The following is a 57,511-nucleotide window of genomic DNA, read 5'->3' on the forward strand; positions in this document are numbered from 1 at the left end:
TGATTTTGCCGCGTTCCTGGAAGGATCACAGCGCAACACGATGCTGGGCATCCAGCAGGTCATCATGCTGGCCGATTTGGCGGTGAATCGAGCACTGGATAACGTCGATCCGCAGGATTGACCCACCTGACCATTCCCATGTCGACGCCGTTCGCGTGGGAATGCATTCCCTCTATCCGGATCAAAGGTATCAATGAGCGCAAATTTTCCAGGCTTTATGTGGGGCTTTCCCGGCATCGACCGGCGACTGCTGAAAATGCAATTCAGCTTTTTGCTGATGGTCCTGGGCGGACGGTGCAATCAACTCGCGGTGGCCTGGTGGACCTTGCAGGAAACAGGCTCTGCGCTCTATTTTGCTAATATGGTTGCCTGTTCCATCGCGGCAGAGGTGTTATCGAAACCTCTGCTGGGATGGCTGGGGGACAAATACAACAAAATCCTGATCATCAAGCTCGCCTCATGGATCAGCTTGATAACAGCGCTGTTCATGGTAGTACTGTCCGCCACGGGGTTGTTCAACCCCTGGACGGTGGGTGCGCTGATGATGATCAGCAGTGCGATTGTCGGCGTGCGCGACCCGCTCCAGGCGTCGATCATTCCTTTGTTTGCAAACGACGATAAAGTCTCCCTGGCCTTTCGGACCAAAAGTGTGATGTCGTCCTTTTCCATTCTGTTGGGGCCGGTACTGGCCAGCGGGTTGATTTACGGGGTCGGTATCACATTCGCCTTTGCTGCCGATTTTTTTGCGATTCTTATCGCCGGGTTGTTGATCGCGACTATCCCGAGCCACATCGGAGTCACTGGCGAAGACGAAAAAACCTCGGGTGCCAGTGGCTTCAGCATGATCTATTCCAGCTTCAAAGTGGTTTACGGAGTGAAAGTAGAATTTTACCTGGCCATCATTGCAATGCTGATCAACTTTGCCCTGTTTCCGTTCTTCACTATCCTGATCCCGCTATACGTAAAAGACGTCATCCAGTACCCGGTTACTTATATCGGCCTTCTGGATGCAAGCTTCGGGCTGGGCATTCTGGTGGGCAGTTACAAGATCATCGGCTGGTTATCCGACCGAGTCCCCCGTGACATGTGTGTGTCCGCAGGTTTTGCACTACTGGGTTGCAATCTGTTGGTGGTCGGGACCGTTTCATCGTCTTTCATCGTACCCGTCGCCTTTTTCTGCGGCGGCGTCGGCCTGATGTTGATCAACATCCCCACCTCCGCTGTCAGGTTGCTGGCGACGCCCAAGCTCCATCGCAACCGGGTTTTTGCCACGGTTTCATTTCTGTCCGCGGCGGCCAGCCCCTTGGGCAGTTTCGCGATGAACAGCCTGATTGCCTATCTGGGAGTCGCACTAACAGTCACGCTGCTAGGTGTCATGGTGCTGCTGTTGTCCCTGCTGGTCTTTCTAGTACCTGATTTCAAAACTTTCATGCGGTCCCAGGATACGCAACTCAATGATGCCTACTTGGAGAAATACCCTGAAGCGTTCGAACAAAGATGCCCATCATTTCGCGTGAATTAGCAGTCCAGAGCGTGGGAACAATCAGATTGAAAGGACGGTTGTAGGAATTGTCTGAGTTGTAGGCAGGAGGCTACATCATCTTGCGTAGATGCCTACGCCTAAGACAGAATCCGCCGGCTTGTGCGCCTTGGGGCTGGCTTCTATCGTCTGCGGGTCGCTGAAAAATCAGCGATCGGGTTTAGCAGCTCGGTCAATATCAAGGTACGCCAGTGTCGCTCTTGGCCAGTCCGCGCCTCCGTTGTGAGGCAGGTCTGCGTTATGGCGGCTGTGCGTGGGGCACTTCGGTGCGCCGGGTTCCTTGATCCCTGGTCTGCTAACCCGCGTACAGTCGTCACCTTTTTCGTTTAGCAGCGATGGGGTAACGGCTCCATGGATCAAGGAGTTTTATCATGATCAGATCGACACCCAGTCCTCCAGAGTCAAAAACCTCAAGTGAATCCGCCGACCTTTCTGGCGATTCCTACAAGTCCCGCATTCACCAAGCCAAGATCGCATCCCACAAACCCAGCACGATGTTCGTCATCGCCCCCGACATCAATACCGAAACCCTGTTGGCCCACGCCTGTGAATCCCTGGCCTCGGCGAGTGTCATGGCCAGTGATTTCGCCGGGTTCCTGGAAGGGTCGCAGCGCAACACGATGCTGGGCATTCAGCAGGTCATCATGCTGGCCGAATTGACGGTAAATCGAGCACTGGATAACGTCGATCCGCAGGATTGACCCGCCTGATCGTTCCCATGTCGACCCGTCCGCGTGGGAATGCAGGGCCTCTATCCGGACAGGGGGCTGGCCAGCGGGTTGATATATGCCGAGGTTTCTCGGCGCGAAGGGGTCAGCGACACGTCATTGTCCAGCTGGCGCAAGCAGCTCAGTATGAAGGAAATGCGGTGTCCGAAAACAAGCCGCACTCAAACAACTTGTGGCAGCCAAAGCGCGATCTGCGGAAACACGATCAAAAGAACGATCAACAGCAGCAATACGAGACAGAAAGGCAAGGCGCCGTACACCACGTCGAGGAAGCTGCCTTTGTTGCGGATGCTCTGCACCACGAACAGATTCATCCCAAATGGCGGGGTTATCTGACCCATTTCGCACAGGATGATGAGGATCACTCCAAACCACAGCGGATCAAAACCCAGTGCCACGATAACCGGTACCACCAGAGGTGCTGTGGTGATCAACATGGCCAGCGTATCCATGAAGCAGCCCAGGACGATGTAGAACAGGATGATGGCCAGTAGCGTGCTAAATCGCGCCGACTACCAGGCTGAAGATAGCCAGCGGCGGCAACAGGTCCGGAATGCTGGCTCGTCGCTCCGCCCAGGTTGAATGCTCCTTTTTGCCACCCGGTCCTGGGCGGATCAAGCAGGCCAGGACGTTCATTGTCACGAACATCAAGCTGAGCAGAATCCCTGGAATGGTCGCTGCCAAGTAAAGCTTGGGTACGGCAAGGGTGATGCCCTTGCGTGGCGTTTTGCTTTTTCAGCCTTTTTCGCGCAACACCTGTCCCGCTGTGTCGCGAGAAGCGCAACACCTGTAGCGATGACGGGTTACCGGATGGCAAGGCTTCTTGCGCCCTACACCCCGCGAACCAAGGGCGCCAGACCTGTTGAGACAACCTGGCATGAGCGTTGCTCCGTCATGGTTGCGCAGCGAAAAGACTGCGCCACTAATAAGAACAGGACTGACCCCATGAGACAGATTGGCCATGCCTCCCTCTCCGGCGCTCGATCTACCGTCGCCGGTATCCCTTTGAAATCCTTGGCGGGTGCTTTGCTGTTAAGCCTGGCCGCCACCAGCGCCCTGGCCGTGGATATGCCGGCCAATGTCGACAGCCAGCGCTTGATTGCCGCCGACAAGGAACCCGGCAACTGGATGAGCACCGGGCGCACTTACGACGAGCAGCGCTACAGCCCGCTGAAAGCGATCACTGACCAGAATGTCGGCCAGCTGGGTCTGGCCTGGAGTTACAAGCTTGATCTGGATCGCGGTGTGGAAGCCACGCCGATTGTGGTCGATGGTGTGATGTACACCACCGGGCCGTTCTCGGTGGTGTATGCGCTGGATGCACGTGACGGCAAGCTGATTTGGAAGTACGACCCGCAGTCGGACCGCAACCGCGCGGGCGAGGCCTGCTGTGATGCGGTCAACCGTGGTGTGGCGGTGTGGAAAGGCAAGGTCTATGTCGGGGTGCTCGACGGCCGGCTGGAGGCCATCGATGCCAAGACCGGTCAACGCGCCTGGTCGGTCGATACCCGAGCCGACGACAAGCGCAGTTACACCATCACCGGCGCGCCACGGGTGGTCAACGGCAAGGTGGTGATCGGCAATGGCGGCGCCGAGTTTGGTGTGCGCGGCTATGTCACCGCCTATGACGCCGAAACGGGCAAAGAGGCCTGGCGTTTCTATACCGTACCGGGTGATCCCAAGCTGCCGCCGGAAGGCAAGGGCATGGAAATCGCCGCCAAGACCTGGCACGGAGATGCCTTCGTCGAGCAGGGCGGCGGCGGGACGGCCTGGGACTCGTTTGCCTTCGACCCGGACCTGAACCTGCTGTATATCGGCGTCGGCAACGGTTCGCTCTGGGACCCGAAATGGCGCAGCCAGGCCAAGGGCGACAACCTGTTCCTGTCGTCGATTGTCGCGGTCAATGCCGATACCGGCGAATACGTCTGGCACTACCAGACCACCCCGGGCGACGCGTGGGACTACACCGCCACCCAGCATATGATCCTGGCCGAACTGCCGATCAACGGTAAACCACGCAAGGTGCTGATGCAGGCGCCGAAGAACGGGTTCTTCTATGTGATCGACCGCGCCACCGGCGAGCTGCTTTCAGCCAAGGGTATCGTGCCGCAAAGCTGGACAAAGGGCATGGACATGAAGACCGGCCGGCCGATCTTCGATGACGAGAACGCCGCGTATTGGAAGGACGGCAAGCGCAAGCTGGTGACGCCGGCTTTCTGGGGGGCTCATGACTGGCAGCCGATGTCCTACAACCCGAACACCGGGCTGGTGTATATCCCGGCCCATATCATGTCGGCCTACTACGAGCACATCCCCGAAGCGCCCAAGCGCAATCCGTTCAAGAGTATGTACCAGTTGGGCCTGCGTACCGGAATGATGCCGGAGAATGTCGACGGCCTGCTGGAAATGGCCAAGGGCTGGTCGGGCAAGCTGATCGCCTGGGATCCGGTCAAACAGGAGCGGGTCTGGGAAGTGCCCTACGTGACGATCTTCAACGGTGGCACCTTGAGCACGGCCGGTAATCTGGTATTCGAAGGCAGTGCCGATGGCCGCGTTATCGCCTATGCCGCCGACACCGGCAATAAACTCTGGGAGCAACCTGCGGCCAGTGGCGTGATGGCCGCACCGATCACCTACAGCGTCGACGGCGAGCAGTACGTGACCTTTATGGCCGGCTGGGGCGGTGCCTTTTCGACCTTTGCCGGGGCCCTGTCGCTGCGGGCCGGGGTCCAGCCTTTCTCCCAGGTGCTGACCTACAAGATTGGCGGCACCGCCAAGCTGCGGGAACCGGCACCGCGTCCCGACACCCCGAAACCGCCTGCCCTGAGCACTGACACGGCAGCTATCGAGGCCGGCGCCAAGCTCTACGACGGTTATTGCTCGCAATGTCATGGCATCCATGCGGTCAGTGGCGGTGTGCTGCCGGACCTGCGCAAATTGACGGCCGAGAAGCACCAGATGTTCCTTGGCATCCTGTTCGGGGGGCGTGTGCCCGATGGCATGCCGTCGTTTGCCAATGCCTTTACCCCCGAGCAGGTCGACCAGATCCATCAGTACCTGATCAAGCGCTCCCACGACCTCCAAAACGAAGGCGAGGCCTGGAAACAGTTCAACGCCAAGCGATAAGTCCCCCGACGAGAGAGACGCGAATATGAGTGACACCATCTACCAGAACTACATCGCCAATGCTTTTGTCGCCAGCGACGAGCATCTTGAGGTGCATAACCCGGCCAACGGCCAGTTGCTCGGGCGCGTGCCCCAAGGCAGCGGCGCCGAAGTTGAGCAGGCCATTGCTGCCGCGCGCCAGGCCCAGAAGGCCTGGGCCGCCCGGCCGGCCATCGAGCGTGCGGGTTACCTGCGCAAAATCGCCAGCAAGGTGCGCGAACACGGCGAACGCCTGGCGCGAATCATTACTGCCGAACAGGGCAAGGTGCTGGAACTGGCCCGGGTCGAAGTGAATTTCACGGCCGACTATCTCGACTATATGGCCGAGTGGGCGCGGCGCCTGGAAGGCGAAGTGCTGAGTAGCGACCGGGCCGGCGAGAGCATCTTTTTGTTGCGCAAACCTCTGGGCGTAGTTGCCGGGATTTTGCCCTGGAACTTCCCGTTCTTCCTGATTGCCCGCAAAATGGCGCCGGCGCTGTTGACCGGTAACACTATCGTGATCAAGCCGAGCGAAGAAACGCCGATCAACTGCTTCGAGTTCGCCCGTCTGGTGGCCGAGACCGATCTGCCCGCCGGCGTCTTCAACGTGGTGTGCGGCACCGGTGCAACGGTCGGCGCCGCGCTCACAAGCCATCCGGGCATCGACCTGATCAGTTTTACCGGCAGCGTCGGCACCGGTTCGCGGATCATGGCCGCCGCGGCGCCGAATATCACCAAGCTCAATCTGGAATTGGGTGGCAAGGCACCGGCGATTGTTCTGGCGGATGCGGACCTGGACCTCGCTGTCAGGGCTATAACCGCCTCGCGGGTGATCAATACCGGGCAAGTGTGCAATTGCGCCGAGCGGGTCTACGTCGAGCGCAAGGTCGCCGATGCGTTCATCGAACGTATAGCGGCGTCCATGGCCGCCACGCGGTATGGCGACCCCATGGCCGAAAGCGGCCTGGATATGGGCCCGCTAATCAATCGCGCGGCGCTGGACAAGGTAGCGCACATGGTCCGTACCGCCAGCGGCCAAGGCGCGCAGGTGATCACCGGCGGCGCGGTGGGCGATCTGGGCCAGGGTTTCCACTATCAGCCAACAGTCCTGGCCGGCTGTTCGGCCGACATGGAAATCATGCGCAAGGAGATCTTTGGCCCGGTCCTGCCCATCCAGATTGTCGATGATCTGGACGAGGCGATTGCGCTGTCCAACGACAGCGAGTACGGCCTGACCTCGTCGATCTACACCGCCAGCCTAAGCGCCGCGCTGCAAGCAACCCGCGCGCTGGATTTCGGCGAAACCTATATCAACCGCGAGAACTTTGAAGCCATGCAAGGCTTCCATGCCGGAACGCGCAAGTCCGGCATTGGCGGTGCCGATGGCAAGCATGGGCTGTACGAGTACACCCACACCCATGTGGTGTATATCCAGGCCTGACAGGTCGACCGAGATAAAAAAACGCCCAGGCCGGGTGAGCGGTCTGGGCGTTTTTTATGGGGCTCAAAGGCGATCGTTGGGTTGCACCAACTGGTGCTTTTTCATCTGCCGATACAGCGTCGAGCGTGCGACGCCCAGCTCGGTGGCCACCGCGCTGATATTCCATCGGTGCCGGCGCAGCGTCGCCAGCAGGTTCGACACTTGAGGATCGCTGTTTGCAGGCTGCCTGGGCGTTTGGGCGTGCACGTCGCTCTGTAGCAGTTCGCCCGGCAGACAGTCCAGGTCGACATGGCCGTCTTCGGCCAGCGCCACCGCGTAGCGCAGGGTATTGAGCAACTGGCGGATATTGCCGGGCCAAGGTGCGTCAAGCAGGCATTGGCGTGCCTGGGTGGTGAGCTGTGCACCCTCGGCCTGGCTATCGAGCAACTGCTGGATCAATTGCGCGCGGTCAGTGCGTTCGCGCAAAGGGGGCAGGTTGAGGGTCATGCCGTTGAGGCGATAGAACAGGTCCTCGCGAAAGTCCTTGTTGCGCAACATGCCCTGCAGGTCTTGGTGCGTCGCGCAAATCACCTGGATATCCAACGCAACCGGTATCTGGGCGCCGAGGGGGGAAATCTCGCGTTCGGCCAGCACCCGCAACAGGCGGGTTTGCAAATGGGCCGGCATATCGCCGATCTCGTCGAGAAACAGCGTGCCGCCATTGGCCAGTTCGAGCTTGCCCTTCATGCCTTTTTTCTCGGCACCGGTAAAGCTGCCGCCACGGTAGCCGAACAGTTCGCTCTCGATCAGGCTCTCCGGAATCGCCGCGCAGTTCAGTGCGATAAATGGCCCCCCCTGGCGCGCGCTGGCTTGGTGGATCGCCCGGGCAAACGCCTCTTTGCCGGTGCCGGTCTCCCCGGTAATCAAGATGGCGATGTCCTTGTCGATGACTTTGCGCAGGCGTCGCACGACCTGTTGCAGTGTCGGATCAGTGCCGGCCAATTGCTCAAGGTCGGGATAACGCGGACGCTGCGCCCTGGCTGGCATTGGCATTGGCATTGGCATTGGCGCCAGGCGGTGCTGGTCCGAGGGGATGCGCAAGCTCAGGTCCAACAAGGCTTCGTCATGCCGGGGCCGCAAGCGCAACCCCCGGGCGCCGCCATTGGTGAGGCGCAGTAACTCGTCGACCCCCATGGGCAGCAACTGATCGATGAGGCCGCCCAGCAGATGGCGGCCGCTGGCTTGGTCGTGGGCAACAAAAGCCGCATGATTGGCGCCTATCACCCGGCCGCTATCGTCCACGGCCAGTAGTTGCTCATTGGCCGGATCAGCGATTTCATCGACGGGCTTGAGCCAGAGGGTCAGGCGGTCCCGATAGCGTTGGCGAAAGTGTGCGTTCTCGATCAGGCGGGCATACAGGATCACCAGTTGCAGGGTCAGGTACTGGCTTTCCTTCGGTCCATCGCTATTGAGGCAGGTGGCGTTCAGGCAACCCTGCAGCAAGCCCTGGGCATCGAAGATCGGTGCGACGGAACAGCTCAGGCGCGCGTTGGACGTGAGGAAATGCTCCTCGCGATGGATGATCAGTGGCTGGGCCGCAGCCAAGGTAGTGCCGATGCCATTGGTGCCGGCGATGGACTCGTCCCAGCGCGCCCCAACCACCAGCCCCGAACGCACATACGGGGCATGCTGGTTGGGTAGGCGAGCATCGAGGGTAATGCCGTCCGCGTCGCTGAGTAGTACCGCGAAACCGGCCGGCACTACGCGTCGGGCCAAGCCGCTGACGCCCTGGCTGGCGATATCGAGGTACTGCTGGTGGCGTTGTTGATGCTGACGGATATCCTCGGCGCAAAGAATTTCCAGGCGGGCGGCTGTGGCGGGATCGAGTCGATGCTCCATGACGCTGCGGTACCAGGACTGGGCAATCACCCCGTCCGGGCGGATCCGCCGTCCGGGAAAATGCTCGTTGACGAAGGCTGCGAGTTCGCTCGGGTGGGTCTGCGCGCTAGGCCGAGTCATTAAACCTCCGTGTAGTGCGCCGCTCCAGAAGGACGAGCACGGCGATCTTGTTATAGGTGCGACAAGTCACGATCATCAGGGTACCAAGATAGCCTCTGACGGCGTCCAGCGCTATGGCTGGGGCTTGCGATAAAACTTCGACCACCCGACAAGCAATGGGCCAATCGAGACAAAGACGGCGATCAGCAGCAGATAAAGTTACCGCGAGCGGAGCGAGCCACCCTTGGCGAATGCTCGTTGATTCATCCAGACACCGGTCAAAAACCCCATCAGCTACCGATTGATCATCAACCTGAACAGCAGTAAGGACTTTGGCCAGTGTTTTACATGATCACCCGCACCCGCGCGACGTCGTCCAGTGCCTGTTCCAACCCCGTTCGATAGTGAAAAGGCCGACGTCTGTGAGGAGGTTCCCGCAATTTTGTCCATACTCGACCTACGCTTGATCGACCAGCACCTGGCCGAACAGGTAATCGATATTTGCATCGACCTCTGTTACAGGGATAGGCGCGGTCAGAGAGAAACTCAAAAATGGATTGTCAGATTCGTCTCGCAACAACCAGGGACGCAGCAGCGATCAGTCACGTGGTGATCAGCGCGCTGCGCGAGTCCAATGCGCAGGATTATCCGGCCGATATCATCGCGCGAGTGGAGCAGGGCTTCTCTGCGCAGGGGATCAGTCAGTTGATGATGCAGCGCCGGGTTTATGTGGCGTCCATCAATCAACGTGTCGTCGCGACCGCCAGCCTGGATGGGGACGTTGTACGAAGCGTCTTTGTCGACCCGCAACACCAGGGCGCCGGAATTGGTCGCAAGCTTATGGACGTGATTCATTCGGCCGCTCTTGAACTGGGCCTCGATGTTCTGCACGTGCCGTCTTCAATCACCGCAGAGGGCTTTTATGCCGCGCTGGGTTTTCGGAAAGTGCGGGATGAATTTCACGGAGCCGAGCGCACCATCGTCATGCAGAGGTTGTTAATGCAATAGCGGATCTTGATGCGAATCCACCTGGACTATGTGCTCGAATACGGCGGTGATTCCTGTGGGAGCGGCGGTGCGGCGATCCGGGCAGCACAGTCAACATTGATGTCGGCTGACACACCGACTTCGCTGGCAAGCCAGCTCCTACAGGGGAATCGGGTCGTATCCAAATCCTGTGACCGGCAAAGATCCAATGTAGGAGCTGGCTTGCCAGCGAAGGCGGACTGACATCCGGCATCGATGTCGACTGACACCCCCTCTTCGCGAGCAAGCCCGCTCCCACCGTTTTGATTGCATGCGGACCGGAGAATCGGGTCGGCTGGCAGGTCGCCGTGACCACAGAAACGGAAAGGTACACGATCAAAAACCCGTCGACAGCGTCCAAGACAGGTGACCCTATCTACTTCGAAAACCGCCGCGCCCCCGCCACACAAAGAATCACCGCCACCGTCACCCCCAACATCCCAACGCTCACCTGCTCATGCAGCAACGTTGCCGCCAACGCCAACCCGAAAAACGGTTGCAGCAACTGCAACTGCCCGACGGCGGCGATCCCGCCCTGGGCCAGCCCGCGATACCAGAAGACGAAACCGACCAGCATGCTGAACACCGATACATAACCGAGGCAGACCCATGCCGATGTCGTAATACCCGAGAACGAGGGCGGGGCGAGGTACCAGGTCAGCGGGATCATGACGGGAAGCGACAGCACCAATGCCCAGCAGATCACCTGCCAACCGCCAAGGCTCCTCGACAGTTTCGCTCCTTCGGCATAACCCAGGCCGCAGGCGAGGATCGCCAGCAACATGAGAATGTCCCCCGTCGGCGATGCGGTCAGGCCCTGGGAGAACGCAAACCCCACCACCAGCGCACTGCCCAGCACAGAGAAAAACCAGAACACCGGTCGCGGCCGCTCGCCACCGCGCAACACGCCGAACGCCGCAGTGGCGAGTGGCAGCAGGCCAACGAACACGATGGAATGTGCCGACGTCACGTACTGCAGCGCCAGCGCCGTCAGCAGCGGAAACCCCACGACAACGCCCAGCGCCACGATCGCCAAGGGCAGGAGATCACCTCGGGCAGGACGTTTTTCCTTGAACAGCAGCAGCATGCACAACGCCAGAAGTCCCGCGATGGTGGCGCGGGCAACCGTCAGGAATACCGGGTCGAATTCCAGCACGGCCAGCCGCGTGGCAGGCAGCGAACCGCTGAAAATCAGCACGCCGATGAACCCGTTGAGCCAGCCGCTGGCGGTTTTTTCCATCCCCAGGTTTTGCAGCTTCGATGCCCGTTCCATTTCGCTCGCACTCAAAAAGTTTGCAGAGATCCATCCTATGATCGAAGATCAATACAATCAAAATATTGTCATGGATACATCTGCCCATGCCTCGCTCCCGGTACAAATCACTGGTTGATAACTTCGCTGCGGATATCCGCTCCGGGCGCCTGCTGCCAGGCACGCGCTTGCCGACCCACCGCCAACTGGCGACGACCGAAGGCCTGGCGCTGGTGACGGCCAGCCGGGTTTACGCAGAACTCGAGGCCATGGGCCTGGTCAGCGGCGAAACCGGCCGTGGCACTTTCGTCAGGGAAACCGCGCTGGCACCGGGTTCGGGCATCGACCAGAAAGACGTGGCCGTCGGCATGATCGATCTCAACTTCAATTATCCGTCGCTGCCGGGACAGGCAGAACTGTTGCGCACTGCGCTGCGCCAACTGGCGTCGGGTGGTGACCTGGAGGCGCTGCTGCGCTATCAGCCACACGCCGGGCGACAGCATGAGCGGGCGTCGGTGGCGCGTCATCTGCAAGCTCGCGGGTTGACGGTGGAGGCCGGGCAAGTGTTGATCGTCAATGGCGCCCAGCAGGGTCTGGCCGTGACGCTGATGGCGCTGCTCAAGCCCGGTGATGTGATTGCCGCCGATGCGCTGACCTATTCAGGTTTCAAGGTGCTCGCCGAAGCCCTGCACCTGGAAATCGTGCCCATTCCCGTGACCGGACAGGGGCCGGATCTCGATGCCCTGGAAAAGCTCTGCCGAAGCCGGCGGGTGCGGGCGGTGTACAGCATGCCGACGCTGCACAATCCGCTGGGATGGGTGATGAGTGCCGCGCAACGGGAGCACTTGGTGACGATTGCCCGTCGCCACGAGTTGCTCATCATCGAAGACGCCGCGTACGCCTTCCTGGCGGAAAATCCACCGCCACCGATTGCGCAATTCGCCCCCGAGCGCACGGTTTACGTGTCTGGATTATCCAAGAGCGTCGCCACCGGCTTGCGTGTCGGTTTCATCGCCGCACCCCTCGATAAAGTGCCCGCCCTGGAACGAACGATCAGGGCCACCACCTGGAACACCCCGGGTGTGCTGACCGCGATTGCGAGCACCTGGCTCGACGATGGAACCGTCATGCAGCTGGAAGCGGAAAAACGCAAGGACGCGCAGGCCAGGCAAGCCCTCGCCGTGCAAGTGCTGGCGGGCCTGAGCTACATCAGCCATCCATCGTCGTATTTTTTGTGGTTGCCGTTGCCGGAAGACGCCCGGGCCGACCAGATCGCCATGGAATTGATGCGTGAGCAGGTGGCAGTCTCGATTGCCGAGCCTTTTGCGATCTCCGTGCATGTACCCCATGCGATCCGTTTGGCGTTGGGGTCGGTTGATCTGGACACATTGCGCAAGGCGTTGGTGAAAGTGAAACGGGTGGTAGGGGCTTATGCGTAGCGGGGGATCCCCGACGTGATGTCACGCCGGGGTGGTGTCAAATCAACAGGCCTTCCAGTCAACACTCTGCTCGAAGGCATAGGCCGCGCAATAGATATCGCTTTCGGCAAAATGTTTGCCCACCAGTTGCAAGCCGATCGGCAAGCCATCGCTTGAGGCACAGGGCAGTGACAGGGCCGGGTGCCCGGTGACATCGAAGCCGCAGGTGTTTGCCAGCATCTCGAAACTGCGGCCCAGATAGTCCGTCAAGGGCGCATCGGCCGGCGGTAGCGGGGTGGCTTTGAGAGGAAGGGTCGGCATGAGCAGCAGGTCGTGGCGGGTCAGGACCTCGTCATAGGCCAGGCGCAATTTGCGCCCGAGATTCTGCGCCTTGCCGTAATAACGGCCATGGTATTTGCGGCTCAAATACTCGCCAAGGATCATCGTGGACTTGACCGTATCGGGCAGCTCGTCCGCACGCGCTCGCCAGCGCGCATGGTGCTCCATCATGTCGGTCAGGTAGAGCCCGCGCCAGTTGAAACCGTGGCTGTTGCCTTGCATCATTTGCCAGGTGGCGCCTTCGGCCGCAATCGCGAGCCAGATGGCCGGCCCCAGCAGGTGCATGGGGATCGACACTTGCTCGACAATCGCGCCCTGGGCCTGAAGTACTTCGCAAGCCTGACGCACGGCCTGGTCGACATCACGCTCGGAGTTGGCGTGACCAAAGCCTTCCTTGAGCACCGCTATCTTCAGCCCGGCAACGGATCGCGACAGTCCCTCGGTATAGCGCGCCGTCCTGGTGCCGGCCAATTGACGCGGATCCAGCCCATCGACCCCGGCCAGTACTTCGAGCATCAGCGCATTGTCGCGCACAGTGCGGGTGATCGGCCCCAGATGGTCAAGGGTGCTTTCTATGGGCATGGCCCCGGTATACGGCACCAGGCCGTGGGTCGGTTTCATGCCATACACGCCACAGAACGAGGCGGGGATCCGTACCGATCCGCCCTGATCGCTGCCCACCGCCAGGTCGACCTCGCCCGCGGCAACCAACGCCGCGCAACCGGAGGACGACCCACCGGCGGAGTAGCCCTGGCGCAGCGGGTTGTGCACCGGGCCGCTGGCCGAAGTGTGCGAGCCCCCGGAGAAACACAGGGCTTCACAGACGGCCTTGCCCATGACGCTTGCACCGGCATCCAGCAGGCGAGTGACTACGGTCGCATCCACCGCGGGCCGATAGCCGTCCAGGGTAAAGGAGCCATTGAGCATCGGCAGGCCGGCGACGGCGATGTTGTCCTTGATGACCACGGTTTTTCCGGACAGCGGACCGGTGTCATTACCCTTTATGTTTGACTGGCACTGCCAGGCGCCGAGCGGGTTTTGCGCCGCACTCGGGGCATGGCCGGCTGATCGTGGATAAGTCACTTCAGGGAGGAAATCCCCCTGCTGGTCAAGCGCGTCATAGGCATCGAAGTTGGCCTGTAATACGGCCTGGTAATCATCAAGTTGTTTGGGGGTCAGGCTGATGCCAAGGCTGCTGGCAATTGCCCCGAGTTCGTCGGTGTTGGGTCGAATGACAGGCATTTTGCATTCTCACTGTAAGAAGTATCTTGATGGCTGAGCCTTCAGGCCTTGAGCAGGTAGCTGCCGAACAGGTCGACCACGACAGTGCCCGCGTCCGCGGCATCGCCCCAGAGTTCCTGGGTAGTGAACAGCACGTGGTAGGTGGATTCGCTGGCGCTCGGCAGGCCATGCCCGACCGTGTCGGGAAACGGCCACTCATGGGTGGTGCGGTGCACGACGACGCCGCATTTGCCACGGACATAGCCAGGCATGCGGACATGACCGTCGACGTGCTCGTCGCGCACCCGCACCCGTTCGCCGCTCTGGAACGGGATGTGTGGCGGGGTGGCCGCGCGTCCGGCCCCGAGGGGCAGCGCCAGCGGGTAGGCACCGGCGGCCAGTTCCTCAAGGCGCTGTCGAGTGACCGCGCCTTTCTCGACGAACAGTGAAGCGACCCCCACGATGATCCGATCGTAATAGCTGGCGCCGAGGTATTGCCTGGGCTCCATCCGCTCGATCGCATGCCGCAATTCGTCCACATTGAACAGGCCCAGCTCCCCGGCACCGAGGAATAGCAAGCTGTACCCGAGATGTTCCCAGTCTTCATGGAACACCGGTTTATAGCTCAGTGAGTTGGCGCTGTGCAGCATGCGACCGAAACCCTGAACACCACCCAGATCATGTATGCCATCCATCATTGATTCACTCGCTGCGCAAGGGTGGGGAGCTCGGGGCGTGCGATGCCGATCAGCACATCCTTGGTCACGAGCGAGGCGAGCTGTTCCTCGGTCCAGTCTTCGGTGCCTGACGGACGCAATGGCAGGACCATATAGCGGGTTTCCGCGCTGGTATCCCAGACCCGGATCTCGACTTCTTTGGGCAGGTCCAGACCCATCTCGCGCAATACGGTTCGCGCTTCGCGCACGACGCGGGAGCGGTATTCGAAGCTTTTGTACCAGTCCGGCGGCAGGCCGAGCACCGGCCAGGCGGTGCAGGAGCACAGCGTGCAAACGATGACGTTCTGCAGGGTCGGCGTGTTCTCCAGGGCGACGATGTATTCCCCCTGCACGCCGGTGTAACCGAACTGCGCGCAGGCGGCGGTGCCGTCGGTCAGCAGCAGTTGTCGGAAAGTCGGATCGACCCAGGCCCTGGCGACAACGCGTGCGCCATTGGCCGGGTCGAAATCGTTTTCCATGATCTCGGTGAATTTCTCTATATAGCCTTCGGGAACCAATGCTTGTTCCTCCAGGGCTTTTTTAAGGGCGAAAGCGCGGTCCGATGCGGACGCCACGGTGTTCATGGAATGGTCGTTCATGATCGCTATCCTCTGGACGATGGGGGGTGTCAGCCGCGCTGCATCAGGCCGGTCCCGGCATGGCAATTGATGTATTCGTAGTGCTGGTCCTCGGCGCGCAACACGCTGACCTCGTGATAGCCCTTCCACTTGAGTTCACCCCCCAATTGCTGGACGATTTTCATGAAAGTGCCGAATATCTCCACGTGAGTCGGATGGGATTCGGACCAGCGTTCCAGGTGCGCGAGGGAGCGCCAGTGACTCACGGAAAACGTCTTCTCCAGCCTTTGCCCGCTGGCATCGAGATGCTGCATGTAGCGGTTGCTATAGCAGCCAGCGGGCAGGCCGTCGTCGCGCAGGAATTCCATGCCTGCCCGCAACGCCGGTTCCATCTGGTTCAGATACAGGTCGCGTTCGGTGCCCTCGGTTTCGCTCCAGTCCTGGCCGGAGCGGATGACCACCAGGTTTTCATGGCCCTTGATCACTTTGCGTCGCGCATCGGAGTTGGCTTCAAGCTGCCCCCGAGGGGACATGGGGTCGGTCTGGGACAGGGGTATCCGGTCGCGCATCGAGCCCCAGTACCCGTGCTCCTGGATTTCGTCACTGCGCGAACCCATCACCACGCCGACGCCTTCCAGGTCGTTGGGCATGGCGTAAAAGGTTTCAAAGCGCTCGACGCCCGGGGTCAGGATTTCCCTGAAGTAGCCCAGCCCGTCGCTGCCCGATTCAATGGCATTCCACTGTTGCGCAATCTGCTCGCTGGATTGCCAGCGCTGGAAGGATCCAGGGCTATCCCAGTAGGCGATGGCGATCATGTTGTCGTAGCCGGCGGCGTCGACGTAGTGGGTGATGTCGTGGTGTCCCGGGCCGTCGACGAGGCCGAAGCCCTGCATGATCTTGCGCAGTGCCGCACAGGCGGCACCCAGGTAATGCTCGCCCTTGGACTGAACGCCGAAATAACCCATCACCACTTGCTCGACCGCGCCATCGGCGCGACCGACCCAGCCCGGGTAAGGGGGGGTGTAGTCATCTTCGATCCTGCGGTTGCGGGACCGGGGGCACATCAGGTGTTTATCAATCGCGGATTCCATGGGTTCTTCTCTTTTTTATCCAGGCCAATGGCATCCCTGCCGCACCCAACAGGTGCAGGAGGGCGGGTTCTTGTAAGGAAGTGCTGGGCTTCAAAACACCCGCGCATAACGCAGGTTCATGCGAAAGTCCTCTTTGGGACCGTTCTCGACCGAAAGATCACGGCCCAGCTGGAGCTGGAACTGATCCTGGGGCGTGACGAACTTGGTGGCGGTCAATCGGATGTTGGTGGTGCGCATGGCGTCATCGCGATCGACTTGATCGACCTCGGTTTCCCCGCCCCAGATATGGCCAAATCCCACCGCAAAAGAGGTGGCGGGGTCAGGCATGTAGCGGGTCATGACCTGCGCGCTGTAGGAGGTTTTTTGCTTGAGCACCGCGGAGCCGGGGCCGAATGCATCGTTATCGCCGTACCAGATCACATCACCCACCAGGTCCACCGCCCATTTGTCGAGAAAGTGCTTGATGTAGGCGCCTTGGAAGTCCACTTTCCAGCGGTTTTCTCCCAGGTTGAGCGGGTCGTTCTTGTCGTAGCTTCCGCTGGGGACATAGAGGTAGGCATTGGCGCTGAGGGTGTCGCGGGCGCTGTTGAGGAGGACCTTGATCGGTGCCGTCAGGATCAGATCCCCGATGCCGGTGGTATCACCCAGCGCCGAGGCGCTGCCATGACCGGACAGCTGGCCGAACGGCAGCAGGAATTGCGGATCGATGGTGACCGATTCGCTCAGTTGATACACATGCAGCAGCCGGAGTATCCCGATGTCGGAGGTCAGGTTGAAATCCGGACTCGCCTGACGACCATTGGCTCGCAAGGCGTCGGTGGTTGCATGTTGGTAATAGACGGCCCCGATCGTCGCCCCGATCGGGTATTGCTCATAGTCACCGGGTGCCACTTCCACCGCCATGGTGGAGAACGATGTACCGATCAGGATCAGTCCAAGCAAAACGGACTTTTTCTGTTGCACCAGCCACGCCTTAACTTTGCTCATTATCTGTCGCCTTATAGGATTGTCCCTTCGTAGGGGGACATTTCAGGAACTTGACCTGCGTGATGTCCGCCAGCCTGGGCTGGCGAGTAGCGACGACTGGCAGTGCGTGCGGCTACGGCCGTTCGGCGCTGGCATCAAGGATGCGGCGCTGCTCGATTGGCTTCTTGGCTGTGGCGGAACAAAAAGTTTTCTCAGGCGGCCCTTTTGCCTGCTACCACTGGTAAGGCCAATGGGCATTGAGGTAAGAAGGGCTCCATGATTGGGAAAAAAAACCGGGGCTTCGCAGATGAGCAATCAATCGGAGAGTGGCTTCCAGGAGGGCCGGGCAAGCACAGCCGGGCTTTGTGTCGGCAGTCGGGCGCCGGTGACCAACTGGTCGGACGAGAACATCGACGTTGCCACTCAAAGCGGTTCAGCTTCCGAACGGGTGGATTACTGGCGGGAAATGATCCTGCGGTTGTTTGCCGACGTCGAAATCGGCGCTATTCCAAACCCCGGCTTTTTTGGAAAAGTCAGGTCGCAGAAGTGCGAGCTGCTGCGCATCAGTGACGTCAGTGCGGCGGCCCAGGCGGTCAATCGTCGGCACCTGCAACCCAGGTGCAGGGACGAAGACAAGTATTTCGCGGTGTTGATGCTGGAGGGTACCGAGCATCTGGAGCAAGACGGCAACCAGGCGATCATCATGCCGGGGGATTTCGCCATCTATGATGCGACACGTCCGCATTCGCTGAACTTTACCCACGATTGGCGACAAATCATCGTGAGCGTGCCAAGGGCCAGCCTGAACCAGCTGGTGGTGGGCATGGAAAGCCGGATGGCCACGCGCGTCTCCATGGACAATCCGGTCGGCCGCGTCCTGCGCATGTTCCTGGAGAGCGTGACCTCGCAAATCAGCCAGTTTTCGGCGGCCGAGATGGTCAGGTTGTCCGAGTCGGCGACCAATCTCATCGCCCTGACCCTCGGCAACCTGCAAACCCTGGACCCCGACCACTCGCGCTGTCAGGCCTTGACCCTGATGAGGGTCAAGGTCTTTGTGAACGACAACCTTCGCGATCCGACACTCAGCGCACAGCAGGTAGCCCTGGGGACAGGTCTTTCTGCGCGCTACATCAACAAGCTGTTTGAACATGAGGGTTCTTCGCTGATGCGCTATATCCTGCGTCGGCGCCTGGAGCGCTGCAGCAGTGATCTGTTGAACCCGGCCAACGCTACGATGCGGGTATCGGACATCGCTTTCCGTTGGGGTTTCAATGACCTCTCGCATTTCAGCCGGGTATTTCGCAGTTGCTACGGTTGCTCACCCCGGGACTGGCGCGAAGCCCAGGTGCGGCAGTAGCCATGCGCAGAGCGACCATGAAGACAAAGAACAGGCCCGCTATGGCGAAGCACTGGGGCACAACTGCACGAGGCGGCGGGAGTTGGGTCATTGATGCGCCATCGCCTCAAGTGAACGGCGTTATTCTTTTGCATTCAGGTTGGGCGTCGGAGCCGGTCATGATGAAATAGCCTCCCGCTTTTGCCATGAACGACACCTGGAATTGACATGAAGAGCATTGCCTTACTGACCTTCGCCCTGCTGCTCAATGCAGGGCTTTGCAGCGCCCAGGCCGAAGCGGCCGGCGATGCCGAGGCAGGCGGCAAACTGTTCAAGCGGATCTGCGGCGGCTGCCATCAGGTCGGGGCGTCGGCGCGGGGTTCTTTTGGTCCGCAGCTCAACGGGATTTTCGGTCGCCCCTCAGGTAGCACGACGGACTACCTGTACTCCGACGCAATGAAATCGGCCGGCATCGTCTGGACTCGCGAAACCCTGACCGCCTACCTCGAAGACCCGAAGGAAGTGGTCCCCGGAACACGGATGATTTTCTGGGGGCTCAGCGATCCGGAAAAGGTCGAGGATGTGCTGGCTTATCTTCAGACGTTTCAGCCACAGTAATCATGCTGAACATACCCGACCCTTGTAGGAGCGAGCTTGCTCGCGAAAAACCATCAGGCGCATCGGTCCCTCAGGTACAACGTCTACGTTAACGATTTTCACTGTAGGAGCGAGCTTGCTCGCGAAAAACCATCAGGCGCATCGATCTCCCAGGTACAACACGTCTTCACAGCCAGATAGCATCCCACAGCGGATAGTCCCCAACGTGATTGACAAGTCCAGCCCGCAAAGGGTTGGCGATGATGTATCGGGCGGCTGCTTTCAGATCTTCCTCACGACGCAATGCCCGGTCGAAATAACCTTTCTGCCATGGCGTTTCGTGCCGACCTCTCTCCTTGTTAATGGCACGGGCACTTCGAGACTTGGTTGTTTGCATCAGTTTCGGTAAATCACCGTTATGCAACTCAACCAGCCAGTGAAAGTGATCCGGCATCACCACCCAGGCGAGAGAGGTGGCATTTGCGGCCTCCTGAGCTCTTTTGAACTCATGCACCAGCAGGCGTCCGATGCGCCAATCCATGAAGAGCGGTTGCCGTTTATGGGAGACTGCGGTCAGCAGATAGATGCGGCCGGGCTCCGAGCAACGGCCTGTACGTAACAGGTGGGATTGTGGTGTGTTGGACATTCCGTTGTCCTCTTCAGCGATTGAAAGACAAACGGTAGGCACAAAGGGGAGGTTTGTCGCGGTGACAGTGGGTCTGGATATGTCATTCGACTGTGAAGCTATTACAGGCTGAAATCCTGGCAATTATTGTAGGAGCGAGCTTGCTCGCGATGGTCTCAAGAGCAACGCGTTTCTTCAGGAAAAACGCGTTATCGTTAACGTCCATCGCGAGCAAGCTCGCTCCCACACTGGCCGCCATCAAGCAGATGAGGCCGGGTTTTCCTTAGAATAACCATTCATTTATGCCGCACGGCTTTCGATCAAACGATCAGATCCACCTTCGGCAACGCGATTCTCGATCAGACGATCCGAACCATCGGCAGCCACGCGATTCTCGATCAGACGATCCGAGCCATCGGCAGCAACGCGGTTTTCGATCAGACGATCCGAGCCATCGGCAGCCACGCGATTCTCGATCAGACGATCCGAACCATCGGCAGCCACGCGATTCTCGATCAGACGATCCGAGCCATCAGCCGCAACGCGATTTTCGATCAAGCGATCCGAGCCACCCTCAGCCACACGACTTTCAATCAACCGATCCGAACCACCTTCAGCAACTACCGGGTAAGCAGAAGTAGCGGCGAAAGCGTTCACTGCAAAAACCGAGAAAGCGATGCTGAGAAGGACTTGGCGTTTCATGATGGTGTGCTCCGGGGTGTAGTTGTTTGGTATGGAGGCGATGTTACGCCCCGGAGTTTTTAAGAGAACTTCATTGAGTTGATGGTGACTATCAATCCCGTCAATGGCTGCATTAACAAGTTCGCCACGGCTTCCAGCTTGCCTGATCGGTTGCATAATGGTGCTAGGGGTTTTTGCGTTTATGCAGGTAGCATGAACGCTTTACCGGCGCACCAAACCACAGGCTGGTTAACGTAAACGAGTGGATCGAATCTTGATCGAACGACGTCAATTCAGCGGAGGCATGAAGGGTAAAAACCTCCGCTACCTGAATGAAAACTCCGGCCAGGCTGCTCAGATGACCCGAGCGGGCTTTTTGCTGCTCGAGCACTTCTCGCTGCCTGCCTTCACCCAGTCACTGGATACCATTGTCACCTCTAACCTGCTGCGCCCCGGGTTGTTCTCCTCGCGCACGTTCGGCCTGAGTGAGGCAGAAGTCGTCAGCGATCTGGGGCTGGTGATCCGCCCGGATGCACGCCTCGATTGCGCGGCCATCCATGAGCTGGATCTGTTGGTCATCTGCGGCGGTTACAGGACAGAATTGAAGGCCAGCGAAGAGTTCATCAACCTGATGCGCGCGGCGTCGGACCAGGGTGTCACACTGGCCGGATTGTGGAACGGTGCATGGTTTCTCGGCAGGGCGGGCCTGCTCGATGGCTATCGCTGTGCGATCCATCCTGAACATCGCCCGGCACTCGCGGAAATCGCCAAGGCGACCCAGGTCAGCAGCGAACCCTATGTCATCGATCGCGACCGGCTCACGGCGTCGAGCCCTTCCGGCGCCTTCCATATGGCGCTGGACTGGATCAAGGGCCTGCACGACAAAGCCCTGGTCGAGGGCATCGAAGACATCCTGGCATTCGAGGAGTCGCGCTACCGGCGCATCAAGCCCACTGAAAACATCTGCGTCAGCGCGCCCTTGCGCGAAGTGGTGAAGCTGATGGACGCCAACCTCGAAGAGCCGCTGGAGCTGGAGCAACTGGCGGTCTACGCCGGCCGCTCACGTCGTCAACTGGAACGCCTGTTCAAGGAACAACTGGGCACCACGCCGCAGCGCTATTACATGGAGCTGCGGATCACCGAAGCCCGTCGACTGCTGCAGCACACGGAGCTGTCCCAGGTCGATGTGCTGGTGGCCTGTGGCTTTGTTTCGCCCAGTCATTTCAGCAAGTGCTACAGCTCGTATTTCGGCTACAGGCCTTCCAAGGAAAAGCGCCTGGTGAAGTGATGCGACAGAAGATCAGGTGCGGGCGATATCGAGCCACACCTGTCCGTCGGGATACTGGTAGCGCTCCAGGGTTTCAGCGGTCATTTCGATGCTGTAGCCCGCTCGCTGCGGCGGCATGTAGCGGCCGCGGCGGATCACCACCGGGTCGAGGAAGTGCTCGTGCAGGTGGTCGACGTATTCCAGGACGCGGTTGTGCAGCGAGGCCGAGACGGCGATGTAGTCGAACAGGGCGATGTTCTGCACGTACTCGCACAGACCGACACCCCCGCCATGGGGGCAGACCGGCACCTTGAACTTGGCGGCCATCAGCAGCACGATCAGCACCTCGTTCAGGCCACCCAGGCGCGCCGCGTCCAGCTGGCAGAAGTCCAGCGCGCCGGCCTGGAACATCTGCTTGAACATCACCCGGTTGTGGCAATGCTCACCGCTGGCGACGCCGATCGGTGCGATGCGCTGGCGGATGCTGGCATGGCCGAGGATGTCGTCGGGGCTGGTCGGTTCTTCGATCCACAGCGGTTCGAATGCGGCCAGGCGACGCATGTTGGCGACCGACTCATCAACGCCCCAGACCTGGTTGGCGTCCATCATCAGGGTCCGTTCCCAGCCGATTTCTTCGCGCAAAATCGTCGCGCGGCGGATGTCGTCTTCCAGGTTGGCGCCGATTTTCTGCTTGATGTGGGTCCAGCCATCCTCGACCGCCTCGCGGGCCAGTTGGCGCATTTTGTCTTCGCTGTAGCCGAGCCAGCCTGGCGCGGTGGTGTAGCCGGGGTAGCCTTCGCGCAGCATCTGCGCCTCACGCTGGGCCTTGCCCGGCACCTGGCGGCGCAGCAGGGCGATGGCTTCTTCCGGGGTGAGCACGTCGGTGACGTAGCTGAAGTCCAGGCAGCGCACCACTTGTTCCGGGGTCATGTCGGCCAACAGCTTCCATACGGGCTTGCCTTCGTTTTTGGCCCACAGGTCCCAGATGGCGTTGACGATGGCCGCGGTCGCCAGGTGGATCACGCCTTTTTCCGGGCCCAGCCAGCGCAGTTGGCTGTCGCCCACGGTGATGGTGTGCCAGAAGGCGCCCATGTCGGCCACGATCTCTTCCAGGGTCAGGCCGACCACCATGGGGGCCAGGGATTGCACGGCCGCCACGCAGATCTCGTTGCCACGGCCGATGGTGAAGGTCAGGCCGTGGCCTTCCAGGCCGCCCGGGGCGTCGGTGTGCAGCACGACATAGGACGCGGAATAATCCGGGGCGCTATTCATCGCATCGGAGCCGTCCAGGGACAGGGAAGTGGGGAAGCGGATGTCGCGAACGCTCAGCTGGGTGATTCGAATGCTCATGGTGGGCTCTTGTGCTCGATGACCAGTTGGAGACTCGACTGTAGGTCGCCGAGCGATACAGGCATAATCACCGATTCCTAAGTAGCGATACCGGATTTGATATGTCTCCAGGTCCAGCAGCCTCCACGATCCTGCCCCGTAGTTTTGGCGCGCTGAAAATTTCCAGCCGGCAAATCACTTTGCTCACAGCCCTGGGCGAGTTCGGCAACCTGCGCCGTGCGGCCACGGCGATGCACACCACGCAACCGGCCGCCAGCCTGCTGTTGCAGCAACTGGAAGAGCGCCTCGGCGTGCGCCTGTTCGAACGCTTGCCGCGTGGCATGCAGCCGACGCTTTATGGCGAGGTGATGATCCGCTACGCCCAGGGCGCGCTGCATGAATTCGAGCAGGCCCAGGCGCAGATCGCCGAGTTGCAGCGCGGGGCCTTGGGACGAGTGCGGGTCGGCAGCGTGATGGGGCCGGTGCCCCGGCTGCTGACCAAAGCGGTGCTGGCATACAAACGCGATCACCCCAAGGTGCGGATTTCCATTGAGGTGGGGACCAGCGATACCTTGCTGCCGGCCTTGCTGCGCGGCGATTTCGATGTGGTGTTGGGGCGCTTGCCGGACCAGAGCGACAGCCAGGACCTGGACATCGAACTGTTCGACAACGGCGAGCAGATGCGCGTGATCGCCCGGGCGGGTCACCCGTTGGCGGGTGCCTCGCCATTGCAGTTGGCCGACCTGATTGCATTGACCTGGATCCTGCACCCCATCGGCAGCCCCATGCGCCGCCGGGTGGAAACCGCCCTGCAGGCCGCCGGCATGGTGCAATCGCTGGACATTGTCGAAACCGCATCGATCCTCGCAACCACGGCGATGCTCGAGGCGTCGGACATGATCGCAGTGGTGCCCAATGACGTGGCCGAGCATTATGCGCGTTACGGGATGGTCGCTATCCTGCCGGTCGAGTTGCCGATCTCCATGGTCAACATCGGCCTGCTGACCTTGCGTTCCCGGCCAAGGTCGGTGGCGTTGAATACGTTGCTCGACTATTTCAGGGAGCCCTAGCATGCCGTCGGACATTACCCATTCCAGCTTCTGCAACTGGGTGCGCTTCAAGCATCTGGTGCTGATCGACACCCTGGCGCGCACGCGCAACATGCACGCCACCGCCATACGGATGAACCTCAGCCAGCCCGCCTTGAGCAAAATGCTGCGCGACCTGGAAGAGCAGTTCGGCTTTGCCCTGTTCCAGCGCCTGCCACGCAGCATGCCGCCCACGGAGCTTGGCGAGCATGTGGTGCGTTATGCCCAGAATGCGCTGGCCGATTCACACAAGTTCGTCGATCAGGTCAACCGGCTGCGCAAAGGCGGCCACGGCTTTCTCAAGGTGGGCGGGATTTTCGCGGCCACCTCGGTGGTGTTGCCCCAGGCCATCGTCGCGATCAAGGCGCGCAGCCCGTTGCTGTCGATCGAAGTGGTGGAGCAGTCCAGCGATCACCTGCTGGAAATGCTGGAGCAGAACAAGCTCGACCTGATGATCGGGCGCTTCACCGAAGAGCGTTACAGCCAGGTCTTCGACTTCGAACCGTTGGAGCCCGAGCCCTTCAGCCTGGTGGTCAACAGCGGTCATCCGCTGAACGAACTGGCGTGCACACCGCTTGAAGCGCTGGGCCAGTGGCCATGGGTGCTGTACCCGGTCGGCACGCCGATTCGCGATCGTCTTGAGCTGGCGTTCCAGGCGGCCGGCATAGCCTCTCCGTCCGACAGCGTCGAAACCATCTCCATGCAGATGTTCCTGCAACTGCTGCACTCGGGCCCGATGATCGCCATGTTGCCCAGGTCCATGGTGGCCGCGCAGCTGGACAGCGGCCAGTTCAAAGAGCTGCAGACCCCGTTGCGCCTCGCGCAGCTGGAGTACGGCATCATCACCCGCAAGGACGAACCGTTGACTGGTGCTGCCCGGGAATTCGCCGACATCCTGCTCGATTTTGCCCGAGAACGTCGGGAGGAAGGGGGGGGGAGCGATTGATTACTGGCGTTCGATAAGCCAAATCGATAACGCCAGGTTATCGCTTGATCGGATCATCTCATTGGGAATATCGGGGCCGGCTCCCTACAGTTATCGCAGATTCGCCCGGCGCTGCACGGGCGAGGCCATAACAAGAAGTCAGCCGTACCCTGAGAGGTCCCATGCAACTGATTGCGAGAACCCGAACCGGCGACCCTGCCGTGATTCGCCTCAATCCCCTGGACAACGTACTGATTGCACGGCAGGCCCTGCCCGAAGGCCTGAGCCTGGAAGCCGAAGCGGTCACGGTGCGCCAGCCGATACCCTCCGGGCACAAAGTTGCCAGCCAGCGCGTGGCGCTGGGCCAGCCTCTGCGCCGTTATGGGCAGATCATCGGATTCGCTTCGCAGCCCATCGAAGCCGGCGATCACGTGCATGTGCACAATGTGGAGATGGGCGACTTTGCCCGTGACTACGCCTTTGGCGTCGATACCCACACCACGGCGGGCACTGAAGCGGTGTTCCAGGGCATCGTGCGTGCCGATGGCCGCGTCGCGACCCGCAACTATGTCGGCATCCTCACGTCCGTCAATTGCTCGGCGACCGTGGCCCGGGCCGTGGCCGATCACTTTCGCCGGGATATCCACCCCGAGGCGCTCGCCGCCTTCCCGCACATCGACGGCGTCGTGGCGCTGACCCACGGTGCCGGTTGCGCAGTGGACCCCAACGGCGAGGCCTTGGGACTGTTGCGCCGTACGCTCGGGGGCTATGCCGTTCACCCTAATTTTGCCGCCGTGCTGATCATCGGCCTGGGCTGTGAAACCAACCAGATCGAAAGCCTGCTCGAGACGCAGGGGCTCAAGGCCAGCGACCAGTTGCGCGCCTTCACCATCCAAGGCATAGGCGGCACCTCGAAAACCATCGCCAGTGGCATCGAGCAGGTCAAGGCATTGCTGCCCCAGGCCAACCAGGTGCAGCGCGAGCCGGTCAGCGCCCGCCATCTGATCGTCGGCCTGCAATGCGGCGGCTCGGACGGGTACTCGGGCATCACCGCCAACCCTGCCCTTGGCAATGCGGTTGACCGCCTGGTGGCGGCCGGTGGCACCGCGATCCTCTCGGAAACTCCGGAGATCTATGGCGCCGAACATCTGCTGACGCGCCGCGCCGTGAGCCGCGAAGTCGGGGAAAAACTCATCGCGCGCATCCATTGGTGGGAAGACTACTGCCAGCGCATGAACGCCGAACTGAACAACAACCCCTCGGCCGGCAACAAGGCCGGCGGCCTGACCACCATCCTAGAGAAATCCCTGGGCGCGGTGGCCAAGGCCGGCTCAAGCAACCTGGTGGACGTGTACCTGTATGCCGAAGCCGTCCGGGCCAAGGGCCTGGTGTTCATGGACACCCCGGGGTACGACCCGGTCTCGGCCACAGGGCAAGTCGCCGGCGGCGCCAACCTGATCGCCTTCACCACCGGCCGCGGCTCGGCCTACGGCTGCGCGCCGGCGCCGTCAATCAAGCTGGCGACCAACAACCGGGTGTTCGAGTACCAGGAAGAAGACATGGACGTGAACTGCGGCGGCATCGCCGACGGTTCCACCACCATTGAAGAGCGCGGCGCCTACATCTTCGAACAGATGCTGCGCATCGCTTCCGGCGAGCGCAGCAAGAGCGAACAACACGGTTATGGGCAGAACGAGTTCGTGCCCTGGCAGATCGGTGCCGTGACCTGACAGCCCTGCAACCTTCACAAGGCGAAAAAAGCACATGCAAGTTTCCGGATTCAACTTTATCGCGGGCCAGCGCAGCGCCCTGGGCGACACCCTGGTCTATAGCGTCGACGCCCACACCGGCGAACGCCTGCCCAGCGCTTTCCACCAGGCAACCCTGGCGGAGGTCGATACGGCGGTGGCGGCTGCCAGCGCGGCATTCCCATTGTTTCGTAATCTGCCGGCGGTACGCCGGGCGGAATTTCTTGAAGCCATCGCCGACGAGCTCGACGGCCTGGGCGAGGATTTCATTGCCTTGACTTGCCAGGAGACGGCGTTGCCGAGCGCCCGCATCCAGGGTGAACGCGGTCGTACCAGCGGTCAGATGCGCCTGTTTGCCCAGGTGCTGCGCCGTGGCGACTTCTATGGTGCACGGATCGACCAGGCGCTGCCGGCACGCACCCCGATGCCGCGCCCTGACGTGCGCCAGTACCGCATCGGTGTCGGCCCGGTGGCAGTGTTCGGTGCCAGCAACTTTCCCCTGGCGTTCTCCACGGCCGGTGGTGATACCGCCGCCGCCCTGGCTGCCGGTTGCCCGGTGGTGTTCAAGGCCCACAGCGGCCACATGGCCACGGCCGAGCGGGTGGCCGAAGCGCTGATCCGCGCCGCGCAACGCACCGGCATGCCGGCGGGCGTGTTCAACATGATCTTCGGTGCGGGCGTCGGCGAAGCGCTGGTCAAGCACCCGGGCATCCAGGCGGTGGGCTTTACCGGTTCGCTCAAGGGCGGTCGCGCCCTGTGCGACATGGCGGCAGCAAGGCCGCAACCGATCCCGGTGTTCGCCGAGATGTCGAGCATCAACCCGGTGCTGGTCTTGCCCCAGGCCCTGGCGAATCGCGGGGCGCAGATGGCCAAGGAATTGACCGCCTCGGTAGTGCAAGGCTGTGGCCAGTTCTGCACCAATCCAGGCCTGGTGCTGGGGATTCGTTCGCCGGCGTTCAGTGCCTTCATCGAGCAACTGACCGGGCACATGGCCGAGCAGGCGCCGCAGACCATGCTCAATCCCGGGACCTTGAACAGTTACGGCAAAGGCTTGCAGGCGTTGCTGGCGCACCCGGGCATCAAGCACCTGAGCGGCCTGGCGCAAGCGGGCAACCAGGCGCAGCCACAGCTGTTCGAGGCCGATGTCAGCCTGTTGCTGGAACAGGATGAACTGCTGCAAGAAGAGGTGTTCGGCCCTTGCACCGTGGTGGTCCAGGTGGCGGACGAGGCTGAGTTGCTGCGCGCCGTCGCTGCCTTGCGCGGGCAGCTCACGGCCACGCTGCTGGCCGACAACGATGATCTGGCCACCTTTGGCCAACTGTTCAGCGCGCTGGAGGTCAAGGTCGGTCGAGTGCTGCTCAACGGCTACCCGACAGGGGTCGAGGTCTGCGATGCCATGGTCCACGGCGGTCCGTACCCGGCTACGTCCGATGCCCGCGGCACCTCGGTCGGCACCCTGGCCATCGATCGCTTCCTGCGTCCGGTGTGCTACCAGAACGTGCCCGATGCGTTGCTGCCCGATGCCTTGAAGAACGCCAACCCGCTGGGGTTGCAGCGCCTGGTCGATGGCAAGCACAGCACCGCGGCCTTGAATTGAAGACGGAGCAGCAAGCATGACTGAAGGTAAACGCTACGATGCACAAGCGCTCACCACGTTCGTCGAGCAACTGTTCGAAACAGCCGGGGCCGATGCCGCGGTCGCTCAAGTGGTGACCCGGGTGCTGCTCGAAGGTGAACTGCTGGGCCATCGCACCCACGGTCTCAACCTGGTAAGCCGCTACATCGGCGGTATGCTGACCGGGCAGGTCAAGGCCAGTGCCGGGTTGCTCGAGCAGGTCTCGGACAGCGGCATTTCCGCGCTGTTCGACGGCCACTATGTGCTCGGCCCTTATTGTGTCAGTCGCGCTCTGGACTGTGCGGCCAAGGGCGCCACGGAGCAGGGCATAGGGATCGCCGTGGTGCGCCGTGCCTCGCACATCGGGTGCCTGGCCGCTTACCTCAAACCCTTCACCGATCGTGGCCTGGTGGCCATGGTCTATTCGTCGGACCCGTCGGTGGGGCTGGTGTGCGCCCATGGCGGCATCGATCCGATCTACACGCCGAACCCGATTGCCGCCGGCATCCCGACCCGGGGCGAACCGATCCTGCTGGATGTGAGCATGTCCACCGTGACCCTGGGCCTGGTCGGCCAGTGCCGCGAGGCGGGCAAGCCACTGCCGCACCCGGTGCTGATGAGCAACAAGGGACAGGTGACCGACGATCCGGCCGACTTCTTCACCACGCCACCGGGCAGCATCCTGCCCCTGGGCGGCCAGGCCTTTGGCCACAAGGGCTTTGCCCTGGCGATTCTGGTCGAGGCCCTGACCTCGGGGTTGGCCGGCCATGGGCGCAAGGACGCGCCGGACCAGTGGGGCGCCTCGGCCACGGCCGTGGTGATTGACCCGCGCTTCTTTGGCGGGCTGGACGCCTTCACCGACGAGAGTTCGTTCCTGAGCAAGCTGATCCTGGCCAGCCGTCCGGTCGACCCCGAGCACCCGGTGCGCCTGCCAGGCCAGGCCGGCCTGAAGCTGCGCGAGCAAGCCCTGCGCGAAGGCGTGAGCCTGGCGCAGAAGGTGGTCGATGACCTCAACCAGACCGCCGGGCAGTTACAGCTGCCGGCACTTTCCTGATGCCCCTTGCCCCCTGTAGGAGCGAGCTTGCTCGCGATGGTCGTCAACGATAACGCGTGCTTCCTGATTGAACGCGCAACCCTGTAGGAGCGAGCCTGCTCGCGATGGTCGTCAACGATAACGCGTGCTTCCTGATTAGACGCGGCGCCCTTTGGTCCATCGTCGGAACGCCGCCCGGAGCAAGCTCGCTCCTACACATACACACACAACGACAACAAGAGTGCAGACATGACCAACGAATCGACATCACAAGCACCGCTGCCGTTGAGCAGCAACCCCGCCGCCTTCAACACCGGCACCTGGGTCGGACGCGTCTGGCTGCCCGGTCAGGGCCCGGCCGTGGTGCTGGTCAAGGCCGGCGCCGTGCACGATATCAGTGCCCATGTGGCGACCGTTTCGGCACTGCTTGAAGTGGCTGACCCGGTGAAGTATCTGCGCGCATTACCCTTGGCCGACGCCTTGATCGAGTTGCCCGCGCTGCTGGACAACAGCGACCCGAGCCAACGGGACGACAACCGGCCATGGCTGCTGGCGCCGATCGACCTGCAAGCGGTCAAGGCCGCTGGCGTGACCTTCGCCGCCAGCCTGCTGGAGCGTGTGGTCGAAGAGCAGGCCAAGGGCGATCCGGCCAAGGCCGACGCGATCCGCGACACCCTGGCCAGCCGCATCGGTGCCGACCTGTCGCAGATCGTCCCGGGCTCGGCCCAGGCCGAAGCCTTGCGCAAGGTGCTGGTGGAGCAGGGCCTGTGGTCGCAGTACCTGGAAGTGGGCATCGGCCCGGACGCCGAAATCTTCACCAAGGCCCAGCCGCTGTCGGCGGTCGGTCACGGCGCCGACATCGGCATTCACCCCAAGTCGAGCTGGAACAACCCGGAACCGGAGGTGGTGCTGGCGGTGTCGAGCACCGGCAGCATCCAGGGCGCCATGCTCGGCAACGACGTCAACCTGCGCGACTTTGAAGGGCGTAGCGCGTTGCTGCTGAGCAAGGCCAAGGACAACAACGCCTCCACCTCGCTGGGGCCATTGCTGCGCCTGTTTGACGAGACCTTCAGCCTCGATGACGTGCGTAACGCCGAAGTGGATCTGCGCGTGGAAGGCCAGGATGGTTTCATCATGGAAGGCCGCAGTTCCATGCGCCAGATCAGCCGCGATCCGCTCGATCTGGTCCAGCAGACCCTCAACGAAAACCATCAATATCCCGACGGCCTGGTGCTGTTTCTCGGTACGCTGTTCGCCCCCAAGCAGGACCGCGACCAGCCGGGCAGCGGCTTCACCCACAAGCCGGGTGACCTGGTTGCCATCAGCAATGCGCAGCTGGGGACCTTGTGCAACCGCGTGACCACCAGCGACCAGGCACCGCGCTGGGACTTCGGCCTGCGCTCGTTGATCGACAGCCTGAGCCGACGCGGCCTGCTGGAGGCAGCGGTAACAGCACGCCACCCCTGATTTTTCTGTAGGCCCCATTCCCCTGTAGGAGCTGGCTTGCCAGCGAAAGCGGTGGATCAGTCAAAATTGTATCGCCTGAACGGACGCTTTCGCCGGCAAGCCAGCTCCTACCGGGGGGAGTGTGTCAGTAACGATTTTTTTTAGGACCCAGGGATGAGCGTGGCACCGGATGATGGATCGGCCCGGTCTTGAACCGCTGCAATAACAATAATAAAGGCCATCAGATGAAACCACTGAAGAAGTATCAAAGCATCACCGTTGTCTTCCTGTTATTGATCGGTATCGTCAACTACCTGGACCGCAGTGCGTTGTCGATTGCCAACACCTCGATCCAGAAAGACATGATGATCAGCCCCTCGCAGATGGGCATCCTGTTGTCGGCGTTCTCCATCGCCTACGCCTTTGCGCAGTTGCCGATGGGCATGATCATCGACCGCCTGGGCAGCAAGATCGCCCTGGGCGCTTCGTTGCTGGCCTGGTCGGTGGCTCAGTCGACGTTCGGGATGGTCAACAGCTTCGCCGGCTTCATGGGCCTGCGCGTGCTGCTGGGGATTGGCGAGGCGCCGATGTTCCCTTCGGCGGCCAAGGCCCTGTCCGAGTGGTTCGATGCCAACGAGCGCGGCACGCCGACCGGGATCGTCTGGTCGTCGACCTGCATCGGCCCATGCCTGGCACCCCCCTTGCTGACACTGTTCATGGTCAACTTCGGCTGGCGCGGGATGTTCATCATCACCGGCGCGATCGGTATCGTCCTGGCCGTGTGCTGGTTGGCCTTCTACAAGAGCAAGGCGCAATACCTGGCCGAACTTGCGGCTGAAGGCAAGCCGTTGCCGACAGAGAAAACAGCCCCGGTGCAAGCGGCCGACCCGCAGGCACCGAAGGTCTCCTACTTTGCCGGCTGGCTTGACCTGTTCAAGCATCGCAGCACCTGGGGCGCGGTCCTGGGCTTCATGGGTGTGATCTACATGCTGTGGCTGCACCTGACCTGGTTGCCGGGCTACTTCGAACGCGAACATGGCATGAACCTGTACAAGACCGCATGGCTGGTATCGCTGGCCTATGGCTTCGGTGCGGTAGGCACCATCGTCGCCGGGCGCTTCTGTGACGGGCTGGTGCGCCGTGGCATGAGCATCCTGGCCAGCCGCAAGTCTGGCGTGATCACCGGCCTGGTGCTGGCTGCGCTGTTCACCGTGCCGCTGTCGTTTGTCACCGGGCTGACCGGTTGCATCATCCTGCTGTGCCTGGCGCTGTTCAGCATCAACATGGCCAGCGCCACCGCCTGGATGATCGTCAACACCATCGTCGACAGCCGCCGGGTGGCCTCGTTCGGTTCGATCCAGAACTTCGGTGGCTACATCGCCGGTTCCGTCGCGCCGATCGTTACCGGCTTCAGCATCCAGTACTCGGGTTCGTTCAATACCGCGTTCATGATCAGTGCGGTAGTGGCGCTGTGTTCGGCCCTGGCGTACTACCTGCTGCTCAACGCACCGATCAGCGATGCCGAGCCTGCACCCGAACACATCGTTGGTGTGACCGAGTAAGGGCCTCAAGAGGATACGTGCCAGTGCATGTCGAAATCAGACTCGCATCTGGCGCGCCCAGGCTACTTGCGTTGGAGGTCAGTCGCGTAAGGTGACGTGTCGTTTCATATCCCGGTGTGAAGGCGCGTTACCGCTCACTGCGAGGCTAATTTTCGATGGCATATGACACCTCCAGGGCCGTTCCTCTCCAGACCATTGGTTTTCTGCTGCTGGACCAATTCACCTTGATCTCCCTGGCGTCCGCTGTAGAACCCCTGAGAATGGCCAATCAGTTGACCGGTCAAGAACTGTACCGTTGGCACACGTTCACCCTGGGGGGCGCGCAGGTGTGGGCAAGCGACGGCATGCCGATCACGCCGGATTCGTCGATCGATGACGCAACGTCGCTGGATACGGTGATCGTCTGCGGCGGCACTGGCGTGCAAAGCGCTGTGACCCGGGAACACATTACCTGGTTGCGAGCCCAGGCGCGGCGCTCGAAGCGGATGGGGGGCGTGTGCACAGGCAGTTGGGCCCTGGCCCAGGCTGGCTTGCTCGATGGCTTCGATTGCAGCGTGCACTGGGAATTCCTGGCGGCCATGCAGGAAGCCTTTCCGCGGGTGAACCTCAGCTCCAGTTTATTTACCCTCGACCGGGACCGCTTCACCAGCTCCGGCGGCACCGCGCCAATGGACATGATGCTGCACCTGATCAGTCGCGATCATGGTCATGAACTGTCAGCGGCCATCTCGGACATGTTTGTCTACGAGCGAATCCGCAACGAGCAGGATCACCAGCGAGTGCCCCTCAAGCACATGCTCGGTACCCATCAGCCGAAGTTGCAGGAAATCGTGGCCTTGATGGAGGCCAATCTGGAAGAACCGATCGAGCTCGACGAGCTGGCAAATTATGTCGGCTTGTCCCGTCGACAGCTGGAGCGGCTGTTTCAGAAATATCTGAAATCCTCGCCTTCGCGGTATTACCTCAAGCTGCGCCTGATCCGCGCGCGTCAGTTGCTCAAGCAAACGTCGATCTCCATCGTGGAGTTGTCGGTGGTGTGTGGCTTTGTCTCTACCCCCCACTTTTCAAAGTGCTATCGCGAGTGTTTCGGCATTCCGCCGAGCGATGAGCGCCTGGTGGCGCAACCGCAGCTGCAAGTGAAGGAAAAACCGATCGGGCAGGCATTGCCATCGGCAAGGCAGGTGAGTTTGCTGGAACAGGCTCGTGATGAGTCGACATTCGCGAGTATCAAGATTGTGAAACCCTGAATGCACGGTGAATTCTGGGTTCAGCTTCGGAATCTGAGCGTGGTTGAAGGGGCCTCGCCGAAACGTTTCTTATATTCCTGTGCAAACCTTCTGTTCGGCGCTCAATGCGGGCAGGCGATGGCCTGATTGCGAGGCGATGACGTTGCCGAATTCCTCGAGCACCACGGCCGTTCCATACAGATCCACGCGAAGAATGGTTTCTGGCGGGGCTTGAGAAGGGTAAACGCCGGCGGCGTGGATGACCCCGCTGATCTCGCCGATGGCCGCTCAACAATATAGCCTTGGCCCTATAGTTTAATGAGGAGTACTCATCAATGGTTCAGCTCTCGAAGGAACTGATTGAGTCATCACCGGATTCAGCAGCCAGTTTCAATCGGTCAGCTTTACTGATGTATCTGGACTTGTTTGCCGGGGCCAACTTGGCACTGGCCTTTTTGGCGTGAGCCTTTAACAACTGCTTTATTTTTTTCTGACGATTCATATTCTCTGCTCAGTTTGTTTGCTTGCGCTTGAGATCGGCCTCGTTCCAGACGCCGCTGAGCGGACCGTTCGGCAAGCCGTCCCTGGCCCGCGCCAGCGGGAAAATGACCGGCACGAAGCCGCTGTCGCGCACCAACCGGGCTCCGAGTTCCCGAGCCTGGCCATCGTCGGCGAAAACGGGAATTGCCTTGCCTTTGCCCGCCTGGTCTTTCATCGATGTGTAGCTGATGGCGTTGAACGCCCGCACCAGGTGCACCCCGGGCAGGTAGTGCTGGTCCGCCAAGGCAACACCCTCATCCAGCGCCTTGCGCCCGACGTCTCCGTCACGGCCGCTGAACGGGTTGCTGGTACTGAACACCACCTTGCCGTCCAGCTTGCCCTTCAGCTGTTCGGACAGCACCGGCATCGCACCGTAGGGCACACTCAACACGATCACATCGCCCCATGCCGCAGCATCGCTTACCGAGCCTGCCCGAGCATTGGGGCCGGCGCTCTTGACCAGGTCCGTGAGTTCCTCGGGGTGACGTGACGAAAACATCACCGAGTGGCCGGCCTTCACCCATAGCGTGCCAAGCGTACCGCCGACCTTGCCGGCGCCGATCACGCTGATCTTGAGAGCGTCCGCCATCGCCTGGCTGGTGCACAGGACCAGGCTGGCGAACATCAAAAAGAGGATCTTGGGCATGCGCGGTGCTCCTGCGTTGGAAAGCAGTCTTGTATTCACCGTAGTAGAGGCTGCCTATAAACGAAAGGTATACGGGTGCCGCGGACCACCGTTGTGAAGCGCCCTTACATCGGCTTTACCGAAACCACTTCGACAAACCTGAATTTCTTCCTGGCCGCCTTGGTCGCTTCCTGCTCTGCCAGAAGGGTACTCAGCGTATCCGCCTCATGGATCATTTCCTGCATCTTGCCCTCGAATTCATTGCCCACCCGCAGCGTGACTCTCAACCTGGGCGTGAACGCTTTCGAGACTTTCTTTTTCTCCGCCACCTTTACCGGTTTTTCCGGTGGTGCGATCACGATATCCGGCACAGTCTCTTCCACCGGTATGGCGCTAGCCTGCTCAACGGGCTCGGGGTCGCCGAACAGCGCCCGGCGCATCTCTTCTTCAGTCAGTTTTTCGTTCATGGAATTTCTCGGAAAGGGTGTTTAATACACACCGCCTTATTCTACCAGCAAGACCGGTCCTGATGGCTGTGGCAGATATTACGGTTAATGGCCCGTACGAAATTGACCCTCAGCGATTATGACGCAAGATGGAAAAATTCAACGCCGCGGCGACACACAGCCACACAAGGTAGGGAAACAGAATCAAGCCAGTGATCACGTCCAGTTGCATGGCCATCACCACCATTGCAGCAACCACAAGCCAGAGCACCGTCAGGATCACCATGCCGGCGAAAATATGGTGTGCGCCGAAGAACACCGGCGTCCACAGGGTATTGAGCGCAATCTGCGCCGCCCATAACGCCAAGACCACCTGACTTCCCGGTATCAATGTCAACCGGTACCCGGCCCAGGCGAGCAACAGATAGATAAACGACCAGGCGACCGGAAACAGCCAGTTGGGTGGCGTGAAGTCTGGCTTAACGAGAGATTCGTACCATTGGCCTGGTTTGAAAAGGATGCCCGTGCTCGCGGCAGCACCGCAGGCTAATAAAAATATAAAAAAGGTCATACCTGTCCTTGGCTGAGTGTCAGCGATATGGGGTTGTAAATTCTTGTCGGCAGTCTCAAAGAGAAGATGCCTGGTGAAGTGAAAAGTTTAGTCGTTAAACACAGTTAAGCGGACGGATCCATTCTTTTATAAAAATCCGTCCGCTTCTCAGTCCTTTTCGGTCACGCAGGGCCTTATTCGTGGTGCGGCTCGCCAACGAACGTCAGCGAACTGAACAAGCTCTGCTTGTCGACAGGCGCTCCTTTGGGCATCGGCAGCGTGAGTTGGGCGGCGATGATATTCAGCCCTTCGTTGCGCACCTTGACGCGTGCGCGGCCTTCCTTGTCGGTCTTGCCGCTGATTTCATGGGGTGCGCCGCGGTAGTCGCCATAGAGCTCGATATCGGACGCGGGTTTGCCGTCGATCAACACCTGCACTTGCAGCTCATTGCCCGGGCCGACTTTCAGCGGGTCGCTTTGCGGGATGATCGCCAGGCGCAACATGTCCAGCTTCGGCAGGCGCGCGCCTTCCTGATAGATCGCCAGGCTGTACTTGAAACTGTGGGTCGACGCGATGGCGTCCTGCACCTGGGTACGGTCTTGATTGACCCATCGCTTGTCCGGGGTCTGCGACCAGGGGCCGTTGTCCAACAGCACGGCCATGATTGCCGGTGGACGCAGCGGCTGCAGGCGGGCGTGGTCTGCCAGGCGCTGGACGGTCACGGGGATCATTTTGCCGGCCGCATCAAACGCCCAGCCGCCCTTGATCTTCTCGGCTTTGAAGGGGCCGTCCTCGGCGCCATGGCCATACACCACCTCGATGTTGCCTCGGCGTTCCTCGGTCCACAGGCCGTGGGCGCTGGCCTGTGTGGTGATGACGAGCGCCAGGGCGGCGGCGATTTTCAGTGACGATTGCATGGTGAATCCTTTCGATCAGAGGTTGAGGGTCAGGCTGACGCTGAGGTTGCGCGGATCGCCCGGCATGACCCAGGCGCTGTTATAGGAGCGTTCGTAGTACTTGCGGTTGAACAGGTTGTTGAGGTTCAGCCCGACGGTGACCTCCTCGCTGGCTTGGTAATGGGCGAGCAGGTCGACGGTGCTGTAGGAGGGGAGGGTGAAAGCGCTGCCGGTCTGACCCGAGCGCTCGCCCACGTAGCTCACGGCTGCGCCGATATCCGAGCCCCGCAAGGCGCCGTTCTGAAACTCGTGCACGGCCATCAGGCTGCCGCTGTGTCGGGCGATGCCGAGCAGGTCGCTGCCTTCGGGGATGGCCGCGTCGCCCTTGGTCACTTCGGCGTCTATATAGGCGTAGGCGCCGATCACACGCAGGGCCTCGGTGACCTGGCCGCTGAACTGCAGGTCCAGGCCCTGGCTGCGGGCCTTGCCTGCGGCGATGCTGTCACCCAGGGCATCGGTGGTGATGACATTTTCCTTGTCGATGTGGAACAGGGCGATCGTCGCTCCGATGCGGCTGTCGAAGAGATCGAGTTTCAGGCCGCTCTCATAGCCCAGGCCCTTTTCAGGCTTGTACACCTGACCCTGGGTGCCGACGGTATTGGGCTTGAACGAAGTGGAGGCGTTGGCGAACACGCCGACTTGCGGCGTCAGTTGGTAGAGCAGGCCGATGCGCGGGGTTGCGACGTCCTTTTCCTGGCTGTTGCTCACACCCGTGGTGCGGTTCAGCGAAGTCTGCTCGATGCGCTCCAGGCGCACCCCGATCAGCCCGCGCAGGCGTTCGGTAAAAGTGATCTGGTCCTGAAGGTTGAGGGCGTAGCTCTCGGTGTGCTCGAAGAAGTCGTTGGCACGGGTCAGGGCCGGTTTGGGCTGACCGTAGACCGGGTTGTAGATGTCCAGGCCATAGCTCAGCAGCGTGGCACTCTGGGGATACTTCTGGCTGTTGCGGTAATTCTCGTATTCCAGACCGGTCAGCGTCTGATGCTGCCAGCCGCCGAGCTCGAAGTGGCCGTGCAGCTCGGCCTGGGTGATGCTGTCGTTCCACTCGAAATCACGCTCGCGGTAGAAACGGCTGATGGTCGTGCCGACCAGGACCTGGGGTTCCGAACTCGCGCCCTTGAGCGTGCCCTGGGTGTAGTGGTTGGCCAGGCGCAGTTTCCAGTCGTCGCTCAGGTAGTGCTCCAGCGCCAGGTCGATGGTCTGGTTGTCGTTGCGGATCTGGCCGTCGTCGGGCTCGCCGACGAAGGTCGAGCGCTTGACCGAGCCCAGCTCACCATTGACCGCAGGAATGCCACGGTCGAACACCGATTCGGTGCGGGAAAACTCGGTGTCGAGCATCAGCCGGGTGTCCGGGGAAATCTGCCAGCTCAGCGACGGGCTGACAATGCGTCGTTCGTTGCCGACATGGTCGCGGAAGCTGCCGTTGTCCTCGACCGCCAGGTTGACCCGAGCCAGCAAGTTGCCCTCGCTGTCGAGCGGGGCGTTGACGTCCAGGTTGCTCCGATAGCGATCCCAGGTGCCCGCGCTGACATTCAGGGTGCTGAAGGTTTCCGCCTGAGGACGCTTGGTGACGATATTGACCAGGCCACCGGGATCGCCGCGACCGTAGAGGCTGGCCGCCGGCCCCTTGAGCACTTCGATGCGCTCGATGTTGGAAGTGTCCGGCGAGCTGTAGCTGCCACGATTGATCGCGAAGCCGTTCTTGTACAACTCACCGGTGGTGAAGCCACGCACGCTGTAGTTGAGGAAGGTCAGCCCGCCGAAGTTGTTCTGGCGCGCCACGCCACCGGCGAAATCCAGGGCGCGGTCGATGCGGGAGGTATTGAGGTCCTGGATCACCTGGGCGGGGATAACGTCAATGCTCTGCGGGGTGTCACGGATGTCCGTGTCGGTGCGGGTGGCCGTGGCCGAGCGGGTGGCGCGATAACCACGCACCGGGCCGTCGGCGCGTTCTTCGATAAATGAATCGGTGATGGATAGCTCGTCCAGCACCAGGGTTTCTGCCGCTGATAGCGGTTGTTCAAATAGCCCGAGGGTGAGTCCTGCCAGCAGCGGCGCGTAGTGTTTCAAAATGGGTTCTCCGTTGATTATGTAATAACATAACATTTATCAGTTGGGAGGCACTACTGCTGTCATGGGATTGCGTCGGCGCGGGGCGGTGGAGATGCAAGCTGCCGGGACGCTGGCGTTGTTAGAGGTGTTTGAATGTTCGATTGAGCCGCGGCGGGTTTCGCTACTGGGATGAGCATCCGCTGAAATGCGGTCCCCAAAAAAAGGGACCGCTGCATAGCCTGCATCGCGGACGCGTTTGCCTTAGGCGGATGGATCGATCTGATCCAGCATCCGGTTCGCCGTGATTTCCGCGAGCATGATGCTGTTGGAAATGCCCAGCAGGGCGTTGCGCGACCCCCCGTCCAGATGATCCACCAGGTGATGGACCATTACATCGACTGAGGCCAGGGTTTCGACGAGATAAACCGCCAGGGTTTCGGTCGTGGCCTGCGGGTCGATGGTAAACAGGGTGCTGGGAGTGCGCGGGGCGGCTTTGATGTCGGCAGTGGAGGGGAAGTGGAATTTGAGGGCGCGTTCGGCAGCCTCGTTGAGTTTGTTTGAGTCGGGGCTTTGGCAGGGGGGTGCCGGATCAGTTTCCGGCGGGTTTGGTGAAGGCTTTTTCATTCGCTAAGTCCTTGCATGGAGCGCCACCCTTCTTGCTGCTAAACGAAAAGGGAGGCAGCTGTACGCAGGTTAGCAGACCGGGGACCTAGCAAACCGGCGCGCCCGAAGGCGCCCTGCGCACAGCTACCATCAAGTACAGGCATGGTAATGCCTTGTCTGATAGAGCTTGTGCATTCACTAGGAAACTACGGGCTGCTAAACCCGATCACTGATGGGCAGTGACGCGAATCAAGTTACCGAGCAGCCCCAAAGCGCACAAGCCGGCGGATTCTGGCGTACCCGTAGGCAACGGCGCAAGGTCTTGTAGCTTTCAGGAAGTAATCAGTAGGACGCTTAAACATGCATCTTTCGCGGGTGTTTAATTTGCTTGATCGAACATTGCTGCACGCCTGATTTCCGCACTCCGCCAGCGCCAGCGGCAGGTATGCGGTGCGCCTCAAGTCGGTTCATTCAGGGCGAGGTTGGAGGGTCTTTTTCAATCATGGGGAGGTAGGAGACATGTGGTCTAAATCGCGCTACACAGTCGGCGCCCAAGACTATATGACTGGCACAAAAAAATGCTGCCCACTGCCCACTGTAGGAGCGAGCTTGCTCGCGATGGTCGTTAACGATAACGCGTGTTTGCTGGTTAAACGCGGTGCTCTTGAATCCATCGTCGGAACGCCGCCCGGAGCAAGCTCGCTCCTACAGGGGCCGCATTCGCTTAACAGATCGGCATTGCACTTTTGGGCGGCACTTCTGCTTCACTCGGTCCCAGACTCCACTCCCTCCAGATGATCAATGTGCTTGAATCTCTTGACCAGAAAATCAATCAGGCTGCGCACTCGCGCCGACAGGTGCAGCTGCTGCGGATACACGGCGTAGACATCGGCGCGGGTGGGGGTCTGGTCTTCCAGCACCAGGCGCAGGCGGCCACTGCGCACATAGCGGGCGATGTCCCATTCGGCCCGCAGCAGAATGCCGTGACCTTCCAGTGCCCAATTCAGGGCCACTTCACCGTCGTTGCACCCTAGCGCGCCGCGCACTTTGACGTTTTGCGTGCGCCCGCCGTTGGTAAAGCTCCACACGCCGTAGGGCGTTTCGTTTTGCCGCAGGAAGATGCAGTTGTGTTGTTGCAGATCCGCGAGGCGTTGCGGCACGCCATGTTTTTCCAGGTACAGCGGCGAGGCGCATAACAGGCGGCGGTTGGAAGCGATCTTGCGGGCATGGAAGGCGGCGTCCGGCAGCATGCCGAAACGAATGCCCAGGTCAAACCCGTGGGTCGTCAGGTCGAGTGGGTGGTCAGTGATTTCCAGCTGTATTTCCACCTCCGGGTATTGCGCGAAGAACGCGCCCAATGCGGGGCCGATGTAGCGCCGGCCGAACCCCAGCGAGGCGTTGACACGAATCAGCCCTTTGGGGGTCGCCCGACTGCTGCTGATCAACTGCTCGACTTCATTGATCTGCGTGAGGATGCGCGTGGCATGGGAGAAATACAGCTCGCCTTCCGGGGTCAGGCTCATCGAGCGCGTGGTGCGGTTGACCAGGCGTGTGCCGAGACGCGCTTCCAGGGCGGTCAGGCGTTTGCTCACGGCCGGTGGCGTGACGCCCAGCTCTCGAGCCGTGGCGGCCAGGCTGCCTTTATTGGCCAGCAGGTAGAAAAAAGACAAATCCAGGGTTTGGCTCATTCGTAACTCAAATTCATGTATGTAGTTATTTTGGGTAACTCCCGCGTATTTGCTCACTACATATACTCCGCTCACACCCTGATTGAACAGCCCGTTCAACAGGCACAACAAAAACGTGACGAGAGTGGAGTTGACCATGAGCGCATACAAAATTGCTGCAGTTCCAGGTGACGGCATCGGTGTTGAAGTGATCGCCTCCGGTGTCGAGGTGCTGCAAGCCCTGTCGAAAAAGGCCGGCTTCGAACTGGATTTCAAACACTTCGACTGGAATTCGGATAACTACCTGAAAAACGGTTACTACATCCCCGAAGGCGGGCTGGAGGAACTGAAAACCTTCGACGCGATTTTCTTCGGCGCGGTCGGTGCGCTCAACGTGCCGGATCACATTTCCCTGTGGGGCCTGCGCCTGCCGATCTGCCAGGGCTTCGACCAGTACGCCAACGTACGTCCGGCGCGCGTGCTGCCAGGGGTTAAAAGCCCGCTGCTCAATGGTGATCAGATCGACTGGGTGGTGGTGCGTGAAAACTCCGAAGGCGAGTACTCCGGCAATGGCGGCCGTGTGCACCGGGGCTTGCCGGAAGAAGTGGCCACGGAAGTGTCGGTGTTCACCCGTGCCGGGGTCGAGCGCATTCACCGCTTCGCTTTCGAACTGGCCCGTAGCCGTCCGCGCAAGCACCTGACCATGGTGACCAAGTCCAACGCGCAGCGTCACGGCATGGTGTTGTGGGACGAGATCTTCTACGAAGTGGCCAAGGATTTTCCTGACGTCAAAATCGACAAGGAACTGGTCGATGCCGTGACCACGCGCATGGTGCTCAAACCGTCGACGCTGGACGTGATCGTCGCCACCAACCTGCACGCCGACATCCTCTCCGATCTGGCCGCCGCATTGTCCGGCAGCCTGGGCATTGCGCCGACCGCCAACCTCAACCCGTCGCGCAAATTCCCTTCGATGTTCGAACCGATCCATGGCTCGGCCTTCGACATCACCGGCAAAGGTGTCGCCAACCCGATCGCGACATTCTGGACGGCGGCGATGATGCTCGAACACCTTGGCGAAGCCGCTGCGGCCAAGCATTTGATGTCGGCCATCGAGGCGGTGACCGAGAGCGGTCTGCATACCCCCGATCTCGGTGGCAACGCCACCACCCGCCAGATCACGGAAGCGATCATTGCGTTGATCAACCGCTGATATTAATCGGCGATTCAAGCTGCGGCACCACGCCTTGGGGCGATCACCGATCCGCCCCTTGGCCTTTCCTGACAACAATAAAAAATCAGGGCCGGTCATGAAAAGAATATTTGGCAAACTATACGTACAGGTGCTCCTCGCGGTCATCCTCGGCGCCATCGTCGGGGTGTTCGTTCCGGAAACCGGCACTGCGCTCAAGCCGTTGGGCGACGCGTTCATCAAGCTGATCAAGATGCTCCTCGCCCCGGTGATCTTCCTGACCGTGGTCACGGGCATCGCGCGCATGGAAAACATGAAGGAGCTGGGGCGTGTCGGCTTCCGGGCGCTGATCTATTTCGAAGTGGTGTCGACCCTGGCGCTGGTGGTCGGCCTGGTCGTCGTGGATGTGTTCAAGCCCGGTGCGGGCATGAACATTGATGTCGCGACACTGGACACCTCCAGTCTGGCAACCTACACGTCAGCCGTGAAACACGCCTCGTTCATGGACTTCGTCATGAACATCATCCCGGACACCATCGTAGATGCGTTCGCCAAGGGCAACGTCCTGCAAATCCTGCTGTTTTCCATTTTGCTTGGCATTGCCCTGGCGCATGCAGGGCCGCGCGCAAAAGCGTTCGTCGACACGCTGGATGGATTGATGCAGGGCATGTTTCGCATCGTCAACATGGTCATGCGCCTGGCGCCCATCGGTGCGTTCGGTGCCATCGCGTTCACCATCGGCAAGTACGGCTTCGGCTCGCTGTTCTCGCTGGGCAAGCTGATGGCCTGCGTCTACCTGACCTGTGCCGTGTTCGTGATCTTCGTCCTGGGGCCGATCTGCCGCTACAGCGGTTTCAGCCTGTGGAAGTTTCTGAAGTTCATCAAGGAAGAACTGTTCACCGTGCTCGGCACCAGCTCTTCGGAATCGGTGTTGCCGCAGATGATTTCCAAGATGGAAAAGGCCGGTGTGTCCAAACCTGTGGCCGGGATGATCATTCCCTCTGGACTGACCTTCAACCCGGACGGGCAGGCGATCTACTACACCATCGCTGCCATCTTCATCGCCCAGGCCACGAATACGCCGCTGACCCTGACAGATCAGTTGATCGTGCTGGCGGTACTGATGTTTACGTCCAAAGGCTCTGCGGGTGTCACCGGTTCGGGGTTCATCATTCTGGCGGCGACCTTATCGTCCCTGGGCACCATTCCGGTGGCGGGCATGGTGCTGCTGTTGGGCGTCGACCGCTTCATGTCGGAAGCGCGGGCGATCACCAACACCATTGGCAACGGCGTCGGCACCATGGCCATCGCCAAATGGGTCGGGGCGCTGGACACCGTGAAAATGCACAAGGCGCTCAATGGCGAGGTCGTCGATGAAAAGCCTGAGGTGATACAAGCAGAAACTGCCGCGGGTCCTGCATCGAAAGAGGCGGGCACCTTGCTCGATGCCAGTCAGTTAAGCGAATGGGGCCCCTGTAGGAGCGAGCTTGCTCGCGATGGTCGTTAACGATAACGCGTGTTTGCTGCTTAAACGCGGTGCTCTTGAGTCCATCGCGAGCGAGCTCGCTCCTACAGTATCCTTAACTGATGTGCATTAGGCACCTTGCGCCCCAGCCTTCAAGAAGTCACTCGGGCGTAACGCCGATGGAAAAAAGGGCGCCTGCAAAATCATGGATCAGGCGCCCCACAGGAGGCCATCGGGACAGGCTTACTGCTTGCTTGATTGCGCTCTGATCTGGCTCAGGCTCAGTCGCGGCGTCAAGGCTTCCGGGTCGACTCTCACTTCAATCAAGCACGGCCGGGACATTGCCAGGCAGCGTTCGAAAGCGGGTTCAAACCCGGCCGTGACTGTCACCAACTCGCCATGCAGTCCGTAGGCTTGAGCCAATGCTACGAAGTCCGGGTTGTGCAGATCAGTCCCTGACACGCGCCCCGGATAATTGCGCTCCTGGTGCATTCTGATGGTGCCGTACATGCCGTTATTGATCACAACGAAAATGACGTTGGCCCCGTATTGCGCGGCAGTCGCTATCTCCTGGCCATTCATCAAGAAACAGCCATCGCCCGAGAATGAAACCACCACCCGTTCCGGACACGTCAGCTTGGCCGCCACCGCAGCGGGAACGCCATAACCCATCGAGCCGTTGGTAGGGCCGAGTTGGGTACGGTAGTGGCGGAACTGATAGAACCGTTGAAGCCAGACCGCATAGTTTCCAGCACCATTGGTCAGTATCGCGTCGTCCGGCAGCCTGCTATTCAACCAGGCAATGATGTCGGCCATTTGCACGTTGCCAGGGGAGGGCGACCGCTCCAGGTTTTGCTGATAGTGGCTGTTCAGCGTACGCGTCCATTCGCGGTTTTTTCCGGGGGCGGCTGCCGGGAGCTTTGAGGCTGATTTGGCAAAGGTCGACATGCTGCTGTTGATCGCCAACGCAGGTTGGTAAACCCGACCCAGTTCCTCGATGCCCTGGTGGATATGAATCAAGGTTTGCCTGGGGACCGGGATCTCCAGGGCCGCATATCCACCTGTTGAAACCTCGCCCATTCGAGAACCGACTACCAGTAGCAGGTCAGCTTCTTTGACTGCCGACAGCAACGGCGCCGAAGCGGCGAAGCCAAGATCTCCCACATAGTTGGGGTGTCGATTGTCGAACAGGTCCTGGCAGCGAAAGGACGCTGCAACCGGGATGTCTTGCTGTTCGGCAAACAGACGAATGTCGTGCACCGATTCGGCATCCCAGCCGCTGCCGCCCAGCACCATCAAGGGTCGCTCTGACTGCCCGAGCAGTTGTTGCATCGCGGTCAATTGTTCGGCGGCCGGGGTCATCAGGACACGTTTGAAAGGCCCGGCATCACTCACTTGCGCCAGTTCAGTCAGCATGTCCTCCGGTAACGCGACCACGACTGGCCCGGGCCTGCCATTCACTGCGCGGTGGAACGCCTGGCTGATCAGCTCGGGAATCCGGCGTGTGTCGTCGATCTGCACCACCCATTTGGCCAGGGGGCCGAACATCTGGCGAAAATCGATTTCCTGAAAAGCTTCGCGATACTGTTGATCGCGAGCCACCTGGCCAATGAACAGAATCATCGGCGTGGAATCCTGGAACGCGGTGTGGACGCCAACCGAGGCATTGGTTGCCCCCGGGCCTCGGGTGACGAAGCAGATGCCTGGCTCGCCGGTGAGTTTGCCGTAGGCTTCGGCCATATAGGCCGCGCCGCCCTCCTGACGGCAAACGACCAGGTCGATTTCTTCCTGCACGTCATGCAATGCGTCGAGTACCGCGAGGTAGCTTTCTCCCGGCACACAGAAAGCTCTCTTGACGCCGTGGATGCGCAGGGCATCCACCAGAATCTGACCTCCGCTACGACGAGAAATGTTTTTATTCATTGTTATCTCCTGAGTCGAATGGGCGGTGTACAGAGGTGAGCGGTTCACTATGTTGTAGACGACATCTCGTTGGCTTACCCGAGCTGCGGCAAACCAGGGTTTGCCGCGCATGGGGGGAATCTAGACGAGAGGAGAAACCGCCAGGATGGTCGAGCAGTCAAGCAAGGAGCGGCGTTGGGTGTCAGCGTAGAGCGTGAGCTCGTTGGTGACTTTTTGGCCCAATGCCTTTTCGAATTCCTCCTGGTTGGAGCTGCCTGCGTAATGAGCTTGCGAGTCATCGCCAAGGTTCGACTGGAAGATTCCCGCCGCGCTGACGGGCAGGAAGTCTTCATAGACGAGGGGCTCGTATTGAATGTGACCCTGCGCAATCAGCTCCTGGCGCGAGCTTGGGCGGTGACCGTTGCTGCGCGATGCAATGCCTTTTTGTGTCGGGAAATAGCGGAAATAGGCAAGGCCTTTATCGTGCAGTTCAGCGTAGTCATCTGGAAAGTCCTTGAAGTGTTTTTCCAGAATCGCGGTGTATTTTTCTGCGTTGGATTCGGACGGGAACTCCCCCAGTTCTGCACGCGCAGCGTTCAGCAGGCTGTCGTAAAGTTCGCGGCCTTTGGGCGTAAGCGCGGCACCCCGTTGTTCAATCTCGCCGAATCGAGCCGTATGGCTTCCCGTTGCGATACCGTCTTGATCAGTGAAGGCCACGGTTTCCTGCAACGCCTTGAAACTGGTCTGGCGTAGCAGAATCGGGCATCGGCGACGTGGAGGGCCTTCGATAACAGCCTTCGGTGTGATGCCCTTTTGTTGCATGCCATTCTGGATCATGTCGATGTCCAGGGTTCGAGGCGTGAGGTGGTTGATATGCGGGCCTTTGAAGGCGACCACGTCGGCGATGAGCCGATGTTGATCGTGCAGACGCTGATAGTCTTTCGCCGTGACTGTCGCGTCGTGATGCCAGCGAAATGTCTCTAATGCCTGCTCGACGAAATCCGCGGCATCCTTTGCATCAAGGCCGCCGTTGGTTTCGAATTTCTCTATGAGCTTCAGCGCGTCCGGTGTAAAAATCTGCCGCTGATCCAGGATGGCCTGCACAAGCTGTCGAATCTCTTCATTTTCAATCAGGTCCAGGCGCAGCAGTGAGGTAAATACCCTGAATGGACTGGCCTGCAACGAGTCTTCATGGATGGCGCGAAATGCCGTGGAGTGCACCGGGACGCCGGCAGGGGTCAGGTCGTAGTAGCCGACAGGCTGCATGCCCATGACGGCGAACAGTCGCGCAATGGTCGACAGTTCTTCAGGCGTGCCGACGCGAATGGCCCCATGACGCTCCATGTCCAGACGCTCGATTTCGCCTGTGCATTGCAGGTGTTCGAAAACGGCCTTGTCCGATTCCATCACAGTGCTGTTGGTCTCGGCGACCAGCTCCATGAGGGTTCCGTAGAGCGGTACTTCTTGCTTGTACATGTCGGACATTGCCCGGGAAAACCGGGTACGAATTTCGTCTGCTTCGACGAAACCTTGGGTGTTCATCAAAAGAACTCCTTGCTGAATAGTTGCGTATTGAACAGGCACTTCACGCTGCTTTAACGAATGGCAGCCAGGCAGCATTCGAAGATATCGAGACCTTCTTCGAGGATGTCGGGCTCAGTGGTCAGCGGTGGCAGCAGGCGGATGATGTGGCGGGATTTTCCGCTAGGCATCAGCAGCAATCCCTTCTGCCGAGCGCTTTCGAGCAACTGGGCCAGCACCGCCGTCGCGGGTGCTCCTTCAGGCGTTATCAGTTCGATCCCGCGCATCGCGCCAACCCCGGTCAACCGTCCGAGATAAGGCGAGAGTTTCTGTTGCTGCCAGGCCAGATACCGGCTGACGATGGCCTTTTCCTGCTGCTCACCCCAGGTGGAAAGGTTGGCGTCTGTCATCTCGTCCAGCGTGGCGAGCCCGGCAGCACAGGCCATGGGGTTGCCCGAGTACGTGCCGCCCAGGCCACCCTTGGGCAAGGCATCGAGCAACTGCTTTTTACCCACCACAGCCCCAAGCGGAAGACCGCCGGCAATGCTTTTGCCCAGCAACATCAAATCGGGTTCGATCCCCAGTCGCGTAAAGCCAAAGCGTTGACCGGTACGACCGAAGCCCGATTGAATTTCATCAACGACTAAAAGAATGCCCTTGTCGTCGCAAAACGTGCGCAACGCTTGTGCGAACGATGGGTCGAGCGCCAGAAACCCGGCTTCACCTTGCACCGGCTCGAGAATGAAACAGGCGACTTCGTTGACATCGATCTCGACGCTGAACAGCCGATCCATCGCCTTGAGTGCTTCCTGCGACGTCACGCCCGTGTCTTTGCTCGGGTAGGGCAGGTGATAAACCGGGCCGGGCAGGGTGCCGACACGTTGTTTGTACGGTGCAACCTTGCCGTTCAAATTCAAGGTGGCCAAGGTACGTCCGTGAAAGCCGCCATCGAATGCAATGACCGCCGTACGACCTGTCGCCGCTCGCACAATCTTCAGCGCGTTCTCCGCTGCCTCGGCACCACTGTTGGTCAACATGCCACTGACCGGATAGGACACGGGGATAAACCCGGCCAATCGTTCCATGAACTGCCTGTAGGGTTCATGGGGGACGGCATTGAAGGCGTAATGCGTCAGTCGCGAGGCCTGGTTGCACATCGCCTCGACTATCCGCGGGTGGCAATGACCCAGATTCAGGACGCCAATGCCGCCGACGAAATCGATGTAGCGCTTGCCGTCAGTGTCCCAGACCTGTGCGTTGCTGCCACGGCTCAAGGTGATCGGATGGACGATCGCGATCGACTCGCTGATGGAGGACTGGGTCATGACGGCACGTGATCCTTGTCCTGGGCCGATGGATTTGCGTTCCGGTATTTACCTAGTGCCGAAACGCAACTGTCTGAGCTGACCGGGTTCATCCATGGGCACTGTCTGGTGGCACGCGTTGGCATTTTGAGGGTCCTGGGTTGCATAGGTTGTTTTCTATGAAAGCGAGGAATGCCGGGTTATCACAAGCGAAAAGAAATGGCGCAGTCATTCCTTAAACTATGGAAGATTCAACATGGCGTTTCTCGGCCTGGCTCGCTCAAGTACCCATCCCACGAAACGGCGCACTTTCGGGACGTCAGTGGCGTGCTCCGGATAAGCCATGAAATGCGAGCTGGTACTGAGCACTGAGTCGGTGGGCGATCAGATCGAGGCGCATCACCTCCCGGTACTAAAGGAGGTGCCAATGAAGGCCAAGGGACCATTTCAGCCAGGCGTCATAGGTTTAGGCTCAATCCCACGATCAAAAGATTCCGGCTGCGATGGCCCATCCACCTCTGCATCTTAAAATACTGTTCGCCTGAACACTTGATGCAGCACCCTTCTGCTGAACTGCGCCAACGACGACAAACAGACGAGCCTCACAGCCTGCGATATGAGGAGAAGCCCTCACCTGCATTCCTGGTTTCCAGAATAAAAGAGGATTTATCATGAGCAGCACCTTCTTCATTCCCTCCGTGAACATGATGGGCATTGGCAGTCTCGACGAAGCCATGCTCGCAATTCGCAAATATGGTTTTCGCAAAGCGCTGATCGTCACCGATGCAGGCCTGGCCAAAGCCGGTGTGGCCGCCAAGGTGGCCGGCCTGCTGGCCCAACAGGACATCGACTCCACCCTGTTCGATGGCGCCAAGCCGAATCCGACGGTCAGCAATGTCGAAAAAGGCCTTGAACTGCTGGGTCGCAGCGACTGTGATTTCATCATTTCCCTTGGCGGCGGTTCACCCCATGACTGTGCCAAGGGTATTGCCCTGTGCGCCGCCAATGGCGGGCACATCAGTGATTACGAAGGCGTGGACCAATCCGCCAAGCCACAGATGCCGTTGATCGCGATCAATACCACCGCCGGAACGGCGAGTGAAATGACCCGCTTCTGCATCATTACCGACGAAGTCCGGCACGTGAAAATGGCCATCGTCGACCGCAACGTCACCCCATTGTTGTCGGTCAACGATCCTTCGCTGATGGCAGGCATGCCCAAAGGCCTGACCGCCGCCACCGGCATGGACGCGCTGACCCACGCCATCGAAGCCTACGTGTCGACTGCGGCAACGCCGATCACCGATGCCTGTGCGCTCAAGGCCGTTGAATTGATCGCGGCCAACCTGCGCACTGCCGTTGTCCAGGGTGACGACATGACCGCCCGGGAAAACATGGCCTACGCACAATTTCTTGCCGGCATGGCCTTCAACAATGCTTCGCTGGGCTATGTCCACGCCATGGCGCACCAACTGGGCGGGTTCTACGACCTGCCCCACGGCGTGTGCAATGCGATCCTGCTGCCCCATGTCGCCAGCTTCAATGCCAGCGTGTGCCCGGCCCGGTTTAAACACATCGCCACCGCAATGGGGGTCGACACCCAGCCTCTGGATGCGGAACAAGGCGCCGCCGCGGCCATCGCCGCCATCCGTAAACTGTCTTCGGATGTCGGTATTCCGAGCGGCCTCGCCGAACTGGGCGCCAAGGCCGACGATATCCCGATCCTGGCCACCAATGCCATGAAGGATGCCTGCGGCTTTACCAATCCGCGCCCTGCCAGTCAGGACGAGATCGAGCAGATTTTCCATACCGCGATGTAACCGATATGAAGTGACGCCAGCTAGATCAAAAGCCCCGCCTTCGGTTGAAGTGCGGGGCTTTTTTTGGGTTCACGGCTTCGTCGGTACCAACGATCTGCAAAGGCCCGCAGTTTTTACGACAATGTACTCGGCGCACTCGGCCTGAAACGCATCGCGGATCTGAATGAGAATGGATCGATCTGGGGGAGAGTGCCCCGTCCTTCTTCGTGCTGAAACCGGCAAACGGCGCACCTGCCAGCGTCGGCAACGGTGTCACTGTCAGCTTTGAAGCACCGAATCGCGCCGCAATCGATGCCTTTCATGCGGGGGCTCTGGCCTGCGGTGGTATCGACGAAGGCACACCCGGGCCGCGAGGCTGGGCACCTGATGCGTATGCCGCCTATGCCCGGGATCTGGACGGTAACAAGCTGGCGGCTTACTGCTTCAAGGCCGCCTGAGCCTCATCGAAGCAGCGCATTCCTCCTTGATAGGTAAATTATCCATGGGAACGTGGTCATTGCGCGAGCTTGCCAGTGACCCTGTTTCAAGTTGCCTGGCAGCACTGGCTTCGAGGTTTGCTCGCTCTTCATCCAGATACCGATAAATGCTTTGGAAGTTGGCGATTTTCTGTTTGATTTCTGCCATCTTCTTTTCAATCAGCTTCGCGCCGTCAGCACAATCGATCAGCTTGTTCCGCTGCGCATCCAGAATCTCGCCTATTTCCCCCAGGGAAAACCCCATGCTTTGCGCGCGCTGGATAAAGTCCAGATCCTGCAGAGTTTGCACTGTGTAAACGCGATAGTTGTTGGTTTGCCGCAGCGGTGAGATCAGGCCGATTTGCTCGTAGTAACGCAGCGTATGGCGGCTGGCGCCGCTGCGGGCCTCGAGTTCGCCGATTTTCATGGAAACACCGCTTGACTATAGAGTTGGGTCGATAGTTTACGCTTGGTTTCTCACCTTAAACAAGGAACAGGGAAATGAGCGTGGAGTGCTTTGTCACGGGGGGTACCGGCTTCATCGGTCAACATTTGGTGGCGTACCTGAGTGCAAAAGGCTACACCATTCGGGTGTTGATGCGTCGCCCAGAGCGACTAGCTGCACTGCGGGAGCAAGTCGACATTTTGGGAGGGTGCGCAACCCGGGTATTTGCCGTAGCTGGCGATCTGGAACGGGAAAACCTCGGGCTGAGTCTTGCTGACCGAGAAGTGCTAAGGCACGCCAGAGTCATATTCCACCTGGGCGCCCACTTCGCATGGGGGCTTTCAGTGGAGCATTCTCGTGCGGTGAATGTGGAAGGGGCAAAGCGCGTGGCGCTGTTGGCGGCTGAGCAAAAAAGCCGGTTAGTGATGATCGGTGGCTACATGCTTAAAAATCATGAACATCTACAACGCATCGGAATTGATCCTCGTTATCCGCAGCTGACGAATTGGCCTGCCGTCTACCAACATGTCGGTGGTTACGAGGGGAGCAAGCTGGAGGCGCATTTTGCGACCCTGGAGGTCATGTCCGCCAAGGGCGGGGATATTACCGTTGTCCACCCCGCGACGGTCTGTGGCCACAGCCGCACGGGGCATATCCTTGACGGTCAGCCGCTGGCGGAGCTGATACGCAACCTTGTGCAGGGAAAGCTGACTGCAGTGCCCGGTACCGCCGAGCACTGGTTGCCACTGGTCACCGTGGATTACCTGGTTGAGCTGGTGGCGGTTTGTGCTTTTGATCCTGCCATGGTGGGCCAGGAACTGCTGGCGCTTGATGGCCAGACGCCCAACTTGCGAGAACTCTTGGTACAGGTGGCACAACCTTTGGGCTTAAAGTCTCCCAAGCATTACATTTCACTCCGATTGCTGAAGTGGCTACTGAGTATTCCTCCCGTCGCGCGGTTTTTGAATACAAAACCCGAAGCCTTGGACTTTATCCAGACCACTCGTTTTGATACAGCGGCGGTCGAGCAATTTGCCAACAGGCATGGAATAGCCAAACCGGATATACGTCAGTCTTTGCAGCACACTGCAACGTTCGTCAACTCATATTGCATAGCCAAGTGCCAGGCCCTCTGACTTCTCCGTTGGGGGGCGACAAAGCCGTTAGCCCCGATTAAATGGACTTTCTTAGGGTAAGTAATGCGGATTCATCAACATGGAAGTGCAACCATCGTACGTGAAATCGGCCCTTGTCGAGTCATGGTGATCCTATACTGGGAAAACGGGGTGCATAATCGCCTCTAGCTTGGGGGTATGTTTAACTAACACTCAATCGCCTCAGCCATCCGCTTGAGCATTACTTCACAGCAATTAATACTGGGGTTGGTGGGATCTTCGTATCCTCAAACTGTGCGCCGTCGATGTAGGGCGGCATTTTATCGAACGACAATTCAGCGACAGGGATCGTCATCAATGCAATCTACTTTCAGCAAAGGCGTCATATTTGCACTCTCCGCTGCGGCACTGAACGCAACCATCGGTGTACTCAGCAAAGTACTCATGAGTAATGGTTTCACCGCCAGCAGTGTCGCCGTCATCAAGACCATACTGGGTTGCATCCTGCTCTCGATCCTATTGCTTTTCCTCAAGCGCCCGGCGTCTACGGCCAAATGGACTCAGGCGGCAATCTGCGCCTTCCTTGGCATCTTCGTGCTGTTTCACTTCGAAACATCCGCCTATCGGCATTACGCTGCGGCAGGTGTGGTGGTGGTGCTGATGGCCAGTGCCTCGATTTCCTCGATCATCCTGGGGCGAATTTTCCTCAAGGATGCCATCACCGCGAACGCGACCGTGGGCGCCGCACTGGCCATCGCCGGGATCGCGGTGATCTTTGGTGCCGACCTGCAACAGGGCTTTACCCTGCAAGGCGCTGCGCTTGCCTCCATGGCCGGTTGCGGCTATGGGGCCTTTTCGGTTGCCATGAAGCGTATGGGTGTGTCGGGGGGGCTGCACTTCACCCGACAATTGCTGTTCTTTGGCAGCCTGTACCTGCTGATGCCGGCTGCGGCCGATGGTTTCGTGATCGGCGAGCTGTCGCCATTGGCGATCGCCGCACTGCTGGCGCTGGCCGCGCTGCCGACAATCCTGGGCTTCTTCTGCACCACCAAGGCCATCGAGTATCTCAAGCCATCCCAGGTGCAAGCGCTGGAGCTGACCGAGCCACTGTTCGCCGCGCTGCTGGCGTTTGTGGCGCTCAATGAAGTACCGCGCGAAAGCCTGTACGCGGGAGCGGCACTGATCATCGTCGGCCTGTGTTTCTCCAATGAACTAATCCGCTTGGGCAGCAAAGCATCCGTCCCTTCGACCGAGTGAGCTATTTTCGGATCCTGATTACTTTGGCAATCAGTGGTTTTCAAGTGTTTTGAGCGGATGACCGCTTCTCGCCGATTGCTGCCTGTAACGATGGGTAGCGACCCGTTTTACTTTAGGTCTGGCCGATCTGGTCGTCGCGCAAAAGACCTGCACAGCGTTGAGGGCATAGCGATTCGTGGGCTCGCAGAAGGTGGGTATCTACACATCTTTCAAGGGCTGCCAAATACTGTGGCGAGGGAGCGAGCGCCCTCGCCACAGGTTCGCGTGTGCTGCGACAGCTTAGTTACCCATGACCTCGTCCAGCGCCAGTTCGAGTGTGCTCACCGTGCGCTCGATATTGTGCAGCTTTTCGAGTCCGAACAGGCCGATGCGAAAGGTCTGGAAGTCGGCCGGCTCGTCGCATTGCAACGGCACACCGGCGGCGATCTGCAGGCCTTGCGCGGCAAATTTTTTGCCGCTCTTGATCTCGGCATCGTCGGTATAGCTGACCACGACGCCAGGTGCCTCAAAACCGGATGCGGCGACGCTCTTGATACCCTTGGCGGTCAACAGGGCGCGCACCCGGTCGCCCAGCGCCTGCTGTTCGTCGCGAACCTTGTCGAAGCCATAGGCCTGGGTCTCTTTCATTATTTCGCTAAAACGCGCCAGCGCATCGCTGGGCATGGTCGCGTGGTAGGCATGCCCGCCCTGTTCGTAGGCCTGCATGATCTGCAGCCATTTTTTCAGGTCGCAGGCGAAGCTGGTGCTTTGCGTCTGCTCGATGCGCTCCAGGGCCAAGGGGCTGAACATTACCAAGGCGCAGCAAGGGGACGCGCTCCAGCCTTTCTGCGGCGCACTGATCAGCAGGTCGATGGCGCACTTGTGCATATCGACCCACAGCGCGCCCGAGGCGATGCAGTCCAGCACGAACAGACCACCCACCGCGTGCACGGCGTCGCCGACGGCGCGCAGGTAGTCATCGGGCAGGATGATCCCCGATGAGGTTTCAACGTGGGGTGCGAACACGATTTGCGGCTTCTGCGCCTGAATGGTTGCCAGCACTTCGTCCAGAGGGGGAGGGGCGTACGGAGCCTGGCGACCAGCCTCGACCGGACGGGCTTTCAATACCGTGGTCGCCGCCGGGATGTTGCCCATCTCGAGGATCTGGCTCCAGCGATAACTGAACCAGCCATTTCGTATCACCAGACATTGCTGGCCGCTGGCAAACTGCCGCGCCACCGCTTCCATGCCGAAGGTGCCGCTGCCGGGGACCACCGCAACGGCCTGGGCGTTGTAGACCTGTTTCAGGGTGCTGGAGATGTTGTTCATCACCCCTTGGAACGCCTGCGACATGTGGTTGAGCGAGCGGTCGGTGTAGACCACCGAGTACTCGACCAGTCCCTCGGGATCGATACTGGGATATAGCTTTGACATGGGTAACTCCTGTGGCAGAAGTGTCAATGCTATCGACCCTGCCTCAAGCCTTGGCAAATGACAAGGTGGCCCGGGATCAAATTTCTTTGCGAAAAACGGGGCGGACTTGCCGCGCCAGGGAGGGCGCGGTAAAAACTGGCTCCTGCAGGTACGACGTAATCCTGTAGGAGCGAGCTTGCTCGCGAAGGACGAGAGAGCGCCGCGTACATCCAGGCGGCCCCGTCTTCGTTCACGTCCCTCGCGAGCAGGCTCGCTCCTTGTTCGAGCAGCCGCTGAGCATCAGCCGGCCGACTTCGAGTTCGCGGGCGGACAGCGGTGTTCCAACTGCTGGTCAGTGGTGTCAAGCCAACTCTGCCAGCACGGATCGAGCAGATACAGGCCTTTGAGGTAGTCCTGAAAGAGCGGGTCTGGCCCGCCATCCTTGTCCGGGCATTCGGCGAGCACCTGCGGACGGCCATTGCTGAGAATCATGCTCACGTGTCTACCCATATGGGGTTACCCCATCGGTGTGATTACTTTCCGTTTTACGGCTCTCCATACTTCATCCAGCCCTGGCGGGTGCTGTTCAGTATGGCGATTGCGAGCCCACAACATGCGAAAGGATCACCGATGAAGATTGAACTCGTGCAACTGGCCGGTCGCGATGGCGATACCGCTTATAACCTGACGCGTACTTTGCAAGCCATCGCAACCTGTGCAGCGGATACCGATCTGCTGATATTTCCGGAGACCCAATTGATGGGGTTCGCCAGCGCCCGACAGCTCGCCGAAGTCGCCGAGCCGCTGAACGGACCGAGTGTGCAGGCCGTGCAGCGCGCCGCCCGCGAACGGAACGTCGCGGTAGTGGTTGGCATGGCTGAGAACGATGGCGGCATTTTCTACAACACCTCCCTGCTGATCACGCCACAAGGGATCGCCTTGCACTATCGCAAGACTCACCTCTGGCCGTCGGAACAAGGCCTGTTCCAACCAGGCGACCGCTTTGCCACTGCGCTCTGGAAAGGCATCCGTGTCGGCCTTCTGATCTGCTACGACATCGAGTTGCCGGAAAGTGCCCGAGCCCTCGGCCAACTCGGCGCCGAGCTGATTCTGGTCACTAACGGCAATATGGATCCCTACGGCCCTGTCCACCGGACCGCGATCATGGCTCGCGCTCAGGAGAACCAGGCATTCGCGGTGATGGTGAATCGAGTCGGCGATGGCGATGAAGGCCTGGTGTTTGCCGGAGGGAGCGCAGCGATCGATCCCTTCGGGCGAATGTTGTTCGAAGCAGGGCGCGCAGAGTGTCGGCAGGTGGTCGAGCTCGATCTCGACCTGCTGCGCACCGCTCGCCGCGACTACGACTACCTCAGTGACCGCCGCCTGCGCCTGCTCGGAGAGCAGGTTGAGCACAGTGATGGTCGACGTGAACTACTGATCCCCTGAATCAGTCGCGGAGGGGGATCCACCTGATTCGATATTGACCCTGCCACAACAATAATTCACACACCAACACCAACAGGAGCAGTGCCCGTGTCCCTGGACCCGACGCCAATGCTCTGGAGCATCCCGATGAAAGCGACTCGCTACATGCCATTCGTTTTGGCCACGCTGTTCAGTGTCGGCCTGGTCTGCGCCCAGGCGGACGAACCTGCCAAACTGAGTCAATGCGGCGTGGCCATGCTGGACGCCCCCAGCGAAGTCATTCCCATCGCGTTGCACTACCTGGGACTGCCTTATAACAGCCAGAACCCGGAGGATTACAAAAAAGCCCAGGCGCTGCTGCTGAAACTGCGTCCCCATATCGTCTACTTCGATTCTTCCAGGTTTATCTCTGATCTGGCCAATGGCAACATCTGCGTCGTGCTGGGCTGGGCGGGGGGTGTTGCGCACCCGTACCTGGAACACGGTCAAGACAGGCACTTGATGGGCAGGCTCGGCCCGACTCATGACGGGCCAACCCCTTGCTGAAGTGTTTCGCGGACACTGACTGGCCGTTTTTGGACGATCCTGTCGAGAAGGCAGCCTGAGCTTTTGGGTAGGGGAAAATAATTCTTGGGTAGGGGGTTGACCACATACTTTAATACTGTATTATTTGCCTCCCGCTAACGAGCAACTCGAAGTTGTTCTTGGTCTAAGTAGTTGATTTGATTAAAAAATCATTTGCTTTTAAGGATGGTGAGCTGTAAGATGCGCACCTCGGTTGAGACGAAAGATCTTAACCAACCGCTCTTTAACAACTGAATCAAGCAATTCGTGTGGGTGCTTGTGGAGTCAGACTGATAGTCAACA

At 60.0% G+C, this 57,511-nt stretch carries 47 protein-coding genes and 7 pseudogenes (1 of these 54 only partly in view); 27 read left to right on the top strand and 27 right to left on the bottom strand.

The genetic code is table 11. The features are described 5' to 3' along the window. The 4 genes and pseudogenes from J2W17_RS03615 to J2W17_RS03630 all read left to right on the top strand — a co-directional run. Window positions 1-121: the 3' end of a DUF6124 family protein gene (locus J2W17_RS03615; protein WP_307329289.1), read on the top strand. 203 nt of this gene lie to the left of the window's left edge; only the last 121 of its 324 coding nucleotides appear in the window; its start codon lies off the left edge, out of view; the stop codon is at window positions 119-121. Between the two features lie 72 nt (window positions 122-193). Then, the gene (locus tag J2W17_RS03620) at window positions 194-1,522 is read left to right on the top strand and encodes an MFS transporter (protein ID WP_307329291.1); all 1,329 of its coding nucleotides are present in this window, start codon (window positions 194-196) and stop codon (window positions 1,520-1,522) included. Window positions 1,523-1,911: 389 nt separating this feature from the next. Next, on the top strand, window positions 1,912-2,241 hold the full coding sequence (locus J2W17_RS03625) for a DUF6124 family protein (protein WP_307329294.1): 330 nt from the start codon (window positions 1,912-1,914) through the stop codon (window positions 2,239-2,241). 39 nt (window positions 2,242-2,280) lie between these two features. Further along, window positions 2,281-2,426, top strand: a pseudogene (locus J2W17_RS03630) (transposase); the annotation flags it as partial. A gap of 3 nt (window positions 2,427-2,429) precedes the next feature. Here J2W17_RS03630 and J2W17_RS31240 read toward each other — a convergent pair. Further along, window positions 2,430-2,973, bottom strand: a pseudogene (locus tag J2W17_RS31240) (TRAP transporter large permease subunit); the annotation flags it as partial. 240 nt (window positions 2,974-3,213) lie between these two features. Here J2W17_RS31240 and J2W17_RS03640 point away from each other — a divergent pair. Next, window positions 3,214-5,394, top strand: a complete 2,181-nt coding sequence (locus J2W17_RS03640; protein ID WP_307329300.1) for a PQQ-dependent dehydrogenase, methanol/ethanol family — start codon at window positions 3,214-3,216, stop codon at window positions 5,392-5,394. A gap of 25 nt (window positions 5,395-5,419) precedes the next feature. Next, on the top strand, window positions 5,420-6,853 hold the full coding sequence (gene aldA / locus J2W17_RS03645; RefSeq protein WP_307329303.1) for an aldehyde dehydrogenase: 1,434 nt from the start codon (window positions 5,420-5,422) through the stop codon (window positions 6,851-6,853). 63 nt (window positions 6,854-6,916) lie between these two features. On the opposite strand, the gene J2W17_RS03650 is transcribed toward aldA, so the two are convergent. Continuing rightward, window positions 6,917-8,851, bottom strand: coding sequence for a sigma-54-dependent Fis family transcriptional regulator (locus tag J2W17_RS03650; protein ID WP_307329305.1), 1,935 nt, complete (start codon window positions 8,849-8,851; stop codon window positions 6,917-6,919). Between the two features lie 531 nt (window positions 8,852-9,382). On the opposite strand from J2W17_RS03650, the gene J2W17_RS03660 reads away from it, so the two are divergent. Then, window positions 9,383-9,838, top strand: coding sequence for a GNAT family N-acetyltransferase (locus J2W17_RS03660; protein ID WP_307329308.1), 456 nt, complete (start codon window positions 9,383-9,385; stop codon window positions 9,836-9,838). A 394-nt stretch (window positions 9,839-10,232) separates the two neighbouring features. On the opposite strand, the gene J2W17_RS03665 is transcribed toward J2W17_RS03660, so the two are convergent. Continuing rightward, window positions 10,233-11,129, bottom strand: coding sequence for a DMT family transporter (locus J2W17_RS03665; protein WP_307329313.1), 897 nt, complete (start codon window positions 11,127-11,129; stop codon window positions 10,233-10,235). Between the two features lie 86 nt (window positions 11,130-11,215). On the opposite strand from J2W17_RS03665, the gene J2W17_RS03670 reads away from it, so the two are divergent. Next, on the top strand, window positions 11,216-12,547 hold the full coding sequence (locus J2W17_RS03670) for an aminotransferase-like domain-containing protein (RefSeq protein ID WP_307329317.1): 1,332 nt from the start codon (window positions 11,216-11,218) through the stop codon (window positions 12,545-12,547). A 42-nt stretch (window positions 12,548-12,589) separates the two neighbouring features. On the opposite strand, the gene J2W17_RS03675 is transcribed toward J2W17_RS03670, so the two are convergent. The 5 genes from J2W17_RS03675 to J2W17_RS03695 all read right to left on the bottom strand — a co-directional run bounded on the left by J2W17_RS03675 (window position 12,590) and on the right by J2W17_RS03695 (window position 17,374). Then, complete coding sequence (locus J2W17_RS03675; protein ID WP_307329320.1) at window positions 12,590-14,107, bottom strand: amidase; 1,518 nt, start codon at window positions 14,105-14,107, stop codon at window positions 12,590-12,592. 41 nt (window positions 14,108-14,148) lie between these two features. Further along, window positions 14,149-14,781 carry a nitrile hydratase subunit beta gene (gene nthB / locus J2W17_RS03680; RefSeq protein WP_307329476.1) on the bottom strand — a complete coding sequence of 211 codons (633 nt, stop codon included), beginning with the start codon at window positions 14,779-14,781 and terminating at the stop codon, window positions 14,149-14,151. Continuing rightward, on the bottom strand, window positions 14,781-15,386 hold the full coding sequence (nthA, locus tag J2W17_RS03685; protein WP_307329479.1) for a nitrile hydratase subunit alpha: 606 nt from the start codon (window positions 15,384-15,386) through the stop codon (window positions 14,781-14,783). Before nthA ends, nthB begins: the two co-directional genes overlap by 1 nt. A gap of 44 nt (window positions 15,387-15,430) precedes the next feature. After that, complete coding sequence (locus J2W17_RS03690; RefSeq protein ID WP_307329323.1) at window positions 15,431-16,471, bottom strand: phenylacetaldoxime dehydratase family protein; 1,041 nt, start codon at window positions 16,469-16,471, stop codon at window positions 15,431-15,433. A 90-nt stretch (window positions 16,472-16,561) separates the two neighbouring features. Continuing rightward, window positions 16,562-17,374: a transporter gene (locus J2W17_RS03695; RefSeq protein WP_307329481.1), complete on the bottom strand. Its 813-nt coding sequence runs from the start codon at window positions 17,372-17,374 to the stop codon at window positions 16,562-16,564. Between the two features lie 370 nt (window positions 17,375-17,744). Between J2W17_RS03695 and J2W17_RS03700 the strand changes: the two genes are divergently transcribed. Together J2W17_RS03700 and J2W17_RS03705 are read left to right on the top strand one after the other, a co-directional pair. Continuing rightward, the gene (locus J2W17_RS03700; protein WP_307329326.1) at window positions 17,745-18,794 is read left to right on the top strand and encodes an AraC-like ligand-binding domain-containing protein; all 1,050 of its coding nucleotides are present in this window, start codon (window positions 17,745-17,747) and stop codon (window positions 18,792-18,794) included. Window positions 18,795-19,001: 207 nt separating this feature from the next. Continuing rightward, window positions 19,002-19,391 (top strand): c-type cytochrome, encoded by a 390-nt coding sequence (locus J2W17_RS03705; protein WP_307329329.1) that lies wholly within the window; start codon window positions 19,002-19,004, stop codon window positions 19,389-19,391. Window positions 19,392-19,557: 166 nt separating this feature from the next. Here J2W17_RS03705 and J2W17_RS03710 read toward each other — a convergent pair whose 3' ends face one another. Both J2W17_RS03710 and J2W17_RS03715 read right to left on the bottom strand, forming a co-directional pair. Continuing rightward, window positions 19,558-20,016, bottom strand: coding sequence for an REP-associated tyrosine transposase (locus J2W17_RS03710; RefSeq protein ID WP_307329332.1), 459 nt, complete (start codon window positions 20,014-20,016; stop codon window positions 19,558-19,560). Window positions 20,017-20,295: 279 nt separating this feature from the next. Then, on the bottom strand, window positions 20,296-20,697 hold the full coding sequence (locus tag J2W17_RS03715; protein WP_307329335.1) for a hypothetical protein: 402 nt from the start codon (window positions 20,695-20,697) through the stop codon (window positions 20,296-20,298). Window positions 20,698-20,950: 253 nt separating this feature from the next. Here J2W17_RS03715 and J2W17_RS03720 point away from each other — a divergent pair, with 253 nt between their 5' ends. After that, window positions 20,951-21,964 carry a GlxA family transcriptional regulator gene (locus J2W17_RS03720; RefSeq protein ID WP_307329339.1) on the top strand — a complete coding sequence of 338 codons (1,014 nt, stop codon included), beginning with the start codon at window positions 20,951-20,953 and terminating at the stop codon, window positions 21,962-21,964. A gap of 12 nt (window positions 21,965-21,976) precedes the next feature. Here the strand turns inward: J2W17_RS03720 and J2W17_RS03725 are convergent, their stop codons facing one another. Then, complete coding sequence (locus J2W17_RS03725; RefSeq protein WP_307329342.1) at window positions 21,977-23,293, bottom strand: L-fuconate dehydratase; 1,317 nt, start codon at window positions 23,291-23,293, stop codon at window positions 21,977-21,979. Window positions 23,294-23,394: 101 nt separating this feature from the next. On the opposite strand from J2W17_RS03725, the gene J2W17_RS03730 reads away from it, so the two are divergent. The 8 genes from J2W17_RS03730 (at window position 23,395) to J2W17_RS03765 (ending at window position 33,936) form a co-directional block, all read left to right on the top strand. Further along, window positions 23,395-24,342 (top strand): LysR family transcriptional regulator, encoded by a 948-nt coding sequence (locus tag J2W17_RS03730; protein ID WP_307329345.1) that lies wholly within the window; start codon window positions 23,395-23,397, stop codon window positions 24,340-24,342. A gap of 1 nt (window position 24,343) precedes the next feature. After that, a complete protein-coding gene (locus tag J2W17_RS03735) occupies window positions 24,344-25,306 on the top strand; it encodes a LysR family transcriptional regulator (protein WP_307329348.1) in 963 nt (320 codons plus the stop codon). 161 nt (window positions 25,307-25,467) lie between these two features. Then, window positions 25,468-27,015: a UxaA family hydrolase gene (locus J2W17_RS03740; RefSeq protein ID WP_307329351.1), complete on the top strand. Its 1,548-nt coding sequence runs from the start codon at window positions 25,468-25,470 to the stop codon at window positions 27,013-27,015. 34 nt (window positions 27,016-27,049) lie between these two features. Next, complete coding sequence (locus tag J2W17_RS03745) at window positions 27,050-28,630, top strand: aldehyde dehydrogenase (NADP(+)) (protein WP_307329354.1); 1,581 nt, start codon at window positions 27,050-27,052, stop codon at window positions 28,628-28,630. A gap of 16 nt (window positions 28,631-28,646) precedes the next feature. Beyond that, window positions 28,647-29,702, top strand: coding sequence for an Ldh family oxidoreductase (locus J2W17_RS03750; RefSeq protein WP_307329357.1), 1,056 nt, complete (start codon window positions 28,647-28,649; stop codon window positions 29,700-29,702). Window positions 29,703-29,930: 228 nt separating this feature from the next. After that, entirely contained in the window at window positions 29,931-31,148 is a 1,218-nt protein-coding gene (locus tag J2W17_RS03755; protein WP_307329360.1) for a fumarylacetoacetate hydrolase family protein, read from the top strand. 224 nt (window positions 31,149-31,372) lie between these two features. After that, window positions 31,373-32,689 (top strand): MFS transporter, encoded by a 1,317-nt coding sequence (locus J2W17_RS03760; protein WP_307329364.1) that lies wholly within the window; start codon window positions 31,373-31,375, stop codon window positions 32,687-32,689. A gap of 155 nt (window positions 32,690-32,844) precedes the next feature. Beyond that, window positions 32,845-33,936, top strand: a complete 1,092-nt coding sequence (locus J2W17_RS03765) for a GlxA family transcriptional regulator (RefSeq protein ID WP_307329367.1) — start codon at window positions 32,845-32,847, stop codon at window positions 33,934-33,936. Between the two features lie 90 nt (window positions 33,937-34,026). On the opposite strand, the pseudogene J2W17_RS03770 reads toward J2W17_RS03765, so the two are convergent. The 9 genes and pseudogenes from J2W17_RS03770 to J2W17_RS03810 all read right to left on the bottom strand — a co-directional run. After that, window positions 34,027-34,203, bottom strand: a pseudogene (locus J2W17_RS03770) (SDR family oxidoreductase); the annotation flags it as partial. Window positions 34,204-34,255: 52 nt separating this feature from the next. Next, on the bottom strand, window positions 34,256-34,417 hold the full coding sequence (locus tag J2W17_RS03775) for a DUF2986 domain-containing protein (RefSeq protein WP_307329370.1): 162 nt from the start codon (window positions 34,415-34,417) through the stop codon (window positions 34,256-34,258). Window positions 34,418-34,426: 9 nt separating this feature from the next. Beyond that, window positions 34,427-35,101: an NADPH-dependent F420 reductase gene (locus J2W17_RS03780; protein WP_307329372.1), complete on the bottom strand. Its 675-nt coding sequence runs from the start codon at window positions 35,099-35,101 to the stop codon at window positions 34,427-34,429. 104 nt (window positions 35,102-35,205) lie between these two features. Further along, complete coding sequence (locus tag J2W17_RS03785; protein WP_307329375.1) at window positions 35,206-35,547, bottom strand: hypothetical protein; 342 nt, start codon at window positions 35,545-35,547, stop codon at window positions 35,206-35,208. Between the two features lie 109 nt (window positions 35,548-35,656). Next, window positions 35,657-36,097, bottom strand: coding sequence for a tryptophan-rich sensory protein TspO (tspO, locus tag J2W17_RS03790; protein ID WP_307329379.1), 441 nt, complete (start codon window positions 36,095-36,097; stop codon window positions 35,657-35,659). A 173-nt stretch (window positions 36,098-36,270) separates the two neighbouring features. Continuing rightward, window positions 36,271-36,993, bottom strand: a complete 723-nt coding sequence (locus J2W17_RS03795; protein WP_307329381.1) for a DUF4198 domain-containing protein — start codon at window positions 36,991-36,993, stop codon at window positions 36,271-36,273. A gap of 15 nt (window positions 36,994-37,008) precedes the next feature. After that, entirely contained in the window at window positions 37,009-39,099 is a 2,091-nt protein-coding gene (locus J2W17_RS03800; protein WP_307329384.1) for a TonB-dependent siderophore receptor, read from the bottom strand. A gap of 243 nt (window positions 39,100-39,342) precedes the next feature. Beyond that, window positions 39,343-39,705, bottom strand: a complete 363-nt coding sequence (locus J2W17_RS03805; RefSeq protein ID WP_307329388.1) for a DUF6124 family protein — start codon at window positions 39,703-39,705, stop codon at window positions 39,343-39,345. 743 nt (window positions 39,706-40,448) lie between these two features. Beyond that, window positions 40,449-41,372: a LysR family transcriptional regulator gene (locus tag J2W17_RS03810; RefSeq protein ID WP_307329391.1), complete on the bottom strand. Its 924-nt coding sequence runs from the start codon at window positions 41,370-41,372 to the stop codon at window positions 40,449-40,451. 136 nt (window positions 41,373-41,508) lie between these two features. On the opposite strand from J2W17_RS03810, the gene J2W17_RS03815 reads away from it, so the two are divergent. Both J2W17_RS03815 and J2W17_RS03820 read left to right on the top strand, forming a co-directional pair. Further along, window positions 41,509-42,564, top strand: a complete 1,056-nt coding sequence (locus J2W17_RS03815; protein ID WP_307329394.1) for a tartrate dehydrogenase — start codon at window positions 41,509-41,511, stop codon at window positions 42,562-42,564. Between the two features lie 97 nt (window positions 42,565-42,661). Further along, the gene (locus J2W17_RS03820; protein ID WP_307329397.1) at window positions 42,662-44,050 is read left to right on the top strand and encodes a dicarboxylate/amino acid:cation symporter; all 1,389 of its coding nucleotides are present in this window, start codon (window positions 42,662-42,664) and stop codon (window positions 44,048-44,050) included. A 201-nt stretch (window positions 44,051-44,251) separates the two neighbouring features. On the opposite strand, the gene J2W17_RS03825 is transcribed toward J2W17_RS03820, so the two are convergent. From J2W17_RS03825 to J2W17_RS03835, 3 genes are all read right to left on the bottom strand, one after another. Further along, window positions 44,252-45,931 carry a thiamine pyrophosphate-binding protein gene (locus J2W17_RS03825; RefSeq protein ID WP_307329400.1) on the bottom strand — a complete coding sequence of 560 codons (1,680 nt, stop codon included), beginning with the start codon at window positions 45,929-45,931 and terminating at the stop codon, window positions 44,252-44,254. 120 nt (window positions 45,932-46,051) lie between these two features. Continuing rightward, window positions 46,052-47,452, bottom strand: a complete 1,401-nt coding sequence (gene hglS, locus J2W17_RS03830) for a 2-oxoadipate dioxygenase/decarboxylase HglS (protein ID WP_307329403.1) — start codon at window positions 47,450-47,452, stop codon at window positions 46,052-46,054. A gap of 53 nt (window positions 47,453-47,505) precedes the next feature. Continuing rightward, window positions 47,506-48,756, bottom strand: a complete 1,251-nt coding sequence (locus J2W17_RS03835; protein ID WP_307329406.1) for a 2-aminoadipate transaminase — start codon at window positions 48,754-48,756, stop codon at window positions 47,506-47,508. Window positions 48,757-49,406: 650 nt separating this feature from the next. Here J2W17_RS03835 and yiaY point away from each other — a divergent pair. After that, complete coding sequence (gene yiaY, locus J2W17_RS03840) at window positions 49,407-50,555, top strand: L-threonine dehydrogenase (RefSeq protein ID WP_307329409.1); 1,149 nt, start codon at window positions 49,407-49,409, stop codon at window positions 50,553-50,555. Between the two features lie 49 nt (window positions 50,556-50,604). Next, window positions 50,605-50,992: pseudogene (locus J2W17_RS03845) on the top strand (VOC family protein). Between the two features lie 58 nt (window positions 50,993-51,050). Here the strand turns inward: J2W17_RS03845 and J2W17_RS03850 are convergent. Beyond that, a pseudogene (locus J2W17_RS03850) lies at window positions 51,051-51,437 on the bottom strand (MerR family transcriptional regulator); the annotation flags it as partial. 74 nt (window positions 51,438-51,511) lie between these two features. Here J2W17_RS03850 and J2W17_RS03855 point away from each other — a divergent pair. Together J2W17_RS03855 and J2W17_RS03860 are read left to right on the top strand one after the other, a co-directional pair. Next, window positions 51,512-52,591 (top strand): SDR family oxidoreductase, encoded by a 1,080-nt coding sequence (locus tag J2W17_RS03855; RefSeq protein WP_307329412.1) that lies wholly within the window; start codon window positions 51,512-51,514, stop codon window positions 52,589-52,591. Between the two features lie 336 nt (window positions 52,592-52,927). Then, window positions 52,928-53,827 carry a DMT family transporter gene (locus tag J2W17_RS03860; protein ID WP_307329415.1) on the top strand — a complete coding sequence of 300 codons (900 nt, stop codon included), beginning with the start codon at window positions 52,928-52,930 and terminating at the stop codon, window positions 53,825-53,827. Window positions 53,828-54,106: 279 nt separating this feature from the next. On the opposite strand, the gene J2W17_RS03865 is transcribed toward J2W17_RS03860, so the two are convergent. The 3 genes and pseudogenes from J2W17_RS03865 to J2W17_RS31045 form a co-directional block, all read right to left on the bottom strand. Beyond that, window positions 54,107-55,240 (bottom strand): aminotransferase class V-fold PLP-dependent enzyme, encoded by a 1,134-nt coding sequence (locus J2W17_RS03865; RefSeq protein ID WP_307329418.1) that lies wholly within the window; start codon window positions 55,238-55,240, stop codon window positions 54,107-54,109. Window positions 55,241-55,600: 360 nt separating this feature from the next. Then, window positions 55,601-55,729: pseudogene (locus tag J2W17_RS31040) on the bottom strand (helix-turn-helix transcriptional regulator); the annotation flags it as partial. A 6-nt stretch (window positions 55,730-55,735) separates the two neighbouring features. Then, entirely contained in the window at window positions 55,736-55,834 is a 99-nt protein-coding gene (locus J2W17_RS31045) for a protease modulator HflK N-terminal domain-containing protein (protein WP_373459948.1), read from the bottom strand. A gap of 15 nt (window positions 55,835-55,849) precedes the next feature. Here J2W17_RS31045 and J2W17_RS03875 point away from each other — a divergent pair, with 15 nt between their 5' ends. Both J2W17_RS03875 and J2W17_RS03880 read left to right on the top strand, forming a co-directional pair. After that, window positions 55,850-56,665, top strand: coding sequence for a carbon-nitrogen hydrolase family protein (locus tag J2W17_RS03875; protein WP_307329421.1), 816 nt, complete (start codon window positions 55,850-55,852; stop codon window positions 56,663-56,665). A gap of 207 nt (window positions 56,666-56,872) precedes the next feature. Then, window positions 56,873-57,106 (top strand): annotated as a pseudogene (locus tag J2W17_RS03880) (polyamine ABC transporter substrate-binding protein); the annotation flags it as partial. Window positions 57,107-57,511: the final 405 nt, after the last annotated feature.

The sequence above is a fragment of the Pseudomonas lini genome, from assembly GCF_030812475.1.
GTDB classification, from domain to species: domain Bacteria; phylum Pseudomonadota; class Gammaproteobacteria; order Pseudomonadales; family Pseudomonadaceae; genus Aquipseudomonas; species Aquipseudomonas lini_A.

Bases quoted from the DNA above. Each gene is read 5' to 3' on its own strand.
- J2W17_RS03620 (WP_307329291.1), top strand. From the start codon at position 194: ATGAGCGCAAATTTTCCAGGCTTTATGTGGGGCTTTCCCGGCATCGAC.
- J2W17_RS03625 (WP_307329294.1), top strand. From the start codon at position 1,912: ATGATCAGATCGACACCCAGTCCTCCAGAGTCAAAAACCTCAAGTGAA.
- J2W17_RS03640 (WP_307329300.1), top strand. From the start codon at position 3,214: ATGAGACAGATTGGCCATGCCTCCCTCTCCGGCGCTCGATCTACCGTC.
- aldA (WP_307329303.1), top strand. From the start codon at position 5,420: ATGAGTGACACCATCTACCAGAACTACATCGCCAATGCTTTTGTCGCC.
- J2W17_RS03650 (WP_307329305.1), bottom strand. From the start codon at position 8,851: ATGACTCGGCCTAGCGCGCAGACCCACCCGAGCGAACTCGCAGCCTTC.
- J2W17_RS03660 (WP_307329308.1), top strand. From the start codon at position 9,383: ATGGATTGTCAGATTCGTCTCGCAACAACCAGGGACGCAGCAGCGATC.
- J2W17_RS03665 (WP_307329313.1), bottom strand. From the start codon at position 11,129: ATGGAACGGGCATCGAAGCTGCAAAACCTGGGGATGGAAAAAACCGCC.
- J2W17_RS03670 (WP_307329317.1), top strand. From the start codon at position 11,216: ATGCCTCGCTCCCGGTACAAATCACTGGTTGATAACTTCGCTGCGGAT.
- J2W17_RS03675 (WP_307329320.1), bottom strand. From the start codon at position 14,107: ATGCCTGTCATTCGACCCAACACCGACGAACTCGGGGCAATTGCCAGC.
- nthB (WP_307329476.1), bottom strand. From the start codon at position 14,781: ATGGATGGCATACATGATCTGGGTGGTGTTCAGGGTTTCGGTCGCATG.
- nthA (WP_307329479.1), bottom strand. From the start codon at position 15,386: ATGAACACCGTGGCGTCCGCATCGGACCGCGCTTTCGCCCTTAAAAAA.
- J2W17_RS03690 (WP_307329323.1), bottom strand. From the start codon at position 16,471: ATGGAATCCGCGATTGATAAACACCTGATGTGCCCCCGGTCCCGCAAC.
- J2W17_RS03695 (WP_307329481.1), bottom strand. From the start codon at position 17,374: ATGGCGGTGGAAGTGGCACCCGGTGACTATGAGCAATACCCGATCGGG.
- J2W17_RS03700 (WP_307329326.1), top strand. From the start codon at position 17,745: ATGAGCAATCAATCGGAGAGTGGCTTCCAGGAGGGCCGGGCAAGCACA.
- J2W17_RS03705 (WP_307329329.1), top strand. From the start codon at position 19,002: ATGAAGAGCATTGCCTTACTGACCTTCGCCCTGCTGCTCAATGCAGGG.
- J2W17_RS03710 (WP_307329332.1), bottom strand. From the start codon at position 20,016: ATGTCCAACACACCACAATCCCACCTGTTACGTACAGGCCGTTGCTCG.
- J2W17_RS03715 (WP_307329335.1), bottom strand. From the start codon at position 20,697: ATGAAACGCCAAGTCCTTCTCAGCATCGCTTTCTCGGTTTTTGCAGTG.
- J2W17_RS03725 (WP_307329342.1), bottom strand. From the start codon at position 23,293: ATGAGCATTCGAATCACCCAGCTGAGCGTTCGCGACATCCGCTTCCCC.
- J2W17_RS03730 (WP_307329345.1), top strand. From the start codon at position 23,395: ATGTCTCCAGGTCCAGCAGCCTCCACGATCCTGCCCCGTAGTTTTGGC.
- J2W17_RS03735 (WP_307329348.1), top strand. From the start codon at position 24,344: ATGCCGTCGGACATTACCCATTCCAGCTTCTGCAACTGGGTGCGCTTC.
- J2W17_RS03740 (WP_307329351.1), top strand. From the start codon at position 25,468: ATGCAACTGATTGCGAGAACCCGAACCGGCGACCCTGCCGTGATTCGC.
- J2W17_RS03745 (WP_307329354.1), top strand. From the start codon at position 27,050: ATGCAAGTTTCCGGATTCAACTTTATCGCGGGCCAGCGCAGCGCCCTG.
- J2W17_RS03750 (WP_307329357.1), top strand. From the start codon at position 28,647: ATGACTGAAGGTAAACGCTACGATGCACAAGCGCTCACCACGTTCGTC.
- J2W17_RS03755 (WP_307329360.1), top strand. From the start codon at position 29,931: ATGACCAACGAATCGACATCACAAGCACCGCTGCCGTTGAGCAGCAAC.
- J2W17_RS03760 (WP_307329364.1), top strand. From the start codon at position 31,373: ATGAAACCACTGAAGAAGTATCAAAGCATCACCGTTGTCTTCCTGTTA.
- J2W17_RS03765 (WP_307329367.1), top strand. From the start codon at position 32,845: ATGGCATATGACACCTCCAGGGCCGTTCCTCTCCAGACCATTGGTTTT.
- J2W17_RS03775 (WP_307329370.1), bottom strand. From the start codon at position 34,417: ATGAATCGTCAGAAAAAAATAAAGCAGTTGTTAAAGGCTCACGCCAAA.
- J2W17_RS03780 (WP_307329372.1), bottom strand. From the start codon at position 35,101: ATGCCCAAGATCCTCTTTTTGATGTTCGCCAGCCTGGTCCTGTGCACC.
- J2W17_RS03785 (WP_307329375.1), bottom strand. From the start codon at position 35,547: ATGAACGAAAAACTGACTGAAGAAGAGATGCGCCGGGCGCTGTTCGGC.
- tspO (WP_307329379.1), bottom strand. From the start codon at position 36,097: ATGACCTTTTTTATATTTTTATTAGCCTGCGGTGCTGCCGCGAGCACG.
- J2W17_RS03795 (WP_307329381.1), bottom strand. From the start codon at position 36,993: ATGCAATCGTCACTGAAAATCGCCGCCGCCCTGGCGCTCGTCATCACC.
- J2W17_RS03805 (WP_307329388.1), bottom strand. From the start codon at position 39,705: ATGAAAAAGCCTTCACCAAACCCGCCGGAAACTGATCCGGCACCCCCC.
- J2W17_RS03810 (WP_307329391.1), bottom strand. From the start codon at position 41,372: ATGAGCCAAACCCTGGATTTGTCTTTTTTCTACCTGCTGGCCAATAAA.
- J2W17_RS03815 (WP_307329394.1), top strand. From the start codon at position 41,509: ATGAGCGCATACAAAATTGCTGCAGTTCCAGGTGACGGCATCGGTGTT.
- J2W17_RS03820 (WP_307329397.1), top strand. From the start codon at position 42,662: ATGAAAAGAATATTTGGCAAACTATACGTACAGGTGCTCCTCGCGGTC.
- J2W17_RS03825 (WP_307329400.1), bottom strand. From the start codon at position 45,931: ATGAATAAAAACATTTCTCGTCGTAGCGGAGGTCAGATTCTGGTGGAT.
- hglS (WP_307329403.1), bottom strand. From the start codon at position 47,452: ATGAACACCCAAGGTTTCGTCGAAGCAGACGAAATTCGTACCCGGTTT.
- J2W17_RS03835 (WP_307329406.1), bottom strand. From the start codon at position 48,756: ATGACCCAGTCCTCCATCAGCGAGTCGATCGCGATCGTCCATCCGATC.
- yiaY (WP_307329409.1), top strand. From the start codon at position 49,407: ATGAGCAGCACCTTCTTCATTCCCTCCGTGAACATGATGGGCATTGGC.
- J2W17_RS03855 (WP_307329412.1), top strand. From the start codon at position 51,512: ATGAGCGTGGAGTGCTTTGTCACGGGGGGTACCGGCTTCATCGGTCAA.
- J2W17_RS03860 (WP_307329415.1), top strand. From the start codon at position 52,928: ATGCAATCTACTTTCAGCAAAGGCGTCATATTTGCACTCTCCGCTGCG.
- J2W17_RS03865 (WP_307329418.1), bottom strand. From the start codon at position 55,240: ATGTCAAAGCTATATCCCAGTATCGATCCCGAGGGACTGGTCGAGTAC.
- J2W17_RS31045 (WP_373459948.1), bottom strand. From the start codon at position 55,834: ATGTTGTGGGCTCGCAATCGCCATACTGAACAGCACCCGCCAGGGCTG.
- J2W17_RS03875 (WP_307329421.1), top strand. From the start codon at position 55,850: ATGAAGATTGAACTCGTGCAACTGGCCGGTCGCGATGGCGATACCGCT.